45 protein-coding genes, 1 tRNA gene and 1 riboswitch (1 of these 47 running past the window's edge) are annotated in these 57671 nt (G+C 47.7%); of the genes, 20 read left to right on the forward strand and 26 right to left on the reverse strand.

What is annotated here, in order from left to right; genetic code table 11:
- Window positions 1-266: 266 nt before the first annotated feature.
- The 10 genes from F459_RS0108700 (at window position 267) to F459_RS22160 (ending at window position 11733) form a co-directional block, all read left to right on the forward strand.
- On the forward strand, window positions 267-1121 hold the full coding sequence (locus tag F459_RS0108700) for a phosphate ABC transporter substrate-binding protein (RefSeq protein WP_020612346.1): 855 nt from the start codon (window positions 267-269) through the stop codon (window positions 1119-1121).
- Window positions 1122-1280: 159 nt separating this feature from the next.
- Window positions 1281-2174: a phosphate ABC transporter permease subunit PstC gene (pstC, locus tag F459_RS0108705; RefSeq protein ID WP_020612347.1), complete on the forward strand. Its 894-nt coding sequence runs from the start codon at window positions 1281-1283 to the stop codon at window positions 2172-2174.
- On the forward strand, window positions 2171-3817 hold the full coding sequence (gene pstA / locus F459_RS0108710; RefSeq protein WP_020612348.1) for a phosphate ABC transporter permease PstA: 1647 nt from the start codon (window positions 2171-2173) through the stop codon (window positions 3815-3817). Before pstC ends, pstA begins: the two co-directional genes overlap by 4 nt.
- A 26-nt stretch (window positions 3818-3843) precedes the next feature.
- Entirely contained in the window at window positions 3844-4623 is a 780-nt protein-coding gene (pstB, locus tag F459_RS0108715) for a phosphate ABC transporter ATP-binding protein PstB (RefSeq protein ID WP_407636025.1), read from the forward strand.
- Between the two features lie 29 nt (window positions 4624-4652).
- The gene (phoU, locus tag F459_RS0108720) at window positions 4653-5321 is read left to right on the forward strand and encodes a phosphate signaling complex protein PhoU (RefSeq protein ID WP_020612350.1); all 669 of its coding nucleotides are present in this window, start codon (window positions 4653-4655) and stop codon (window positions 5319-5321) included.
- Between the two features lie 10 nt (window positions 5322-5331).
- Window positions 5332-6030, forward strand: a complete 699-nt coding sequence (locus tag F459_RS0108725; protein ID WP_020612351.1) for a response regulator — start codon at window positions 5332-5334, stop codon at window positions 6028-6030.
- A 20-nt stretch (window positions 6031-6050) separates the two neighbouring features.
- Window positions 6051-7862 (forward strand): ATP-binding protein, encoded by a 1812-nt coding sequence (locus F459_RS0108730; protein ID WP_020612352.1) that lies wholly within the window; start codon window positions 6051-6053, stop codon window positions 7860-7862.
- Window positions 7863-7895: 33 nt separating this feature from the next.
- Window positions 7896-8001, forward strand: a riboswitch (TPP riboswitch).
- A gap of 45 nt (window positions 8002-8046) precedes the next feature.
- Window positions 8047-9066 carry a thiamine ABC transporter substrate-binding protein gene (locus F459_RS0108735; RefSeq protein ID WP_020612353.1) on the forward strand — a complete coding sequence of 340 codons (1020 nt, stop codon included), beginning with the start codon at window positions 8047-8049 and terminating at the stop codon, window positions 9064-9066.
- Entirely contained in the window at window positions 9063-10757 is a 1695-nt protein-coding gene (locus F459_RS0108740) for an ABC transporter permease (RefSeq protein WP_020612354.1), read from the forward strand. Before F459_RS0108735 ends, F459_RS0108740 begins: the two co-directional genes overlap by 4 nt.
- A gap of 1 nt (window position 10758) precedes the next feature.
- A complete protein-coding gene (locus F459_RS22160; protein ID WP_020612355.1) occupies window positions 10759-11733 on the forward strand; it encodes an ABC transporter ATP-binding protein in 975 nt (324 codons plus the stop codon).
- A 6-nt stretch (window positions 11734-11739) separates the two neighbouring features.
- Here F459_RS22160 and F459_RS0108750 read toward each other — a convergent pair whose 3' ends face one another.
- On the reverse strand, window positions 11740-12768 hold the full coding sequence (locus F459_RS0108750; RefSeq protein ID WP_020612356.1) for a GGDEF domain-containing response regulator: 1029 nt from the start codon (window positions 12766-12768) through the stop codon (window positions 11740-11742).
- Window positions 12769-12855: 87 nt separating this feature from the next.
- Between F459_RS0108750 and F459_RS0108755 the strand changes: the two genes are divergently transcribed.
- The gene (locus F459_RS0108755; RefSeq protein ID WP_281167836.1) at window positions 12856-14460 is read left to right on the forward strand and encodes a P-loop NTPase; all 1605 of its coding nucleotides are present in this window, start codon (window positions 12856-12858) and stop codon (window positions 14458-14460) included.
- A 32-nt stretch (window positions 14461-14492) separates the two neighbouring features.
- Here the strand turns inward: F459_RS0108755 and F459_RS0108760 are convergent, their stop codons facing one another.
- Window positions 14493-19727: a protein kinase domain-containing protein gene (locus tag F459_RS0108760; RefSeq protein ID WP_020612358.1), complete on the reverse strand. Its 5235-nt coding sequence runs from the start codon at window positions 19725-19727 to the stop codon at window positions 14493-14495.
- Between the two features lie 127 nt (window positions 19728-19854).
- Here F459_RS0108760 and F459_RS0108765 point away from each other — a divergent pair, with 127 nt between their 5' ends.
- Window positions 19855-20502, forward strand: a complete 648-nt coding sequence (locus tag F459_RS0108765) for a redox-sensing transcriptional repressor Rex (protein ID WP_020612359.1) — start codon at window positions 19855-19857, stop codon at window positions 20500-20502.
- A 5-nt stretch (window positions 20503-20507) separates the two neighbouring features.
- On the opposite strand, the gene F459_RS0108770 is transcribed toward F459_RS0108765, so the two are convergent.
- A complete protein-coding gene (locus F459_RS0108770) occupies window positions 20508-23366 on the reverse strand; it encodes a M16 family metallopeptidase (RefSeq protein ID WP_020612360.1) in 2859 nt (952 codons plus the stop codon).
- Window positions 23367-23490: 124 nt separating this feature from the next.
- On the opposite strand from F459_RS0108770, the gene F459_RS0108775 reads away from it, so the two are divergent.
- A complete protein-coding gene (locus F459_RS0108775; RefSeq protein ID WP_020612361.1) occupies window positions 23491-23958 on the forward strand; it encodes an FKBP-type peptidyl-prolyl cis-trans isomerase in 468 nt (155 codons plus the stop codon).
- A 55-nt stretch (window positions 23959-24013) separates the two neighbouring features.
- Here the strand turns inward: F459_RS0108775 and F459_RS0108780 are convergent, their stop codons facing one another.
- Window positions 24014-24349: an Hsp20/alpha crystallin family protein gene (locus F459_RS0108780; protein WP_020612362.1), complete on the reverse strand. Its 336-nt coding sequence runs from the start codon at window positions 24347-24349 to the stop codon at window positions 24014-24016.
- Between the two features lie 14 nt (window positions 24350-24363).
- Window positions 24364-24819, reverse strand: a complete 456-nt coding sequence (locus F459_RS0108785; RefSeq protein ID WP_020612363.1) for an Hsp20/alpha crystallin family protein — start codon at window positions 24817-24819, stop codon at window positions 24364-24366.
- A 292-nt stretch (window positions 24820-25111) separates the two neighbouring features.
- Here F459_RS0108785 and epsC point away from each other — a divergent pair, with 292 nt between their 5' ends.
- The 6 genes from epsC to F459_RS0108820 all read left to right on the forward strand — a co-directional run bounded on the left by epsC (window position 25112) and on the right by F459_RS0108820 (window position 31867).
- Window positions 25112-26014, forward strand: coding sequence for a serine O-acetyltransferase EpsC (gene epsC, locus F459_RS22165; protein ID WP_020612364.1), 903 nt, complete (start codon window positions 25112-25114; stop codon window positions 26012-26014).
- A gap of 4 nt (window positions 26015-26018) precedes the next feature.
- Window positions 26019-26771 (forward strand): HAD family hydrolase, encoded by a 753-nt coding sequence (locus tag F459_RS0108795; protein ID WP_020612365.1) that lies wholly within the window; start codon window positions 26019-26021, stop codon window positions 26769-26771.
- A gap of 95 nt (window positions 26772-26866) precedes the next feature.
- Entirely contained in the window at window positions 26867-27907 is a 1041-nt protein-coding gene (locus F459_RS0108800; protein WP_020612366.1) for a LacI family DNA-binding transcriptional regulator, read from the forward strand.
- A gap of 172 nt (window positions 27908-28079) precedes the next feature.
- The gene (locus F459_RS0108805) at window positions 28080-29417 is read left to right on the forward strand and encodes an NCS2 family permease (RefSeq protein WP_020612367.1); all 1338 of its coding nucleotides are present in this window, start codon (window positions 28080-28082) and stop codon (window positions 29415-29417) included.
- A gap of 15 nt (window positions 29418-29432) precedes the next feature.
- Window positions 29433-31148, forward strand: coding sequence for an adenine deaminase C-terminal domain-containing protein (locus tag F459_RS0108810; protein ID WP_020612368.1), 1716 nt, complete (start codon window positions 29433-29435; stop codon window positions 31146-31148).
- Window positions 31149-31312: 164 nt separating this feature from the next.
- Window positions 31313-31867: a glycine cleavage system protein R gene (locus F459_RS0108820; RefSeq protein WP_020612370.1), complete on the forward strand. Its 555-nt coding sequence runs from the start codon at window positions 31313-31315 to the stop codon at window positions 31865-31867.
- A 20-nt stretch (window positions 31868-31887) separates the two neighbouring features.
- Here F459_RS0108820 and F459_RS0108825 read toward each other — a convergent pair whose 3' ends face one another.
- The 14 genes from F459_RS0108825 to F459_RS0108890 form a co-directional block, all read right to left on the reverse strand.
- A complete protein-coding gene (locus F459_RS0108825) occupies window positions 31888-33444 on the reverse strand; it encodes a Na+/H+ antiporter NhaC family protein (RefSeq protein WP_020612371.1) in 1557 nt (518 codons plus the stop codon).
- A 103-nt stretch (window positions 33445-33547) separates the two neighbouring features.
- Window positions 33548-34003, reverse strand: a complete 456-nt coding sequence (locus F459_RS0108830; protein ID WP_020612372.1) for a YhcH/YjgK/YiaL family protein — start codon at window positions 34001-34003, stop codon at window positions 33548-33550.
- A gap of 51 nt (window positions 34004-34054) precedes the next feature.
- Window positions 34055-35068 carry a glycosyltransferase family 4 protein gene (locus F459_RS0108835; protein ID WP_020612373.1) on the reverse strand — a complete coding sequence of 338 codons (1014 nt, stop codon included), beginning with the start codon at window positions 35066-35068 and terminating at the stop codon, window positions 34055-34057.
- A 3-nt stretch (window positions 35069-35071) separates the two neighbouring features.
- Window positions 35072-36523, reverse strand: coding sequence for a glycoside hydrolase family 130 protein (locus tag F459_RS0108840; RefSeq protein WP_020612374.1), 1452 nt, complete (start codon window positions 36521-36523; stop codon window positions 35072-35074).
- A gap of 6 nt (window positions 36524-36529) precedes the next feature.
- On the reverse strand, window positions 36530-38809 hold the full coding sequence (locus F459_RS0108845; RefSeq protein WP_020612375.1) for a glycosyltransferase family 4 protein: 2280 nt from the start codon (window positions 38807-38809) through the stop codon (window positions 36530-36532).
- A 193-nt stretch (window positions 38810-39002) separates the two neighbouring features.
- On the reverse strand, window positions 39003-40046 hold the full coding sequence (locus F459_RS0108850) for a D-cysteine desulfhydrase family protein (RefSeq protein ID WP_026294967.1): 1044 nt from the start codon (window positions 40044-40046) through the stop codon (window positions 39003-39005).
- A 1-nt stretch (window position 40047) separates the two neighbouring features.
- Window positions 40048-41247 (reverse strand): MalY/PatB family protein, encoded by a 1200-nt coding sequence (locus tag F459_RS0108855; RefSeq protein WP_020612377.1) that lies wholly within the window; start codon window positions 41245-41247, stop codon window positions 40048-40050.
- 25 nt (window positions 41248-41272) lie between these two features.
- A complete protein-coding gene (locus tag F459_RS0108860; RefSeq protein ID WP_020612378.1) occupies window positions 41273-42109 on the reverse strand; it encodes a carbohydrate ABC transporter permease in 837 nt (278 codons plus the stop codon).
- On the reverse strand, window positions 42106-42993 hold the full coding sequence (locus tag F459_RS22170; protein WP_020612379.1) for a carbohydrate ABC transporter permease: 888 nt from the start codon (window positions 42991-42993) through the stop codon (window positions 42106-42108). Before F459_RS22170 ends, F459_RS0108860 begins: the two co-directional genes overlap by 4 nt.
- A gap of 75 nt (window positions 42994-43068) precedes the next feature.
- Window positions 43069-44382 (reverse strand): ABC transporter substrate-binding protein, encoded by a 1314-nt coding sequence (locus F459_RS0108870; RefSeq protein ID WP_020612380.1) that lies wholly within the window; start codon window positions 44380-44382, stop codon window positions 43069-43071.
- A gap of 98 nt (window positions 44383-44480) precedes the next feature.
- Window positions 44481-45512, reverse strand: coding sequence for a 4-hydroxythreonine-4-phosphate dehydrogenase PdxA (pdxA, locus tag F459_RS0108875; RefSeq protein WP_020612381.1), 1032 nt, complete (start codon window positions 45510-45512; stop codon window positions 44481-44483).
- A 17-nt stretch (window positions 45513-45529) separates the two neighbouring features.
- Complete coding sequence (locus F459_RS0108880; RefSeq protein ID WP_020612382.1) at window positions 45530-46684, reverse strand: iron-containing alcohol dehydrogenase; 1155 nt, start codon at window positions 46682-46684, stop codon at window positions 45530-45532.
- Complete coding sequence (locus F459_RS0108885; RefSeq protein ID WP_020612383.1) at window positions 46662-47987, reverse strand: four-carbon acid sugar kinase family protein; 1326 nt, start codon at window positions 47985-47987, stop codon at window positions 46662-46664. The genes F459_RS0108880 and F459_RS0108885 overlap by 23 nt, the downstream gene beginning before the upstream one ends.
- Before the next feature lie 40 nt (window positions 47988-48027).
- The gene (locus F459_RS0108890; protein ID WP_020612384.1) at window positions 48028-48978 is read right to left on the reverse strand and encodes a dihydrodipicolinate synthase family protein; all 951 of its coding nucleotides are present in this window, start codon (window positions 48976-48978) and stop codon (window positions 48028-48030) included.
- A gap of 258 nt (window positions 48979-49236) precedes the next feature.
- Here F459_RS0108890 and F459_RS0108895 point away from each other — a divergent pair, with 258 nt between their 5' ends.
- Window positions 49237-51126 (forward strand): sigma-54-dependent Fis family transcriptional regulator, encoded by a 1890-nt coding sequence (locus F459_RS0108895; protein ID WP_020612385.1) that lies wholly within the window; start codon window positions 49237-49239, stop codon window positions 51124-51126.
- A gap of 79 nt (window positions 51127-51205) precedes the next feature.
- On the opposite strand, the gene F459_RS0108900 is transcribed toward F459_RS0108895, so the two are convergent.
- The 7 genes from F459_RS0108900 to fmt all read right to left on the reverse strand — a co-directional run.
- Window positions 51206-52165, reverse strand: coding sequence for a sugar ABC transporter substrate-binding protein (locus tag F459_RS0108900; protein WP_020612386.1), 960 nt, complete (start codon window positions 52163-52165; stop codon window positions 51206-51208).
- Window positions 52166-52396: 231 nt separating this feature from the next.
- A complete protein-coding gene (locus F459_RS0108910) occupies window positions 52397-53428 on the reverse strand; it encodes an ABC transporter permease (RefSeq protein ID WP_020612388.1) in 1032 nt (343 codons plus the stop codon).
- Window positions 53428-54453, reverse strand: a complete 1026-nt coding sequence (gene iolG / locus F459_RS0108915) for an inositol 2-dehydrogenase (protein ID WP_020612389.1) — start codon at window positions 54451-54453, stop codon at window positions 53428-53430. The genes F459_RS0108910 and iolG overlap by 1 nt, the downstream gene beginning before the upstream one ends.
- On the reverse strand, window positions 54450-55949 hold the full coding sequence (locus tag F459_RS0108920; protein ID WP_245540130.1) for a sugar ABC transporter ATP-binding protein: 1500 nt from the start codon (window positions 55947-55949) through the stop codon (window positions 54450-54452). Before F459_RS0108920 ends, iolG begins: the two co-directional genes overlap by 4 nt.
- 465 nt (window positions 55950-56414) lie before the next feature.
- Window positions 56415-56485 (reverse strand) — tRNA-Gly (locus F459_RS0108930).
- Between the two features lie 71 nt (window positions 56486-56556).
- On the reverse strand, window positions 56557-57588 hold the full coding sequence (locus F459_RS0108935) for a PASTA domain-containing protein (RefSeq protein WP_020612392.1): 1032 nt from the start codon (window positions 57586-57588) through the stop codon (window positions 56557-56559).
- On the reverse strand, window positions 57585-57671 hold the end of the coding sequence (gene fmt, locus F459_RS0108940) for a methionyl-tRNA formyltransferase (protein ID WP_020612393.1). 861 nt of this gene lie beyond the right edge of the window; only the last 87 of its 948 coding nucleotides appear in the window; its start codon lies beyond the right edge, outside the window — the gene reads right to left on this strand; it ends in the stop codon at window positions 57585-57587. Before fmt ends, F459_RS0108935 begins: the two co-directional genes overlap by 4 nt.

Consider the following 57671-nt stretch of genomic DNA (forward strand, 5'->3'; position numbering starts at 1 on the left):
AGTCTGTATACCAGGCGGAGGTTTTTCTTACGGAACCAGCCCATGAATCGGAGTGGGAGGGAGCTGTGGGTCAGGTGCATTCCCACGGCCTTACGATGGATGATTGACTATCTGCCTTCTTATGCATGGGCTTAAAGGTAAAGGAATCACCACGATTCCGGACAGTAGTTAATTCTTTAACAGAATTCTCATTTTATCTTCACTATTTCCTCATTGCCCCACTTCATTGTTACTACAACACAACATCATCCATAACGGAGGAAAATATGAAGAAAATTTCCATGCTGCTTGTCCTTTTTCTTGCAGCAAGCTTTGTTCTTTTTGCTGGAGGTAAACAAGAATCTGGTGCAGCGGCAAGTGCTTCGCAGTTCAGCGGGGACTATGCCTTCGGAGGCTCCACAACCGTCGATCCGATCATTCAGGCTGCTATCGAAGAATGGAAAGAGCTCTATCCCGATGTTCACATCAGTTATGAAGGTGTCGGTTCCAGTACCGGTATCAAGGGCATCATTGCCGGGACCTACAGCCTCGGAGCAGCCAGCCGTGAACCCAAGGATGGAGAAAAGGCCCAGGGAGTCGAAGCTACCCATATCGCCCTCGACGCCATTGCCGCCATTGTAAATCAGAGCAGTGTCTCCATCAGTAACATCTCCATGGCAAACCTTGCATCGATCTATGCAGGCGACATCACCAACTGGAAAGAGGTCGGTGGCCCAGATGCTCCGATCGTTGTTTTCAACCGTGATGAGGCATCCGGAACCTATGAGACCTTTGAAGGCCATGTCATGAAAAAGGCCGACAAGGAGTTTATGGCTTCTGCTTCTGTAACAACCGGAAACGGGGATATGGCTGCTAAGGTTGGTTCAACCCCCTATGCCATCGGTTACGTCGGTCTCGGGTTTACCCATGAAAAAGGTGTTAAGGCTTTGACACTTGAAGGAATCGAACCCGATGTAAAGAATGTCTACAATAAGAGCTATCCTGTATGGCGCTACCTTAACGTAGTACACATCGGTCCCCTTTCTCAGGCCGGTGAAGTAGAGCAGGCCTTTGTCGACTATCTTCTCAGCGAAGATGGCCAGGACATTGTCGAAGACCTCGATTTCATCCGCCTCCCATAGTTTTACAGCAAGGAATATTCTCAAGTCGGCCGTCCGCTTCTCTCGGACGGCCTTTTCTTTCAGAAACACTATTAACCGTTTTTTAACATTATCCTGACAAAACAGCCACATAAGCCGGGCATTCTTCACATAGCGAAACCGAAATGAGGTATTTCTAACGTGAAAGAAACAAGACGAAAACAGATAGAAAAGGTTATGGAAGCTATCCTTTTCATCTTCGCGTCGATCTCCGTGTTGAGTGTCATCTTCATTACGCTTTTTATTCTTGCCGAAGGACTTCCGCTTTTCAAAAGTGTGCGTCTTACCGACTTTCTCTTCAGCACAAATTGGAAACCCACGGCAAAGGAACCGAGCTTCGGCATATGGGCCTTTATCGTCGGATCGATCTGGGTCACCCTGGGAGCATTGATTATCGCTGTACCCATGGGGCTGGCAGTCGGGATCTTTATGGCGGAGATGGCAAAACCGCGGGCGGCAAAAATCATCAGGAGCGGTGTCGAACTTTTGGCAGGCATTCCCTCGGTCATCTACGGCCTATTCGGCTTCTTCTTTATCGCTCCGATTATTCGTAACCTTTCAAACAGTACCACCGGCCTCGGAATCCTGACGGCCTCGATCATTTTGGCCATCATGATTTTGCCTACCATTATCAACATTACCGAGGTCTCCATCAGGTCCGTTCCTTCCGAACTCAAAGAGGGAAGTCTGGCTTTGGGGGCGACCCACTGGCAGAGCATTGTAAGGACCATTATTCCGGCAGCACGAAGCGGTATCATTGCAGGGGTAGTACTTGGAATCGGACGGGCGGTAGGAGAAACCATGGCCGTTCTCATGGTCGCAGGGAACTCCCCCATCATGCCGACAGGTCCTTTGAGCCATGTCAGAACCCTTACCATGAATATCGTCACCGACCTTAAATATGCGGAAGTTGGAAGTTTGCATGAAACCAGTCTTTTCTCAACAGGTATTGTGCTCTTTCTTTTCATTCTCATTATCAATCTCGTTGTACAGCGAACGCTGAAACGGAAACTTGACAAGGAAGGAGCGGCATGAGCCCACTTAGCCAGACAAAAAAAGCGCATCTTCAGGAAGGCATTGCAAAGGGTATTATCTGGTTCTTTGTTGTCCTTACGATCGTCATCCTCGCATGGATTATCCTCTATGTTCTGTATCGAGGCTTTGTCTCCGTAAATCATCTCCACTATCAAGTGACCGATGCCACCGAAATGGTGGCCACCGACCCGGACCATCCAACAGCTCCGATTTCGATGATTATTCAGCGAAAGGTCAGACTCAAAGACGACCTTACCTCGGCCGAACTGTTTGAGATGTACACAAAACGGCGTCAACCGAATTGGGGAGACATAACAGGCCAAAATCTCGATGTCGAGCTCTTCGCCCTTGCCTCCGAATCGGAGGAGGGTGCTGCCGGAGCAGAGATAATTCTCGCAAATCGGGAAAACTACAGCAAACATGTTACGCTGGAAAAAGACGGCAAGGCGATGATACAGGCTGTTTCCTCTACCCCGGGGGGAATTGGTTTTATCCCCTCCGCCATGGTCGAAACCCTTCCCCGGAGTGTTAAGGTCGTCCCGATCAGAAGAATAGCAGCTCCTGTAAACGCGTCGGTTGAAAAAATCGTCGATAATGTGCAGATCCAGACAATCGATAACGATGATCTTCAGGCGATCTTTACCGGAAAGGTAAATAATTGGCAGGAGATAGGTGGTATCGATCTTCCCATCAGGCCTGTTGCCTATTCGAAAAATGCCGGAATACGGGGAGGGCTCCTTGATTTGATCCTCGGGAAAAAGGATACGATCTTGGATCAGGGGATTCTGTATGTCGATACACCGGAAGAGTTTTTCGAAACGATAGACTCATTGCCCGGGGCCATCGGCATGACCTATTGGGAGGATGTTAAGGATATCGACGACAGACCGATGCTCACCTTCGATCGTCTGGAGGTTCGGCAAAATCTCGACTGGCATTACCTGGTAGAAGCCCCTGCACGTTCAGGGAAATGGGGAGGAATATCGACCATCATCATCAATACCTTCTTTCTCATCCTTTTTACCCTCCTCTTTTCCACGCCAATCGGGGTATTGGGGGCTATTTATATGGTCGAATATGCCAAACAAGGCAGGGTTGTCCGCATACTGCGGCTGGGAACGGAAACGCTGGCGGGAATTCCATCTATTGTTTTCGGCCTTTTCGGTTTCATTTTCTTCGTCGACATGCTGGGCCTCGGCATCGGATTTATATCTGCAACCCTTACCGTGACCATGATGATTCTGCCGACCATCATACGGACAAGTGAAGAGGCGCTGAAATCGGTGCCCCTCTCCTTCAGGGAGGGAAGCCTTGCCCTGGGAGCAACAAAACTACAGACCATTGCAAAGGTCGTTGTTCCGGCGGCAACCCCCGGGATTCTCACCGGTATCATCCTTGCCGTAGGCAGGACGGTTGGAGAAACAGCGGTACTCATCTATACCCTCGGCTCAAACTACGAGCTTGTACGAGGCCCCAGTTCCTCCGCCAGGGTACTGTCCCTCCACCTCTACAATCTCTTCTCCGAAGCGATCAGCTTCGACAGAAGCTTTGCAACCGGAGCCATTCTGATTTTTATTATCCTTTTGGTAAATTACTCAACGACCTCGCTTATCGGGCGTCTTAACAAAAAAGCGGGGAAATAGCCATGGAGAGGTATAATGCTATGAATATAAGCAAAGAAACAACGGACCAGGAAAAAAAGATCAAACTTACCGTCAGGGACCTGGACCTTTTCTATGGAGATTTCCAGGCCCTGCATAAACTGAACATCGATATTGCCGAGCAGGAGGTCACCGCCCTTATCGGTCCCTCGGGATGCGGAAAATCGACCTTCATCCGTACCCTCAATAGGATGAACGACGTGATCGACGGGGTCCATATCACCGGAACGATCAGCTATGAAACGAGAGACATTTATAGGAACTATGATCCCATCGAGCTGAGGAAAAAAATCGGCATGGTCTTTCAGAAGCCGAACCCCTTTCCCATGTCCGTGTATGATAACGTCGCCTATGGTCCAAGAATACACGGCATCAAAGATAAGAGGACCCTGGACGAAATTGTCGAGTGGAGTCTCAAGCAGGCCGCTATTTGGGAAGAGATCAAGGATAGGCTTCATAAACCGGCCCTCGGTATATCGGGAGGTCAGCAACAGAGGCTTTGTATCGCACGGGTATTGGCGGTGGAACCCGATGTCGTGCTGATGGATGAACCGACATCCGCCCTCGATCCGATTTCCACCAGTAGAATCGAAGATTTGATTGATGAGCTGAAAAAAAGCTATACTATCGTTATCGTCACTCACAATATGCAGCAGGCAGGACGGATTTCCGATACCACCGCTTTTTTCCTCAACGGTGTCATTGAGGAGGTCGGTGCCACAGAACAGATCTTTTTCAGCCCGACGAACCCGAAAACCGAGGCATATATCACCGGTAAATTCGGTTGATGAATCATTGAGGTAAGGAGAATAAAGGCATGGATCATAATACGCTGCGACAGCATTATAGCGATGAGATGAGGGCCAACGACAGAGAGATTCTGAAGATGGGGGCCTTTGTGGAAGAGGCGGTAAGAAAATCGATGCAGTGCATGCTCGATCAGGATATCAACCTGGCGGATAAGGTTATCCGCGATGATGAGATTATCAACAATCTTGAGTTGAAAATTCAGGATACCTTGACCCTGCTCATTGCAACAGAACAGCCGGTGGCAGGGGACCTGCGTCATGTCATCACCAGTTTGAAGATCGTCACCCAGCTGGAAAGGATGGGTGACCATGCGGTACATATTGCAAAGGCGGCGAAAAAACTTGCGGAGCAGCACTATATCAAGGATCTAATAGACCTCCCAAAGATGGCCGAATACGGCATCGAGATGCTCCATGAGGTGCTGACCGCATTTGCGGAAAACGACCAGGATAAAGCAATCGCTGTTGCCAAGATAGACGACAGAATAGACAGCCTTCACAATCAGATATGGAGGGAACTTCTGACCTACATGATGAGCGATGTAAAGAACATCGATCAGGCTACAACGCTTCTCTTTGTATCACGTTGGCTCGAGCGTTTTGGGGACCACGCCACAAACATCAGTGAATGGGTGGTTTATGACTGTACCGGAAAGCATATCGAACTAAATATGTAAGGGGTAATCCGTGGCACACGAAACTATTCTTGTCGTTGACGACGAACACGATATTCTTGAACTATTGAAATACAACCTTGAGAGGGAGGGATACTCGGTCATCACCGTTGAAACAGGTGAGGCTGCGGCCGCAACAGCGGCTGCAAAACAACCGGATCTCATTATTCTTGACCTTATGCTTCCCGGTATAGACGGGGTCGAGGTTTGTAAGCGTATCCGCTCACGGGATGAGGTCAAGGATATACCGATTATCATGCTTACCGCAAAGAGCGAGGATTCCGACGTGATCAGCGGCCTTGAGGTGGGCGCCGATGATTATATGACAAAGCCCTTCAGTCCGAAGGTTCTGGTGGCAAGGATACGGGCACTGCTTCGCCGCAAACAGCTGAAAGAGTTTCCCCCGAGAGAGGAACCGGTCATCACAATCCACGATATCGTCATCGATACGATACGGCATGAGGTGAAATGTTCCGACGTCTCATTGGATCTCAGCGTCACGGAGTTCTCAATATTGGAATTCCTCGCTCGAAATCCGGGTTGGGTCTTCAGCCGAAGTCAGATCATAGGGGCCGTGAAGGGTGAGGACTATCCGGTAACCGAACGATCGGTGGATGTGCAGATTCTCGGTTTAAGAAAAAAACTCAAAGCTAAAGGTGACTACATCGAGACGGTCAGGGGTGTGGGTTACCGAATGAAGGAGCGGGTGTAAAGCACCCGCAAGGTAACGCCATGGTACTTTCAAAAAGACGTCCTGTTCTCAGTTACATGTTCCCTCCCCTTGTGCTTCTCTTCCTGCTGCTTGCCGTATCCGTAGCCTTCTTCTCTTTCAGGAATTTCAGGCAGCTGATCTTTAAAGAACAGTATCATCGTCTGAAAACTGCAGGAGAGCTTCTACTTGCTGCCCTCCCTTTCGAAAACGGAGAACTGGAGGCGAAAGCCAAGGAGATAACCCGAAAGATCGGTCCGGCCAGCCCTTTCCGGGTAACCTTCATCAAGCCCAACGGTTTCGTCTTCGCTGATAGCCATGAAGACCCTTTGGTGATGGAAAATCATGCACACCGAGTGGAAATTCGGCAAGCGATACGGGGAGAGGCCTCGTTCAGCCTAAGGAAAAGCCCCACCCTTGCAATTTCCATGCTTTACTATGCCTTTCCCATCGATGATGCGTCAGGGAAGGTCATTGCGGTCCTTCGTCTGAGCCTCCCGGAAGCAAATGTCAAAAAGCTGCTTGCCGCAGCGGCCCTCTCGATAACGATCATCACCGCCCTGCTTTTAGGGCTCGCCGTTGCAGCCATGGTGGCCGTATCGCGAAAAATTACCGTACCTCTTGCAGCCATATCCAAAAGTGCTTCTGCATACGCCCGGTTCGATTTTTCTCAGCCGATTCATGTCGACGGCCCTGCCGAAATCGTCACCACGGCAGACGCCTTGCAAAAAATGGCGCAGGCTCTGACAAGCAGAATCGACGAGGTAACACGCCAAAAGCAGGAGCTGGAAGCGGTACTGACCGGCATGAACGAAGCGGTCATCGTACTCGACCGTAACCTGGTCATCACCGAGATCAACCCTGCTGCGGCACGGCTTGTGAGCAGTTCTTACGATCCGGTTATCGGTAAAAGTCTCATTCAGGTTATGAGAAACACAGAACTCAATACCTTTGCGCAGGAAGCCCTTGTCGCACGTGGGGTTCGTCAATGTTCCCTTGTCATTCCGGGCGAAGCAAAGGAGATTCACCTTCAGGTCAACGCATCAACAATAGAGGCTGTTACGGCTGATAAGAATAGCCGCTACCCGCAGCAACGCCTTATCCTGGTGATGAACGATATCACCACCTTAAAACAGCTTGAACGAATGCGGAAAGAGTTCGTCGCCAATGTTTCCCATGAGCTGAAGACGCCGATTACCTCCATCAAGGGCTTTGTCGAAACCCTCCTCGACGGAGCCATAGACGATAGGGAAAATGCTTTTCGATTCCTTACCATCGTACAGAATCAGACAACGAGGTTGGGAAATATCATTGACGACCTTTTAACCCTGAGCCGTCTTGAACAGAATGATGAAGAGTCGGGGATAGGTATGGAAATAATCCCCCTCTGCCATCCGGTAAACGAAGCCATTTCCATTTGCCAAGGCAGGGCCGACGAAAAATCAATCGATATTCATGTGGAATGTGACCGCGAGCTGGAAATTCTCGGCAACGGACACCTCATAGAACAGGCTGTGGTCAACCTCGTGGATAATGCCGTCAAATACTGTCCGGAAGGCAGTGTGGTGCTGGTTCGCTGCGAGAGAGAAGAGGATAGGCGCATATTATTAGAGGTCCAGGACAACGGTCCCGGTATCCCCGAAGCGGATCAGGAACGGATCTTCGAACGATTTTACCGTGTGGAAAAGGCTCGTAGCCGAGACATGGGAGGAACAGGATTGGGGCTTGCCATTGTGAAACACATCATGCTGCTCCACGGCGGAACCGTGGCACTGGAAAGCAGCAGGGGAGAGGGTGCCAGTTTCCTACTTCGCTTCCCCGCCCTGCCCTCTTGACACCATAGCGGTAGGATCATACCATCATAACAGCTGAATCGCGTGGGGTGGTTTTTCCTCTGATGGGAAAAGCCTGAGATTACACCCGTTGAACCTGATCCGGTTAATACCGGCGAAGGGAGCGTCCTGTATCCGTCCAAAGCCCCTCACAGATTCACCCGACACGTTATACCAGGAGACGAAGATGAAACGTTACCTTCCCCTCCTTCTTGCTGTGATCGGCGTGATTTTCATCGCAACGATCATGGTAGGAAGAACCAAACCAGAAACAGACGGGATTACCGTCTATACCTACGACAGTTTTATTTCCGAATGGGGTCCAGGTCCGGAGATCGCAAAACAATTTACCGAACAAAGCGGTATTACGGTAAACTATGTCGCACCGGGAGACGCGGGCCAGACCCTCCAGCGGCTTATCAACGAAAAAGAGGCCTCCGTTGCCGATGTGGCGATCGGTATCGACAACAACCTCTTTCCTAAGGCTGAAGAAGAGGGGATCTTTCGATCCTACACATCGCCGGAACTTAAAAAGGTCGATTCTTCTCTCAGATTCGAAGACGACCTCCTGACCCCCTACGATTACAGCGACTTTGCCTTCATTTGGGATAGCCAGGCCCTTGAAAATCCTCCCCAGAGTTTTGCCGATCTTACCGACCCGCGGTTTAAGGAAAAAATCATCATCATGGACCCCAGAACCAGCACCCCCGGCCTGGGACTTCTGCTGTGGAGCGAAAAAATCTACGGCGACAAGCTTTTCGACTTTTGGAAGGCCTTTGCCCCGAATATCCTTACAGTCAGCTCCAGCTGGGACACCGGTTACGGCCTCTTCACCAGCGGCGAGGCTCCTCTGGTGATCAGCTATACCACCAGCCCCCCCTATCATCTCGAATATGAAGGCACGGAACGATACAAGGCCCTTATTTTTCCCGAAGGTCACTATATGCAAATCGAAGGGGCCGGTGTGGTGGCAGGCACAAAGCATAGAAAGGCGGCCGAGGCCTTCATCGACTTCTTAATCTCCGAAGATGCACAGGCAGTGATCCCTTTGACGAACTGGATGTATCCGGTGAGAGAAGGGACCCCACTTCCCGATTCCTTCCGCCTTGCCCCCAAACCCGATAAGCAGCTGCAGATCAACCCTGCTCCGGACGGCAAAACCGTCGATACACTGATTGAGCTCTGGACCAAGGCCTTGCTGCAATGAATAACGATTCCCGAAACAGGAGCATAAGCGGCGGTGTTGCTTTGGCAGCGCTGCCGGGGCTTATCTTTCTATTCCTGTTTTTTTTCATTCCCCTGCTCACCATTCTTTCCGGTGCCTTTATCAATGAGGCGGGGGAGATCTCCCTCCTACCGCTTCTCGCTAGCGTACGGGACGAAAATCTGCTGAGGATCCTCGGATTCACCTTTCTTCAGGCCTTCTTGAGTTCCCTTATCGCCCTTGCCATGGGGCTTCCCGGCGCCTATTTTATTGCCCGGTGCGATTTTCCCGGAAAAAAGATTCTCAGGTCCCTGAGTGTCGTCCCCTTTGTCATCCCACCGATACTGGTCGTACTCGGCTTCGTGACGATTTTCGGCAACAACGGGATTATAAATCGTTTTCTGATGCAGCTTACCGGTAGCGGTACACCGCCGCTGAAAATCTTGTACTCGCTGAAAGGAATACTTCTGGCCCACGGTTTTTACAATTTCCCCGTCGTACTTCGAATCGTAGCCTCTCACTGGGAGGCAATCCCCGAAAAGCAGGAGCAGGCTGCACAGCTTCTGGGAGCAAAACGCTCGGCAGTCTTTAGGACCATCACCCTGCCCCAGCTGATGCCTGCAGTTGTTTCAAGTATGCTTTTGGTCTTCCTATTTTGCTTTTCAAGTTTTGCAGTCGTCATGGTACTGGGCGGCGGCCCGAAAACAACGACAATCGAAGTGGAAATCTTCCGCCTTGCCAGAATCAATCTGGATCTACAGGCAGCAGGGAGAGTGGCGCTCATTGCAGCATGCCTTACGCTCCTTCCTCTTTTACTAAATTTTGGAACGGAAAGCAGGTTCACAGGCATAGGAGCATCCGATCGGGATCATCGCATTGTTCGGGGCAGGAATCCTAAGGTCAGGCTTTTGGGTGCGGTATACGGACTTGCAATGGTTATTCTTGTTATAGGACCACTTCTCGGGGTAGTTGCCAGCGGATTTCTCGAGGTGGAAGGTCCCCTTGCTGCGCCCCGCTTCTCACTCCGCTGGTTCGCCGGAATCTTCGCCGTCTCCGGACCGGACACCTTCTCGATAACTGCAGCGAGGTCTATTGCCGGTTCTCTTCTTCTTTCGGGACTTACCCTGCTTATCACGATACCGACGGCCACCCTCTTTGCCCTGGCCACGGTTCGTTCGGGAGGAAAACGGGCAAAGTTGTTTGAGCTGACGGCAAGCCTTCCCATGAGCATTTCCACCGTCATCCTCGGAAGTGGATATCTCGCCATCTCCGTCGCATATCCCATGCTCACGTCCGTTCCCCTCTTCATCGCCGGGGCCCATAGTGTCATCGCCTTTCCCTTTGTCTACCGCAGCATTGTTACCGCCCTGGCAAAAATCGACGGATCGTATCGAAGGGCCGCAATATCTCTTGGAGCAAGGCCTGCCAAGGCCTTTGCCGATATCGAATTGCCGATGCTGGAATCATCTCTCTTCTCTGCCGCTGCCTTTGCCTTCGCCCTATCGGTGGGAGAGATGAATGCAACCCTTACCCTTTCCGGCGGCAGCTTTCCCACTCTGCCCATTACCATCTATCGACTGATTGGTTCATATCAGTTTCATCGGGCAAGTGCCCTCGGTACGGTACTGATCGTGCTGTGTGCCGTCGCCTTTTTGCTACTTGATCGATCGACTCGCAAAAAAAAGGAGATGTGACGTGAAACTTATTATAGAGCAACTGGTAAAACAGTTCGATGATTTCTCTTTTGAAGCATCATTTCAGGCCGACATCGGCAGTTTCATCACCCTATTGGGGCCTTCGGGCGGGGGAAAAACAACGGCCCTACAACTGATATCGGGTCTGATTCCTCCGGATTCGGGACACATATACTTCGGCGACATCGAACTTTCGCGTCTCGAGCCGTGGAAAAGGGACATCGGTTTTGTTTTCCAGGATTATGCCCTTTTTCCTCACATGAGTGTTGAAGAAAACGTTGCCTATGGCCTACAGCAACGGCAGGGGGCGAGACAAAAGAAAGAGGAGATTACGGACAGAGTCACTCAAATGCTTACCCTGGTCGGTCTGGAGGGCTTTGAAAAGCGTAAACCGGAAACCCTTTCCGGAGGAGAGCGACAACGTGTTGCCTTGGCCCGCGCCATAGCACCGGATCCCCGTCTTCTCCTCTTCGATGAGCCCCTTTCTGCTCTGGATGCCCCTCTTCGCAGTCGGCTGAGGGAAGAAATACGGGAATTACAGAAAAAATTGGGAATTACGACAATCTACGTAACCCATGACCGGGATGAAGCGCTCTCTATGAGCGATTTGATCGTGATCATGAACGAAGGGAGGGTTATTGAGCAGGGCGCTCCCCGGACACTCTACAGAAGGCCGGCAACACTTTTTACGGCACGCTTTCTGGGAGAGGGATCAACCATCACCTGGGAAGGCAAAAACGATTTTTTTCGCCCGGAAAACGCCACGCTCCTTTTGGAACCGGAAGATTCCGCCCTTCGGGGGAAGATGAAAAGCCTCCGTTATCTTGGCGGACGAGCTTTGGCGACAATCATCCTGGCCGACGAGACAGAGATCAGCGCCATGGTGCCGGAACGGGAAATCGACGCCTTTGAAGAAAATAAAGGAAAGCCGGTATGGGTTCGGATCGACAAAGAGACCCTGATCAGCGTTTCATAGAGACAATCAGACCAGAAGAACAACCCTATTCCGCCCTCCCTGCTTTGCCTGATACATTGCCCTGTCGGCCCTGCCGATCCAGTGTTCACGGCTCTCCCCCGGTCTGAAGGTGGTAACACCAAAGGAGGCCGTAAGCGATATTTTTTTTCTATCGAAAAAAAAGGGCGATGATTCAAGCTTCTTTCGAAGGCGTTCGGCGATTCCTAATGCCTGTTCTCCATTACTGTCGGGAAGTACAACAAAAAACTCTTCCCCCCCGTAGCGACCGGCCTGATCATATCGCCTCATCTCCTGAATCAGTACCTTACCGACCATCCGAATGGCCTCGTCTCCTGCCAAATGCCCATGGTTATCGTTTATCATCTTGAAAAAATCGAGATCAACCATGATTCCCGATAAGTTGCGTCCGGTTCGTACCGCTCGTTCTATTTCGATGTCAATGGCATGAAAAAGGCTCATCCGGTTCAACAAGCCGCTGAGAATATCAAAACGGGCGATTTTTTCAAGTCTTCGATTCGAGGTCTCCAGTTCCTGATTTATTTTTTCGATATTGGCAAAGGCCTCCTTCAGATGAAGGTGCTGGTCAAGAATGCGATTGGAAAGTTCCTCTTCATAGCGAACGGCATTCCGAAAAAAATCCCGTTCGGTGTAAATATCCCGCTGGGCCCGCTCCCGAATAAGTGAGGCCCGAATTCTTGTAAGAAATTCGAGACGGAGGATGGGCTTGCAGACGAAATCATCCCCTCCGCTATTTAAGCAGTCCTGAACGGAATTGGGGGCCTTTGCAACCAATAATATTTGAAGCGGTATGCCGGGAAAACGCCTTCTGATTACTCCGCAAACGGCATCTCCCGCCTGGTCGGAGACATGCTGATCAAGGATGACCACGGCAACCGATCCTGTACCAATCAACTCATAGAGTTCGTTCGGCTGCTCGCATGAAACTACCGTATAGCCTTCTTCTTCCAGGATTGTGGTAATTTCGGCCCGATCCTCCGATTGATCGACCAGGACAGTAATGATCTCATCGTCCATACACCACTAAGTATGAAACAGTAGTATACTTTTCGCAATGAAAGTACGAACTGTACAATCAGTTTGATGTATGGTACATATAATTATATGGGATCAACGATTGCAATTGCTTCCGGTAAAGGTGGGGTCGGTAAAACGACGGTTGCAGTAAACCTGGCACTTCAGTGGGCGAAACAAGGCCTAAAGGTTTCCATTATCGACGTCGATCCCCTTTCCGATGTGGCATCAGCCCTCGACATCGCCCCTGAAAAACTGAAGGCAATACCGGAAACAATTGACTCACGGCTGCCGTTATCGGACTACGTCCTGGATATCTTTCCCCGGGTAAAACTTCTTTTTCCCATCGCTGCTTCGCAAAAAGGACGAAACCGCGATCTCAAACGGTATATGGATAACGGAGGTGCAAAAGAGGCGGAGCAAGGGTGTGACATACTCATCCTCGATCTGCCTGCAGGAACGGATGAAGAAGAAAACCTTGCCTTTCTTGCCTTTTCCCAGGCACTGCTGCTTGTAACCAATCCCGATCCCCTTAGCCACACCGCGGCAGGAGCCTATCTGCGAAAAGCAGCGGCTCTTGAGCGCAGGGTTCCGGTCCTGCTTTGGCATAATAAATATCGGGGAAGAGAATCTCTCAATTTTGATCCCCGGGATCTGGTGGGCAATTACAATCATAATGTTCCGGAAGAGGAAAGGCTTGATCCCTCATCGTTCTCTCTGATCCATGTTGCCTACCTGCCGCCGGACCCGGCATTGGATCTTCTCTCGGGCGAAAGCGCCATTGAGCCGCTTCTCCTTCGCTCCATGGAAAGTAGCTGTGGCCTGTTGCTGGATGCCTTTATAGACGAAAAGGTGGGCCACATCTCCTCCGGTGCCAGAACGACATCGGTACTCAAGGGGTTCGTCTATTCTCTTGACATAGACACGGCCACCGACTCAACAATGGTAGCAAAAGAGCTTTTTGCATACCTTGCCGCATATTCGGGGAGCAAGATGGATACGCCCCTTGTACCGGAAGGTACTGAAATCGACCTTCTGGCACATTTTTTCCATGCCCTTTTTTCCGACCCCTTTTTTCTCCAGATAAAAAAGGTTCTATCCCTTATTCGGGATGCCTCAGAGGCGGCATCGGAACGGACAGCCCCCTTTCTTCGAAATAGAGACGAACGTAAACGGCTCGTATTTGAGAAAGAGGTTACCGCCCTTTTGATGCGTGCCGACCTTGCCGCCGAAACCATTTCGGAATTAGGCAATCCAGCGGGACTACTGCTCTTTCAATTTGCCCTTTTCAAGCTTCTTGCATCATCCTCAGTCAGGAATCTGATCGAATCCTCCGTACCAAAACGGGAAGAGGATAATGGACAAAAGGAACGGGACAGAAGAAGGCAAATTTCCCTCCTCATCGAAAAAAGCGACCATTATCACGAAAAACATGTCGAATTGGTAAAGCAGCTTCTTCCCGTGGTATCACGACAAGTAAAAACGATGGCAAAAACCTTCGAACTGGAACATTTGATCTTTCGGAGCAAAACAGGATCGGTCCACGTCCAGGCCTATACCCAGTTAACCGCCTCCTTTCTTCACGAGGCAGTTAACAGCGGCTTGGGCGTGATTATCGGTTTTCGTCACCGCCCTGCTGCAGAGGCTTTTCGTGAGGGAGCAGAACGGCTTCTCGCCTTCCTTTCAGAGATATAAGGATACAGAAAGAGGCTTCCCACTCTTCCCCATTACGAAGATGAAGCAAGCTTTGGCGGAGTGATGGGTATGTCGATGGTAAAGAGCGCCCCCTTGCCCGGAGTGCTTTCGCAGGAAACCGATCCACCCAATTTGCCGGTAATCAGGTTGTACACGATATTCATCCCCAGTCCGCTGCCACCGCTTCCCCTACGGGTCGTGTAAAAGGGTTCGAAAACCCGCCTGACACTCTCTTCGTCCATACCTTTTCCATCGTCGCGATAATGAATGAGGACGCTCCCTTCCCTTTGAAATCCATCGATTCTGATCGTTCCTGCATCGTCAGCGTCATAGGCATGGATCAGAGAATTGCTGATGAGATTAGTAAATATCTGGCTAATGGCACCGGGGTAGCCTATAACGGTAATCCCTTGTGCCACCTCGACCTCAACCGAGATCGGTCGTTTCTTCAATCGCGGCCCGAGACTGAGAACAATATCTTCAATGTAGGAGCGAAGGTCAAAACTGCGTAACGCCTCGCTGGCCTGGTCGACGGCAACCTGTTTGAAGCTGCCTATCAACTCGCCTGCCCGTTTGAGATTACGTAGTATTAGATCGGAGGTCTGTTCCATGTCGTGGATATCGGGTGAAGCGGCATGTATCTGATCTTGAAGCAATGTTGCTGCCGTAACAGCCACTCCTATCGGCGTATTGACCTCATGGGCGATTCCTGCGACAAGAGAACCGAGAGAAGCCAGTTTTTCCGACTCGATAAGCTGTTTCTGGGCCTCTTTCAGCTTCTGATACGAATCTCGCAGATCCTTGGTACGCTCTTCAACCCGATGTTCCAACTCTTCATTGAGCCGTTTCAGCTCTTTTTGCGCAGCAAGAAGCCCCTCCTCAACCTGGCTTCTTCTTAGGATCTCCTCCTGCAGGTTCCGATTGAGCGATTTTGCATGCTCATACAGCCTTGCGTTCTGAAGGCTGATAATCGCCTGTTTCGAAAGAATAGATACAATTTCAAGTCGTGTCGGCGTGAAAAGCCCGGGAACCGCATCATTTTCCAGATACAGCATACCAGAGCCGATGACCGTATCGGGAAGAGGATAACAAAGAAGGGAACGAACCCCCGCCGTCCTGAAATAGGGGTCGCTGGTAAAGATACCCCGAATCGCGGCATCGTCAAGGACCACAGGCTCTTTTCGCTTTCGCGTATAGCGAAGAACCCCAATGGAGAGATTTATCGACTGTATAAGCCGTTCTCGTCCCCGACGCCCCGGCTCATCCGTCAGCGGATAGAGGCTAAAGCCATCCTCTTCCGGCAGATACCGAGCCCGGAGGTAGAGTTCGTCATCCTGGACAAGGATAAGAAAGGCCTTTTGGGCACCGGTACTTTCCAGGATAACGCGCAACATTCGCTCTATGAGGACCTCTTCCCGCAGTTCCTCCGTCAGATCACGACCGGCCCGCAAAAGGGTAAAGGCATCGAGCCCGATTTCTCCGGGCTCACGAGGGAAATCAGGCAAAGCGGTTCGATCGCTCGAAGATTCGAAGGAAGGGAAAAGCGATCCCCATTCGTTCCGCAAGGCTTCAGCCTTTCTTCTCACTCCGAGGTAGGACCAATATCGATATGCTTCCAATAGATAGAGACCGGCAACCTTTTCCCGCGAAGCCCGAGCGTGATAACGTCCGCTTAGTTCATTTGCCACGGCACAGTGGAACAGGTCTCCCTGCCGCTGGGCTCCTCTGATCGCCTCATCGTAGAGATTGGCGATCTCGACGGAATTACTCTCCCGGGATCGTAGCTCCGCTTCGAGCATGAGCCGCAGATGGGAAATATTATCGGCGCAGCCGCTCTCAAAGCGGCGCAGCCGATCAACGGCAGGGGCTGCCTTCTGGAGATTACCGACTTTGATATAGCCAAGCGCCTGAGCCAGCAAAAACGGAGCAAAGAGATAGCTTTCCTGGAGATAGAATGCTCCATTCCTGATCTGGCCTTCGTCGAAGTGAAACCCTATATCATCTTCAAATACAAGGTCGTAGAGGGAACGAAAGGAGAACAGCAAAACCCATCCCTTGTGGTCGGGGCCCTGGATAAGGCTGTGGAACAACTCTTCTTGAGAGAGAAGAAGCCGTTGCTGTTGATCTTTCTCCTCGGACAGAAAGAGTTCGAGACAGCTGGTAAAAAGATCGAGAAGGGGGCCAGCCGTCCCATTGCGCAAGGTCCTGATGATACGCCCATATTCCTTGCTTCGCTGGTAAAGATCATGAAGATCGGAGGAGAGGAAGAATTCGTGGATCAGGTGGGCGATGAGAATATCTCCGGTAAACCATCCTTCACCATTGGCCCGTCCGATACGAAACCCCTCGGTCAAGATGGGAGAAATATCCGATAAAGGCAGGATCCAGGGGGCTATTCGAAGACCGTAGATCTCTCTACATAAAACCATGGACCGATTGTCTCTCGCCTCGTCGGCTACACGTAGGGCCCTCAGAGCAAGCCTTCCGGCCTCATCATACCGTCCCTCCGGAATAAAGAGGGCAGCGGCATGCATGAACAAAACGCTTGTATCGGGAGGGCCTCCATGCTTGGAAAAATAGATTGTCAACACACGTATGTAGGAGATGTAGAGGTCATAGTCTGTCTCATGTATTGCCGAAAGCAGACGTACGGCCATGCGGGAAAAAGCATCCATTGTTTTATCGCTGCTTACGGGAGGCAGATCAGAGACGATTGGTTCGATACCGTTTTCCGCCTCGGGAAAATCAATCCCCGCCAAGGCAAAAGCACGTCTGCCATTCGCCATTGCCTCGTCATAGCGTCGAAGTTGAGTAGCGGCATCTATCAACTCACCGTACAGCTCCAAACAGACCACGGGATCATGTTCACGCCTAATGAGATCTTCGAAAAGGCCGATCGCTTCGGCTATGTTTCCACGAATAAAAAGACATCGTGCGCGTAGCCCGTAGTAACGGGAAAACAACCCGTCGTCGGCATTAATGCGTGCCGCCCCGATCAGTTGTTGTGCCGCATCGATCATGGTCATGGCCGTATCACACTCTTCAGCCTCAAGACGGGCGGTTGAAATCGAAAGGGCAGCCTCACCAATCTTCCTTCGTTCCATCTCCGATAGGCGATTGACGTCGGCTTTCAGGATATGGGATACGCCTCGTTGAAGTGAAGATACCCCATCATCGGCAGTATATGAGGAAAAAAGCAGGCGACCTATGGCAAGATGCTTTTCCTCGATAAGTTCGGCAGGCAATTCGCGCAGGAACCGCTTTCGTAGCTTCGGATAGCTCAATTCCCAGCCGCCGCTTGCAGAGCGTTTGATAAAACCCAACCGGTACAGATTTTCGAGTAAAGGGAGGATATCAACCTCAGGAAGAAGCTGATTAAGTTCCGGCTCTTCGACTCGTTCACCGAAACAGAGAATAAGAGCAAAAAGCGACAGGGCTTCCGGACTCAAACGATCGAGAAAGTCAAAGATAAGCTTTCTCACGCTTTCGATCCCTTCAAGCTTTTCCAGTACCTGTTGATCAAAAAACCAGCCCTCGCCCGTTCGATATACCAATCCTTGCGAATCGTGCATATGGCGAAGTGCCTCCGCTATATGCATTGGATTACCCGAAAAGCGTTCGGCAAAAATTTTAGTCTGGGGCATGTACGAATGGGAAGCCGGTCCGAGGCTCTCGGAAATCCACTCTCCGATGGCCTTTTCTTCGAGGCCGTGCAAGAGCATGGTGGAAATACGTACATCCTCGGGTATTTTGGCGAAGATCGTAAAAAGAGAAGAAGAAGCGTCGATCTCTTCCGGACGATAGGAGGATAGGACCAACATCGGTTTCGTCGCTTCAAGGGTGAGGATGTTCTTCAAAACCTCAAGTTCCCATCTCGGAGCGTAGTGGAGATCGTCGAGGACGAGGACCAGGCCGTCGCAGTGCGAACAAACCACATGAAAAAGAGAACCAATGGCACGTGAAAGCAATCCAATAGCCTCGATTGTTTTTCCCTCTTCAGGTAGTTCCCCCTGTTCACCGGCAGCCCCGACTATCAGGGAAAGGGCCGGAATCTGGCGCCGGAGGAGAGGTAGTGCATCACCAAGTTCCTTGCGAAATATCGATGCCCAATATGCTATCTCATTCTCATGGGCTCCAAGAATCCTATAAATAAGATCGTTCGCTGCCTCGATGAGAGCACTGCCTCCAGACTCTTCACCATGCCACTGACCAAATACAACCCATGCACTCTGAGTTTGGGCCGATTCCAGACGGACGAATTCACGCAAAAGAGCACTTTTCCCCATTCCCGTCTCAGCCGCAAGCAGAAGGAGCTCCGCCCCGGATCCCTTACTTCTATCAATGGCCTTGCGTAAGGAACCGAGCTCACGGTCACGACCGAATAATGTTCCTGACAGTAAGAAAGCGGCATGGGGATCCCTGGTTCCGGCAACAAAACGGTCGTTTTTGCCCAGCCGATAGAGTTCCAGGGCCTTATCCAGATCATTCATCAGCCCTTGGGCACTGGAGTAACGTTCCTCAGGCATTTTTGCGAGTAGTCTCATGACGATGGCCGAAACGGCATCGGGTATCTCCTCGGAACGTACCTTGGGCGCAACGGGCGTCCTGGCCAAATGAGCATAGACAAGTTCCAGGGCATTGCCGACAAAGGGCGGACGGCCTATAAGCAATTCATACAAACAGATCCCGGCAGAATAGAAATCCGAACGATAATCGATAGGACGCAGTAGCCTCCCAGTCTCCTCAGGACTGAGGTAGGCAACTCTGCTTTCCAAGGATCCTATGCCTCCACGCGCGATAACCTCATCGCGACCAAAGACAAAGGCACGGCCGAAATCAACGAGAACAACCCTTCCCGTGGCAGATTCAAGAAGCAGGTTGGAACCGGTAATATCCCGATGTACGATCTCATGCTCCTGCAATAGTGTCAGAATTTTTGCGATCTGGAGGGCAAGATCAAACCAGCGGTTCAGCTCAAACCCCTCCCGGGGAACCACCTGGCCCAAGGGAGATCCCTCTATCCACTCCAATACAAGGAAGGCGTCCTCTTCAAGATAATCAATGAGAGTGGGAAAACAGGGAGCAATACACTGTTTAAGAATCAATTGTTCTTCACGGAGTCGCTGACGGGAAACAGGATCCGCCGTATTGACAGGTCCCTTTAGAGCAACGGCCAAGCCGTCGCTACCCCGAAAACCGCGATAAAGGAGGGTGCGATTTCCCCGGTAGACGAGACGCTCGACTGTATACCCCGGTAGAGTGATCATAGGGATAAATAAGTGTAACACAAACAGAGAAGATGAGAAAGCACATCAATAATCCGGCTTGCGTTTTGGGCGATCTCTTGATAAGCTTTTATCGAATCAATTCGTTTCATAATAAAGAGGAGAAATCATGCGCGAGCATCTGATTGCAGCCCCACTTCCCACCATTCGTCGTATCCCGCGCTACCTAAATGTTCTCGAAAATTTTGCGGCGGAACAAATCTCTTTTGTATCCGCAACGGATATTGCGAATAAATTAGGGCTTAAACCGATCCAGGTACGAAAGGATATGGCTTTTACCGGAATCGTCGGAAAGCCAAAGGTCGGATACAAAACTGATGAACTGATTGAAACAATTAAAAGTTTCCTAGGTTGGGATTCGGCAACCGATGCTTTTCTTATCGGCGCAGGAGCATTGGGCACTGCGCTTTTGGGCTACAGAGGTTTTGCGGAACGGGGGCTGCAAATTGTGGCGGCTTTCGATACAGATCCGGAAAAAGTTGGTAAAAGGATCCACGGAAAAGAGGTATTCCCCATCTCTAAGATGGCGGAACTGGCAAAACGAATGCAAGTCCACATCGGCATTCTTACCGTCCCCGCCGAATCGGCCTCCCAATGTGCCCACGCGCTCATGGACGCAGGCATCACCGGGATTTGGAATTTTTCTCCGGCCGAACTCGATGTCCCGGAGAGTATGACCGTTCAGCGGGAAGATCTCTCCGCCGGTCTCGCTGTCCTGTCGGTCAGGATGAGCGAAAAGAAGCAGGGGATCGTATAATCCTCCTAGTTCTTAGAAAAATCCTTAGGAAGGAGCACAGCCTCCATACGGTGTTCCGGTCGGAGTATTGTCCCGGCAAGATCCACAAGGCTCTTGTTGTCAAAACGATCCACCAGCTGATCTGTTTCACTCACAGGTTCTGCCGCGAGACCGCCTGTAGCCTCTTGTACAAGGGCCGAAAACCAATAGCCATTCTGCCTATTCGATTCTTCAAGTCCGGCCTTTATAATCTGCTTGGCACGATCAAGGGCCTCTGAAGGAAAGGGGGTGGTTCGATATTTCATAAGGATTTCCTCTGCCTTTTCCTTGAGCTTCTGGCTCCGTTCAGGATCACATCCGAAGGAAATGGAAAAGAGGTACTGGGCTTCCGGTGCATAACGAAAATTTGTTCCGATGGATACACCGTAGGTGCCTCCCTCATTCTCCCGAAGCTCATCCCGCAGCAGAATGGTATAGAGCTCCTTGAGAAGACGCATTCCCACCGCAGTATGACGTGAGCCGTCGAAGCCGCCGCTGAAAAAGAGCTTCACCTGTGCCTTCTGCCCAATCCCGTCGAAGGAACGAACAATACTCTTTTTTTCGGAAAATCGCATGCCCCGGTCCACGGGAGCGGTAGGAGTACTTGCGGGAAGTGCTGCAAGATAGCGGGCAATGAGCGGCTCCAGCTCTTCGTCTTTGGGCAGATTACCGACAAGGATCCAGACAGTACCCGCACCTCCCTTGTGGATCGAGTCGTAGAAGTCAAAGGCCTCCTGAACAGAGGCTTCCCCCTCAACCCTTTTCGAGGTAAGCGGACGGCTACGGGGATGGTCGTCGTACAGCATCTTAAGCACCTGATCGTTAAACTGGGTTTCGGGATCGGATTCTCGATTCTTCAAAGCAGCCGAAAGCCGTTGCACATAGGCTTTTGCCGCAGCATCATCGTAGCGAGGATCGACCACGGAAAGATAGGCAAGCTGCAAAAGTGGTTCCAGTTCCTTGACCCCACAAGTCCCTGAAAGAGCGAAAAAACGATCATCCAGAGAGGCGTTCAGCTGAAGAGCCTTACCGGCGAGAAAGTTGCGAAGGGCCGAGAGGTCATACTCCCCGATTCCTCCTTGTGAGACCAGTGAGGGTGCGAGTATCGCCGAAACATAATTCTCATCATTCGCCAAACTCGCTCCTCCGGGGCTTATCGCTCCGAAAAGAATCTGATCACTTTTATAATCGGTCCGCATGAGCCATACCTGGCTGCCGTTGGAAAGACGTATCTTGGAAACAGGCAGCGAAGAACCGGAATGAAGAGGTTCTTTTTTAAGGATACTTCCCGGGACAGGTTCGTTGCTCAAAAGTGAATCGGGATCTTCAGCAGGCACATACGCCTGAAAATTCGTCTCTTTCGCCTCGGCGACAAGGTGCAAAAGATCATCTTCGCTTGGATAGGAAAGTCCGTCCTTTTCCGGTCCGGTAAGAACGACAACCGGAGCATCCAGAGAGAAAAGCCTGGAAGGAAGTCTCTGTACCTCTTCCCGGCTAATCTCCGGAAGCAAACGCTTTACCAATTCCAGTTCCCTGTTGATCCCCGGAGCCGCATCTCCGTTGAGAAAGAGAGAGACAAGTTCGTCGGCATATCTGGATGAATCGGTAGTATTCCTTTCATCCCAAGCCTTCTGGTAGGAACGTAGCAGGTTCTCCTTCGCTTTTTCCAATTCTCCGGTTGAGAAACCGAGGCTTGAGGCACGACCGGCCTCATAGAGAAGAGCCTCAAGGCCGCCGACAGAGCTTCCTTCATCAACTATAGTTGTCAGGACAAATGCACGGCTTTTTCGATTTACCGGAATCAAACCGCTGTAGCCATAGATAAAGGGGGGATTACTTTCCCGGGTCCGCTCTTCCAAACGATCATTGAGCATGATGGAAAAAAGATCGAGGCCGATTAATTGACAGTAATCATCTTCGGTTCTTAAGGCCCTGGAAGGGGCCAGGTAGTAGAGAGAAACTCTGGTACCTGGCGCCTCAGGGTCGAGGGCCACCACTGCCCTGGCATGAGAGCTGTCGGGAGGTGAGATTGCAATGCGCTTCGCATCACCACGGTGGGGATCCTGAGAAGCGGGAACGGGATCAAACCATGTATGAATCATCTCCTGAGCCTTTGCCGGATCTATATCTCCCACAACAACAACGGCCATAGCCTCGGGTTGGTACCAGGTGTGGTAAAACTCACGAAGAGCCTCGGAACTGGCATGTCTGACGATATCGGGATCTCCGATCGCCAGACGATCGGCATAGAGGCTGCCTTGAAGAAGAACGGGGAAATAACGATCCCGAAGGCGTCCTCCCGCGCCACGTCCGAGACGCCACTCTTCGAGGATGACCCCTTTTTCTTTTTCCACCTCTTCGGGATCAAAGCTTATGTTCGTCGCCCATTCCCGCAGAACATGAATGCCCTGATTGACCACAGATAGGTCATCGGCAGGCACACTCAAGGTAAAAACCGTTTCGTCGGAAGAGGTGCTGGCGTTGATTTCCGGCCCGAACTTCATTCCCACCGATTCCAAGAAGTCGACGATTTTTTGCCCGGGAAAGTCTTTGGTTCCGTTGAAGGCCATGTGTTCGACAAAGTGGGCAAGCCCCTTCTGATCGTCACGTTCAAAGACAGAGCCGGCATCGACAGCCAGTCGGAGCACAATACGATTTTCCGGCTCACTATTGGGCCGAATGTAATAGGTCAAGCCGTTTTCAAGGGTACCGGAAACCACTGAAGGATCAAGGCCCAGCTGGGGAGAAAGTGCATCCTCCCGCGGCACCGTCGTACAGGTGGTACAAAGGGAAACGGCAAAAACCAGTATTGAAAAACCTCGTACAAGGTTACGTATACGTTGCATAAAAACACCTCCGTCGCATCGTTACTTTACCGGCGGGTTTCCTTTTTGTCCATGGTGCCCCTTTCATTTCTGTCTGAGCTCTGATACGGTGGAAAATGTAATCAAATGATAAGGTGGTATATGTATGGTAATTGGCGAGAAGTGTGTGGTCAGCATCGATTACAGTTTAACAAGCGATGATGGGACCCTTATTGATACAAGTGAGGGAAGGGAACCTCTTGCCTTTATTTTCGGATCAGGGATGATCATTCCCGGACTTGAAAAGGAACTCGCAGGGAAGAATGAAGGCGACAAGCTTACGGTAACGGTACAGCCGGAAGAGGCCTACGGGACCTACGATGAAGCACGAATCATCGAAGTTCCAAAAGATCGTTTTGAAGAGACAGATAAACTTACCGAGGGAATCCAGGTCCAGGCACAGCGGCAGGACGGGGGCGTTGAAATTCTGACCGTATCAAAGATAAGCGACGAGAAGGTCATCCTCGATGGAAATCACCCGCTGGCTGGTATGACCCTTCATTTTGATGTAACAATCAACCAGGTACGGGAAGCCACTCAGGAAGAGCTTGACCACGGCCACGTACATCAATAGGCAGCAAAAAGGCGACCCGTGTGGCGTCGCCTTTTTTTGTTTTTGCCTATGCCTTCTAGCTGATTTGGATCTTTCGCGGCTTGACAGCCTCTTTTAAGGCGAGCTCAAGCCGTAATACCCCATTCTCCATAAAGGCATCGACCTTGTCGCGGTCTATGGTCTCATCAAGGGTGAAAATCTTTCGGTAATCGACGGTAATCCGTTCACGGACCAGGGAGTCACCTTCGGGGCTAACGTCACTTCGCTTCCCGTAGATGATAAGCTCGTCTCCGTCGATCTGAACATCGATATCCTCTTTACCGACCCCGGGCATCTCAATCCGGAGCACAACCTTTCCTTCATCTTCGCAGATATCGGTTACAGGATTCCTATAACGTTTGGCATCGTCCATGATACACCTCCTCTCTACTGCACCTTGACGCTGATCTGTTTCGGCTTTACTTCTTCCCGCTTCGCCAACGTAATGGTTAATACCCCATCGGCCATGGCGGCGCTAACCTTATCGGGATCGACACCATCGGGAAGCGAGAGGGTCCTCTGGAAGCTGCCGTTCCAGCTCTCACTGCGGTAGAGCTTCGCACCTTCGCGCTTTTTTTCCTCTTTCTTCTCGCCCTTGACCGTCAAAACATTTCCGGCAATGGAAACATCGACATCTTTTCGGCTAACTCCCGGTAAATCCAGCATGACCTTGAATGCATCATTGGTTTCGGTGATATCCACCGCGGGATTGAAGTGCCGGTCAAAAAGCCCACCGGCGTCTGGATAGGTGAAATCAAACAGCTTATTGATCTCATTCTGAAGCCGTTCGAACTCCCTCCCGGGATCCAGTGCGTTTGCTTTGTTCCATCTTACAAGGTTCATATCTTTGCCTCCTATCTTTGAAGGATATGTTTGCTATTAGTAATTAAGCATATTCCGTGCCAACTATTGATACCTTGTGTAATTCTTTATATTACAAGATATTACATATCGATATCTGCCATCACCACAAAGACTTCACAGAGAACATGAGGTCGAGCTGACACAAAACCAACCCAAAAGAGGGGTAAAATAGAGTAATAATGATACACTACGGTATAAAATGACCCTACTAACCGAGCAATTTTGACTTGACAAGCAGTGCCTCCCTGTGGAGATTAGAAGAGTGAGCAGAATGGAAGATCAGATCGAGGCGTTACTCGAAAGCTATAAGGAAGATAGCGGTACCAATTTCATCGACGATACCGACCTGCCGGTGAACGAGACCATCAAGGAATTAATAGGGGCCCTTCTGGAGCTTCTCTTTCCAGGTTACACGGGCAGGAGAGCGGTCACGAAGCAGAATGTCCGCTATGTTATTGGAGATCTCCTTTGCAGCACCTATAAACAGCTGCATGATCAGGTCCTTCGGGCCTTCCGCCATGAATGCAGAATAGGTGCATGTACCCGTTGCATCTGCGAGAGTAAGGCACAAGAGGCTTGCGGCCGTCTCTTCGACGATCTGGTTTCGATCAGAAAAGCCCTCAGAAGCGATGTTCTTGCGGCCTATGAGGGGGACCCGGCGGCAAAAAGCTATGAAGAGATCGTTATCTCCTATCCGGGTATTACGGCAATCTCCATCCATCGTATAGCCCATCATCTCTACACAAACGGAGTGCCCCTCATCCCCCGTATCATGGCGGAAATCGCCCATGCGAGAACGGGAATCGATATACATCCGGGAGCAGAAATCGGTGATTCTTTCTTTATCGACCACGGCACAGGTGTCGTCATCGGAGAAACCACGATCATAGGAAATCATGTGCGGCTCTATCAGGGGGTAACCCTTGGGTCGGCAAACTTTCCCGTCGACGATGAGGGGCATATCATCAGGGGGAAAAAGCGCCATCCGACCATTGAAGATGATGTCACCATCTATGCAGAAGCGACCATCCTCGGCGATGTCACAATAGGATCGGGTTCGGTCATCGGCGGAAATGTATGGGTCATGGAGGATGTTCCCGCAAACACAAGGGTAACATCGGGAAGGCCCGAGATTAATTTCAAACCGGCCTCTCCTCATCCAAGGATCTACTAAGGTCATGTTACCTTCATTGATTTTTCTTGATTTCGATGGTGTAATCTGCGACTCACTCCCCGAATGTTATCTCACATCACGTCTTGCCTGGGAAAAGCTTAACGGCAGGGCCTGCGACCCTGCCAAGGCCTACAATACCGTGCCGGATACGGACCACGAGAAGACCTTTCGGCTCCTGCGCCCCTTCATCAGGGACGGAGGTGATTATTTGCTTCTCCAGCATGCCCTTTCACAGGGAAAGGCGCTTACCAGTCAAAAGAATTTCGATCAATTTGCCGAGAGTCACAAGGCGTTTCACAAAGCATCCCTGACGCTCTTTCAGGAATGCAGGGCAGAACTGCTCGACTATGACAGGTCCAGATGGTTTAACCTCAATCCGCTCTTCGATGGAATTCCTTCCCTGCTTAGCCTGGCCGGCCATGGCGCAGGTTTTATTCTTTCTACAAAACCCGAACATTTCATACGGGAAATTCTCCATCACCACGGAATCACCTGGCAGGCAGATCGCATTATCTGTTCCGGCAAGCGCCCAAAGGTCGATATCATCACCGAATTACTTGAGAAAGGCGAATCAACAAGGGCCTACTTCGTAGACGATCAAATCGATCACCTACTCTATCCTCACGACGAACGCATCACATGCCTCCTGGCTTCCTGGGGCTATATCTTTCCTCAGTGGCTCGAAGAAGGATCCGTACCCGCCGTTTCACTCAGCCAGCTGGAACTGCTTATTAGGAAAGCTGATAAATCTGTTTGACACCACTTTCCCGGTGAATTTTTATTGACAGTCAATAAAGGGCGTTTTATAATGCTCTCCAAGTAAAGCGCTTAACTTAATGGGGTAGCATTATAATGGATACGGGTCCTAACCTAAAGGATATCGCAAACGCTGTTGGGGTATCGAGTGCTACTGTTTCATTATATCTGAATGACCCCTCAACCCACAGGGTAGGTAAAAAAACAAAAGAACATATCGATGAGGCTATGCAGGACTTGGGATACAGGCCCAATCTTTTTGCCCGCAGTCTCGCTAGCGGTTCAAGCCACATAATTGGAATAATAAAGCCAACGCTGCGCCCTATTTTCTCAAACTGCTTTAACAATGTAATTATTGCGGGAATTCAAGATGCCCTTTCCGTGGATCATTATAGTCTGCTTTTTTTCCCAAGCAGCGGATCTACCTCAAGCGAAGTTGTCAAGTTTCAAATATATCAAGGATACGGTTGTGATGGTTATATCCTGTTTGGCAGCCGGTTCTGTTCACAGCAGGATATTGAGAAAAATATCAAAACGTTACAGCATACTGGAAAACCATTTGTGACGGTAAATATACCTGAAATGCCTGGGGATATTGCTCAAATTATTGTACCGGAACTCTCCAGCATAAGTGGGATCAACTACCTTTTTGAACGCGGACATCGGCAAGTACTATTGTTATTAGGTAGAAAAGAAGGAATTTTCACAAAGAAAATTCTATCTGCTTATGTTCTTCTGCTCAAAAAGTACGATATTCCGTACCGAAAGGAAAATGTTTTGTACGGAGATTATAGTAAAACTGAAGCTTACCAAGCAGTGAAAACAAGAATTGACCATGGACCCCAGAATTTTACGGCACTTTGTAGTATGTCCGATTACATGGCGGTTGGAGCTTATGAAGCTTTAAGAGAGACAGGCCTTTCCATACCTGAAGATATTTCAGTAGTGGGAAGGAATAACTCCGATTTCTCTACAGCCCTTTCTCCAACCCTCACGACAGTTGAACTACAAATGGAGAAAATAGGTTCTGAAGCAGCAAAACTTTTACATCGACTCATAAAAGGAGATAATCATGAACGGATATATCTTGAATCGAAATTGATAATACGAAACTCTGTTTACCCTTTAAAAGCTTAATAAAAGAAAAGGAGCAGTAGCGGTCTGTTTGCAGGCCGACCGCCACTGCCGGGGAATTCCCCTTATATTAACCAGTTCTATTAATATAAAGGCTGTTCTTCCTATGGTCAATGAAGAGCATTTAGGTTCCCCTTCTTTTATTTATAAAAACATCAGAATAAGGAGGATGCCTATGAGCATTGCAACTGAAAGTAAAGAAAGACCAAAAGGAATCTCTCATTATTTCCGTTTCACTGAAAACAATACAAATCTTAAAACGGAGATTATTGCCGGTTTAACAACATTTGCAACAATGGTTTACATTGTTGCTGTTGTTCCTGGAATGCTTGCAGGGGGAGGAGTTCCTAAAAACGCAGCGTTAAGTGTTACTATCTTGATGACAGCTATTACAACCATAGTAATGGGGCTCTATACGAATCGTCCGTTTGTTCTTGGACCAGGACTCGGTAGCGTAGCCATTTTTAGCTTTACACTCCTTAAAGATGGAATTCCTCTCTCCATTGCAGCGGGGATAGTTTTTTTAAGCGGTGCAGTATTTATCCTCATCAGTTTTCTTGGAATTCGTGATTTTGTTGTAAAAATCATCCCCTCAAGCGTTAAAATAGCAATTGGCGCAGGTATTGGCTTGTTTATTGCCAATCTGGGGTTCAGACAGGCAGGTATAGTTGTTGCCAATGCAAACAAAAATGTGCTCAACTTTGGCGACCTAACATCTTCTACGGTCTGGTTGGCAGTTATAGGTTTCTTTCTCATTATCCTTTTTGAAAGCAAAAAAGTTAAAGGGGGCATGATTTTTGCAATCATCTTAACGACATTGCTTGGCATACCCATGGGAATAACCAAGCTACCCCATTCATTTGTAGCGATACCGGGAAGTATCCGTCCTATGGCTTTTAAACTGGATATTCTCAAAGCCATCAACATTCGTTATCTCCCTTTTTTCTTTGCATTTTTCATTCCTGATTTCTTTTCAACCTTAGGAACGCTTCTTGGAGTGAGTGCAGAAGCTGGCTATTTAGATAAAAACGGGAATTTGCCAGGAATTGAGAAGTGCTTTTATGTAGATAGCTGCGCAACAAGTTTCGGAGCACTTTTCAGTTGTCCTGTTATGACAACATATATGGAAAGCTCTGCAGGAGTTGGCGCAGGAGGCCGTACTGGATTAACAGCGATTGTGGCAGCAGGAGCGTTCCTTGCCACATTCTTTTTCTCTCCCTTATTTCTCATGATACCTTCAGCCGCTACAGCGCCAGCACTTATGTATATCGGAACCTCTATGCTTAAATCTACAGCCAAGATTGACTATTCTGATTTTAATGAATTTTTTCCAGCTCTTCTTTGCATAGTCTTGACTCTTTTTAGTTTCAATTCCGGTAACGGTATTGCAGCAGCAATCATTGTATATGCCTTCCTGAAACTTATCAGTGGGAAGTTCAAAGAGGTCCATTGGAGTCTCTATCTTATTGCTTTACTCATGATTTATTACTTTTATATTGTCGCGACGACATAGGAAAGGTATGCAGACATGAATGTAGATCTATTGCTCACAGAAGCAAAAGTCTTCAATGTGTATCTGAAAGAGTGGATGGTGGCTGATGTCGCCATCCATCAAGGAAGGATTCTCTTTGTAGGAAAGAGTTCCGGCCTGGAACTTTCTGCCCACAAAATTCTTTCCTGCCAGAAATATCTTCTTGTTCCTGGTTTTATCGATATCCATATGCATATAGAAAGCAGTTTTCTTTCACCTCGCCGTTTTGCAGAGGCAGTTCTTCCTCATGGAACCACCACGGTCGTAAGTGAACCCCATGAGATGGCAAACGTATTTGGCATTGAAGGAGTCCGTGAAATGATTAAAGCCGGAGAAGGAGCTGCCATTGATATTTATTATGGGGTTCCTAGCAGTGTCCCTTCAACGAATTCGGATGTAGAAGGAACCGGCGGTGTCATTGATTTACATGAACTAAAAACGCTAATGGAAGAAGAACCCAAGATTGTCTGCTTAGGTGAGGTAATGAACTACATAGATCTTGTGCAGATGAAAGAAGGGAGAGCCAGAAACTTTACTAACTTTATGCGCAAAAATTATCCATTTCGCGCCATTGAAGGACATGTTCCTCAAATTGAAGGATTTGATCTTGCAAAGGTCCTCTTTGCCGGTGTCGATTCTGACCACTGTTTACAAACGCCATCAGGGATAAAAGCTCGAGCAGAAGCAGGCATGTTTATCGAAATTCAAGAAAAATCTATAACCCCTGAAAATATGGCCATTCTCAACAATCAAAATATGGATGGACGTTTTGCTTTGGTTACAGACGATGTGTCGCCAGATACGTTACTCAAAAAGGGTCATATCGATCACTTAATTCGAAAAGCTGTAAAAGCAGGATTACGTTTCGAATCTGCCATTCTTGCTGCGACCCGATCACCGGCAGAACGAATAGGATTTAGAGATCGAGGGGCTATCGCACCTGGCAGGATTGCTGATTTTGTCATGTTAAACCAGCAATCTTCAACGGACATTTCTATTAATCAGGTTATAAAGGGTGGGAATCTTGAAATATCCGAAAAAGAAACCTCTTTGCAAGAGAAAAAATTCTTTTCATTGCCCTTTTATACCTCCATAAACAAACTTTCTTGTAAAGAAAATTTGTTTTCAATAAAAGCTCCTTCTGAAAAGAAAATTCAATATTGCAGAATTATAGTGAAGAATAAAATAAACACATTTACGAAAGAAGATCACCAACCCATCCCGGTTCAGAAAGGGAGGTTAGCTTGGCAGAAGAGAGACCTTAATTTAGTTACGGTTTGCAATCGCTACGGTTCACAAGTTTGTGCACAAGGGCTTATCGGTGGAACAATTATTCGAGAAGGCGCTTTTTGTAGTAGCTATGCTCACGATCATCACAACATTCTTCTTGTTGGAGATAATCCAAACGATATGGAGTTTCTTTTTTCGTGGTTACAAAAAGGTAGTGGGGGAATAGCCTTTGCTTCGAAGGGAGCAATTGTAGCAGAACTATCACTCCCTGTCGCAGGGCTTCTCAGTGAAGCTCCTCCTCATGAGGTAGCAAAAAGGAGCGAAGCAATAAGAGAAGCTTTGCTCAGGCATGGATTTGAACACCCGAATCCCATCATGAGCCTTTGCACGGTTACGCTTCCTGTCAGCCCTTCACTAAAAATTACAGATAAAGGCTTAGTGGATACGTCGAAAGGGGAAATTGTGTCTTTGTTTGTTAATTAATGGACTGTAACACTCTCCACTAAAGCTGATAAATCTGTTTGACACCACTTTCCCGGTGACGTAATGTATTATATTCCTTTTTTTCGTGGAAAGGCTAAAAGAAAAGAAGACCTTGGCCGAATAATCGGCATACTTGATCTTGCAATAACGGAGGAACAATAGAGATGAAACAAAAGGAAAAGCACTATCTTGTCATTACAGCCATAGGGGCGGACAGAGTGGGTTTTGCCGACGAGCTTACAAAGGAAATCCTTTCGCATAACGGAAATATCGAAGAGAGTAAGATGGCGGTGCTCGGCGGTGAATTCGCATCGCTGGTTTTAGTATCTTCCGAAGATCCCAAGGCCATCGCAGGATTGGTTGATGCACTCCCATCTTTCGGAAAAGAACGGGAAATCAGCATCTTTTTGAAGAAGACAACGCCCCCTCACAGCAGAGAAGAACGGATTGCTTTCCGTTTAGAGACGGTTTCTCTCGACACCCCGGGTATCGTCCATGCCGTTACATCGATCCTTAAAAAGTACGATATAAGCATAGAGGATCTGGAAACCGATACTGCCAGCGCCCCCATGACCGGTGCAAGGATATTTCACATGAGGGCTATCGTGACCATCCCGAAGCGGGTTTCACCAAGAAAAATCAAGGAAGAGTTCGAAGAGCTGGAATCGATCCAAAGCCTCGAAATCACCCTTCATCCCCTTTCCGTTTCGACCGAATAGAAAGGGGAGCCGGCTGCCTCTCAGAGTTCTATCTTTTTTCCCAGAAATCTGACGATCAGGATGAGTATGGCGGCTCCGAAGGGCAAGAGAAACCACACAGGAACGCCAAAACCCACAGGGAGAAAACCGAAGAGTGCGGAAATCGAGGCGGCTGTTGCCGCATAAGGGATTTGTGTCCGTACGTGGCTGATATGATCGGCACCGCTTGCCATGGATGAAAGGATGGTTGTATCGCTGATCGGACTGCAGTGGTCACCAAAAACGGCACCGGTAAGTACTGCACCGATGCTTGCGATTATGGTAGGCGTTAAGGTTCCGTCGGCACCGGAAACACCGGCTGCTACGGGAATAACAAGGGGCATGAGGATGGAATTGGTTCCCCAGCTGGTTCCCGTTGCAAAGGCGACCACCATGGCAACGATGAAGGTAAGAAGCGGTACAACCTTCCCGGAGAGAATTCCTCCGGTCACCGCGACAAGCCACTGGGCCAGCTGCATTTCACCGATAACACTCTTCAGAGCAAAGGCAAAAGCAAGAATAACGACGGCAATCAGCATCGAACGCAAGCCCCCCATCCATGAATCCACCGCAGAGCTGAGGGAAAACTTTCTTTTTACGATACCGATGAGGATGGCGGTAATGGATCCGATAAACGCCGCCCAGGTGAGCACCACCGATGCATCGGCATTACCGAAAGAATCGATGATCCCCTTCCCCGCTTCGTGCCCGTTATAGTATAAGCCGAATACCGTGACAAGAATAAAGACAATAATGGGGATGGCGGCATCCCATACCGAGCCGACGCAGCCCGCATCGGGAAGAATATCCTTATCCTCAACAATCATCGGTGTAGTTCCTTCTTCGTAAACGGCTCCGGTTTTTCGGGCCCGAAGTTCCGCCTGATACATGGGGCCGAAATCCTTCTGAGAAATGATCAGCGTAAGGGCCAGAACTATCGAGAAAATGCTATAAAAACGAAAGGGAACGGATTGAAAAAAGACCATCAAGCTGTTGGCTTCCACATTGATACTCTTTAGCCCCGCAGCAATCAAACCCAATTCCATGGCAATCCAGGTTGAGACAGGGGCCATAGAGCTTACCGGAGCAGCAGTCGAATCGACAATATATGAAAGTTTTTCCCTGCTGATGCGATAACGATCGGTGATAGGGCGCATGGTATTTCCGACAATCATTGAGTTTGCGTAATCATCAAAAAACATGATAATCCCCATCAAGGCCGTCGATAGCTGCGTAGTCCTTCCCGACCGTGCCTTGAGAACCACCGCATCGGCAATCGCCTTGGTTCCGCCTAATTTATTAATGACGCCGACCATGCCACCGATTACCAGACAAAAGACGATAATACCGATGTTCCAACTGTCGGCGAGTGAATTATGTACCAGATAGGTGCTGAAGGTGTCCAGCAAACCAAGAAGAGGATTCCACCCTGCAATGATCGTAGCCCCGGCCCAGATTCCAAGCACGAGCGAAACAATCACCTGGCGGGTTACTACCGCAAGAATAATTGCCAAAGCAGGTGGAATAAGGGCAAGGGCACCATACGTAAAGCCGTCCATGTAGACTCCTGTTGTCTAAAAAATAATAAAGTTATCTTTATAACATATTGTATCTATAGACACAACAAAAGTCTTTAACGGGTTCTGGTGACTAATTGGGAGACTAATCGGAAGTGGCCACCTTCACGATGATCTTTCGCATATGGCCGGTTGCACCAAGGGGTGCATGCATATCTGAAGGGAAAAAAAGAAAAAAGGCACCGGCCGGGGCGGGAAACCAATGGCGAACGGGAAGCTTTGAATAGAATTCTATATCTTTATCCGGATCGTAGCCGTCTCCTATCGTTCCCGGCGAAAGGGGATTCCAGCCCATGAGATCTTCTCCATAGACCGTATATTGGATGTCGATATACCTTCGATGCGTCTCCAACACGGCGGCATCACAGCCCTTTCCTTCACCGTCGAGGGTAAAGGCGTATAGCCTATCTCCGTCGATATCAATCCGGCCCGAAGGCAGCTCGTCAAAGCTGCTTACTTTCGACAAAAAAGAAAAAGCCTCTTCAAAGCGTTTGTGACATCCATAATAAACGTGTGCATTATGCAGCGTATCAATGATCATAGGATTTCATGCTCCCTTGAAAAAATTGGTTAGGCAATAATAGCGTGCCAGTCATATGGATGCAATCGTCTCATATACATGCACATACTCATTTGCCATTCGTTCCTTGGTAAACCGCTTTTCGACAAGACGACGACATTGATATCGATCAATACGATCCAATTTTCCGACACATTCCACCGCCTGCTCAACCGAAGAGACAAGATAGCCGGTCCTTTCGCTTTCAATCAGCTCGGGCATACTGCCTCTTGCAAAGGCTATGACCGGGGTTCCACATGCCATGGCCTCGACAACGGAAAGGCCGAAGGGCTCATTGAATTCTATGGGATGAAGCAAAGCCGCTGCCGATCCTAAAAGCGCATCGCGTTTTTCCGGGCCGACACTACCGAGATAGCAAACCTCTCCCGATGTGATCGAAGGTTCAACATAGCGGTGGAAGTATTCTTTGTCCTGAATAATACCAGCCATAAGCAATTTCTTTCCACTGAGCCTTGCGATCTCAATGGCCTCCCTCGCCCCCTTATCGGGGTGAAACCGCCCAAAGAAAAGAAGGCGATCCCGCTCAGGCTCTCTTCGAAAGGTAAAATGCTCTAAATCTATACCGTGGTAGATCGTCGCCACATAAGAAAGATCCGGATTTCTGTCGGCATTGCTGATGGAGACATAATAGTTACTGTGGTTGTACTTTCTGAAGACCGGCAGGATCGAAGGAGAGGAAAAGCCGTGAATCGTCGTAACGACGGGTGTGGAGACTAAGGCGCTGTAGGATAAAGGCAGAAAATCAAATTGATTGTGGATGATATCGAAGTCCTCGGCATGCTCGAAGCATTCGGAAATATGAAGGCATTCCCACACCTTCGCGTTCATGTCGGGATCCTCTTCATAACCGCGGTCGCAAACGGCGCGCAACGTTGCAGCGGTTACGGAGTCACGGGTAGCGAACAGCGTGACATCTATGCCGAGACGGACCAGCTCTTCGGTTAAAAGAGAAGTAACCCGCTCCCATGGGCCATAGTGCCGTGGTGGAGTCCTCCAGGCTATGGGTGCAAGCATTGCAATCTTCATGATCTACACCATGGCATCAAGAATTTCTTTGACATCGGCGAAGGCAAAGCCGGTAGCATAATCCGACATGGCATAGGGAATGAGGAGTCTCTCCTTATAGCGCAAGGCGCCACAGGTGTAGACGACGTTGGGGACATAGCCCTCGCGCTCATTCTCGTTCGGTTCGATCAGAGGTTCTTTTAGCCGGCCGATAACGTTCGTCGGCCTTTTCTTATCCAGAAGGAAAGCTCCGATACAGTACTTCCGCATCGGCCCCACTCCGTGGCTGAGCACAAGCCACCCCTCATCCAATTCTATCGGGGAACCGCAGTTTCCGACCTGTACAAATTCCCAGGGGAAGGTGGGGTGTATAATAAGTTGGGGATCATACCAAAAATTGATATTGTCGGAGTACATTACATACAAATTTTCGTTGTCCTGACGGGAGATCATGGCATACTGCCCGTTTATTTTTCGCGGGAAAAGTGCCATTCCTTTGTTCTTTGCAGCAGGGCCGTTCAAAGTGATAAATTTGAATGAGATAAAATCTTCGGTCTCTATCAGCTGGGGTAAGATCATTCTGCCGTCGAAAGCGGTGTAGGTACCATAGTAGCGACGCCCCCCATCATCATCGTAAAAGAGAACAAATCGGGCGTCTTCAATCCCGTTACTCTGGCTTGGTGTCAAAGGGAAGATAGCCTTTTCCGAAGTCCGCTGTTCCGGTCTGAAGCTGACGGCATAATTGGAGTAAGCCAGGGTCAGCATTCCGTCTGAAGTCACATCTGCCTCCTGGGATGCAGGAGCCCTCCGCTTGGCACGCTCCACCGCATCGGAGAGTTCCGCGAGGGAGAATTGATCTTCCAGCTTGGATAAAACACCTGCGCTGAAGCTGTTCTCACAGTTTAGTTCGGCAAGCTTTCGAGTAAACAATGTCTTATCATAACTTTGCCAAGGAATCCGTTTCGGCTGTGTCACGTATGGGGCGGGACGCCTCAGCCGTAAGGTAAAATCATCGGTTATCATCCCCTCGCGGAATACAATAGAAGAGATATGCCCCTCGCCGATGGCACGAAGGCTTATGATGAATCTGATCGCACCCGCCGGAAGTTCGGACTGATCGGGATGAAGAACGATAGACGGATTGAATAAGGCGGCCGATTCAAGAGAATATTCCTGAGTAAAATAGGCCCCGATCAAAAGCCTTTGTTCCTCGCTCAAAGGGGCATCGGTGATGGTCCACTGTTTTACCATGGTAAAATGTTCAATCAGCTCTTCAAGAATATTGTGATGACGGTCGGCAAAATCCGCCAAAACCTTTTCAAGTCGGACATGGACCTCGTCTTTGCCGAGAGACATCACCCTGCTTATGGTCCTATAACGCTGGTTTTCATCCCCGGGAATAAAGGGACGAATCAATACTCGGTCATGGGAAGGCCTGAGCACAAATTTTAATCGTTGCACTTCCACCTTGTTCACGAAACCCTACTCCTCAATAAAATTTGTATAGTGAAGCTTTTTCTGGTCCGCCAGAAATCCCTGCATATATAAAAGAGAAAGGAGCCAGGCAAGTGTCGATTCGGCTCCCTCGTTCATATTCGGCCCATCCGGGGTAAGTCCGTCCCGGCATCCGCCGGTCGTATAATCATACAGAGGCTCCTTAAGATCGTTCTGACCGAGGAACCAGTTAAAGGCCATATCGGCGGCGGCTCTGTATCGCTCTTGCCCACTCATGTTGAAGGCAAGGAGGGTCGCCTCCAGCATTATCTGGGCCTCTATAGGCTGCTGATCAAACCTGGCTTTTTCGCCTTCGGGACGATACCAACCGTTGCTTCCAACCGGAGAAAAGTGATCGTCCTCTTTCTGAATATCGATGAGCCAATCAAGGCATCGATATCCGGTCTCAAGCATATCCTTTCTATTCATCCACTGTCCGGACAGGAGAAGCGCCTGAGGGATTTTTCCGCTTGCATAGGTAAGGATATCCCCCTTAAGCCAGGGCCATCCGGAATCGTCATCATGGTCAAAGTGATCAAAGAGCGTGACGGCAAGCTTATCCCGTATTCTCCTTACCTCACTATCACCGGAGAATCTGGCTAAGTAGGCATGGATACCGACAAGTGCGAAGGCTATGGCTCTGGGATGTTCAAGGGCCTCAAGCATACTTATTCCCTTATGAAACAATGTTGTGCTTAATGCAAGGCAGCCCGCTTCCCGAGAGAGGGCCGAACAAACACCAAGGCCCCATAGGGTCCGTCCCTGACTATCTTCCGCCCCTTTCTCTTCCAACCATTGCCTGTCGTAATCCATAAAATTACGAAACCAGCCGTTTTTTTCGTTATAGGCATAGTTTATAAAGGAAAGGTATTTTTTCTGCAGCCGAACCAGTTCGGGATCTTCCGGCACAAGATCCTGGGCCATCACCGTGACGATAAGGGCCCTGGCATTGTCGTCGATACAATAGCCGAATTGCCGCGAAGGAACGGTAAACTCCGCATGCTGAATCAATCCGGTATCGTCGGTCATGGTCTTAAGATGGCTAAAATCAATCTCAGGCAGACTTGACTCGTCCTGTTCCAAATTCTTCGTCTTCAAGTAGAAACGTGATTTGCAGGCCCGCTCGGCCTTTACTTCGTTACAGACATTGATATAGTCGACAGCAACCTGGCTCCAGACTGCCTTTCTCGAAAAGGTATACGCCTTTTTTCTCATTGTATTGCGCTTGATATCGTCGTCGAGCAAAGAGATCACCTCATTCGCCAGCCCCTTCGAGTCCTTAAAATCAACAAGAACTCCCCGGCCTTCGGCAAGCATCTCTTTTGCATACCAGTAAGGAGTTGAAACAGTGGCTTTCCCGACCCCCATGGCATATGCCAAGGTTCCCGAGACAATTTGGGATTCGGAAAGATAGGGGGTGACATAAATGTCACTGGCAGCCAGGAATTCACATAACTCTTTAATTTCCACAAAACGATTGAAAAAGATAACATGATCATCAACCCCGCGAAGCCGGGCAAGGCGCTGAAGATTGTGGCGATACTCTTCGCCCGAAGCCTTTCTGACATGCGGGTGAGTAGCACCTACTACAATGTAGACGGCATCGGGATGTTTCTCGACTACCGCAGGAAGGGCCTTGATCATCGTCTCAATCCCCTTGTTCGGAGAAAGCAAGCCGAAGGTCAGGATAACCTGCTTTCCTTCCACACCGAACTGATCTTTGTAAAAATTCGGATCGATGAAGGGCATATCAGGTATCCCATGGTGAATAAAGACAAGCTTCTCCCTGGGAATATGGTAGATATCAGTAAGAAATTCAATGCCTTTTTTCGACATCACCATCAATCGAGAAGATAAGGCCGCAATCTCGGTAAGAACATCTTTCTGTTTTTTCGAAGGTTTTTCGAGTACAGTATGGAGCGTCGTAACAATAGGCATTCGAAGGTCCCGTAACAGCGAAATAATATAGCTTCCGGCCTCTCCTCCATAGATCCCGTATTCATGCTGTAGGCAGACCACGTCAATTTGGTTGATATTAAGAAAATCGGCCGCAAGCTTATACTCGCCCGCTATGTTCTGATTTATCTCAAAATGGACCTTTTCAGGATAACGGTACCCCTCCGGGATATCGTTAATCGCAACGCTCCAGCAATCAAGCTCCCCATCAGCCCCGGAGAGCGCGTTTACAAGGTCGGTGCTAAAAGTAGCAATTCCACACTTTCGCGGTAGATAATTACCGATAACTGCAATCGATTTCGTTCTTTCCATTTTGTAATATACCTCCTCCAGAGAAATCCTTTTGCCGAATTCTCATCTCTCTTCTCGAGGTAGAAAATATTTTGCCTCAATATTCACAATATAAGCAAAAGTTGTTACAAAAAAAAGAGAAGGAGGATATTATTTGTAAGTTTATGTGATTATGTATAATTAAAAGTAAAACTAATTGTATCAAAGCTCATTCTTAGTTAAAAATATCTCCTACCAATCGTTTATCACCAAAAAGGGCAGCACAGCCGCCAGTGTGCCAGAAACAAACCTTACTTCCTTTTTTTATTATCCCTTTTTCAATGTAATCAATCATCCCTGCAACCGCTTTTGCCGTATAGACAGGATCAATAAAAAGGCCTTCATGCTGTGCCAAAAGCTTTATGGCTTGTGTTGAGATTTCAGAAGGTCTTTCATATGCCTCGCCACAATAGCGTTTGTCAATTGAAATATCTGTAGGCTTACAGGACTGCTCTATACCTAACAAGAATGCAGTCTGGTTTGCAAGATTGATAATCCTATTACTGAAATCATCGTCGGTTTCCCCAACTGTAAAGCCAACCAGTTTTGTTTCAAGGCCTAATGCCTTTTTTCCGACTGCAAGGCCCGCCATGGTTCCACCTGACCCAACCGCACAAAAAAGGGAATCAAACGCCTTCCTTCCCATCTGTTGCTCATTTAATTCCATAATCCCACGAACAAAGCCGACAGATCCTATGGGAGTCGCACCACCACCAGGAATATCATAGTAAGTAATCGCTTTACTTTTCAGACCCTCTTTGTATTCGTCGGCCTCTTTATTTCTTCCTTGCTTTGCCTCAGTAATATTTGTATAATCTGAGAGCCTAACAATATGACATTCCGCCCCCAAAAGTCTATCCAATAGATAGTTACCGTTGATATTGCTTGAAGAGGATTCGTCGAAATGATCAAGCAAGAATAAAACAGGCTTAAGGCCATAGCGACGACACACTGCTGCTGTTTGCATTGCATGATTCGATTGTAGTGCGCCATATGTTATAACTACTTCAGATTTTTTTGACAGTGCATCTGCTAAAAGGAATTCCAACTTTCGTATCTTATTACCACAGAAAGCATTATATCCTGCAAGATCATCTCGTTTAAAATAAATTTCAACGCCTAACATCTTACTTAGATTTTCCAACTTTTGAAGCGGAGTTGGATAAAATCCAATATCGAGTCGACTCAAGCTATTAAAAAGCCCATCAAAAGTATTCATATCACTCACTACGCCCTCCGAGTGAAGCTACTGCATCGTGCAAAGAGCAAAGCCCTTTTTCGAGGATTGATCTTGGGCATGCAATATTGATACGCATAAACCCACTCCCAGAAGAACCAAACCAATGGCCTGCATCAACAGCGATCTTTGCTTTCTTAAAGAATAAATCGTCAAGCTCATCATTGGATAGCGCCAATGCCCGACAGTCAATCCACATTAGATATGTTCCTTCTGGTTCAGTCACCTTTAAGATTGGAATTCGTCGACTTATGTAATCTGACAAGAAAGCAATGTTGGTTTGTAAATATTCCAATAGCTGCTTACGATATTCCTCTCCATGAGTGTATGCCGCTTCAGTGGCGACTAAGCCAAAACAATTAGGTCCAGCAACATGGTGAATATCTAACATCTCATTATAGCGATCTAATAGATTTTTATTTTTACTTATTATCACTGCCGTTTTTAAACCCGCAAGATTAAATGTTTTACTAGGTGATACAAGAGTGACCGTATTATTAGCTATTTCATCAGAAAGTGAAGCAAGGGGAATATGCCTCCTGCTGCCGAATACAAAATCACAGTGAATCTCATCCGAAAAAATTATAACACCATATTTTTTACAAAGATTCCCAATCGACAAAAGTTCTTCTTTTCTCCAAACTCGAGATACAGGGTTATGTGGAGAACATAAGATCATCGCCTTCACACTTGGCTCTTTGAGTTTTCTCTCGAGATCGGCAAAATCAATTTCATATTTTCCATCATGCTTTTGGCAAAGAGGATTTTCTTCGACTACACGATTATTTTGACGTATTATCCTTGAAAAAGGATAATAGACAGGAGGCTGAATAACGATTTTATCTCCAATATTCGTAAAGGCCCGAATCATAATTGTTAAACCTGTCACGACTCCCGGAGAGAAAGAAATCCATTCTTTTAAAAGGAGCCATTTATGTTGTGTGGCAAACCACGAGATAACAGCATCAGAAAATGCATCATCACGAAAGACATATCCAAAAATTCCATGTTCAACTCGGGCCTTTAAGGCATCGATAACAGGGCGAGGGGAAGAGAAATCCATGTCGGCAACCCAGAAGGGAAGAAGGTCATTACTCCCGAATTTGCCTTGGAGAGAATTCCATTTTAGACTATCAGTCCCTATGCGGTTTATGATTGCATCAAAATTATATTTCTCGGTCATAGTTTTTATAACTCCTCTCGATACCTCAACCTTTAACCGCACCAGCTCCCCAGCCTTTAATTAACGCTTTTTGTGTATAGAGGAAAATGATCAATGAAGGTACACTAACCAAAACACTACCCGTCAAGATAAACTCCCACAATGTATCAAACTGCCCAATAAAGCCATTTAAACCTACAGGATACGTCATTTTAGCGTCGGTGCTTATCATAACTAAGGCAATGATGTACTCACTCCAAGACAGAGTAAAAGCATATACACTGATAGCGACTATACCGGGAACAATAATAGGCAGTACTATAGTGAATAGAGTCCTAAGGCGCCCGGCACCATCGATTGCAGCAGCCTCTTCAACTTCTGCCGGAACCGTCATAACAAAAGAACGCAACATCCATAAACAGTAAGGAAGACACAACGCAATATAGGCTAACATCAATCCATATAGAGTGTTTACCAATCCAAGTTTCTGGAACCAGAGATACAAGGGAATGATCAATAGAACATTTGGAAGAAAATACGCATATAAAGAGAAGGTCGCTAAAAAATTCCTTCCGCGGTAGGTAAACCTTGCCAAACTATAGGCACCCATAATTGATATAAGGGTTGTCAATGCTACAACAAACACCGTTACGATAAAACTGTTTAGAACAAACATGCTAAACTGCGTATCAGTGAAAAGGTGAATATAATTCTCAAACGTCCAATGTTTTGGAAGAACTGTCGGAGGTATATTAAAGAATTCCGACTTTGGCCTCACTGAGCATAAGAAAACCCAAATAATAGGCCCCATAGCAAATAAAACAAAAACAATAATACAAAGATAAAATAAAATTCGCAGTATTCGTTTCTTGGCTTTCATCATACTTCCACCGTCTCATTCATCTTACTAAGTTTCATGTAGAGGAACACAACAATAGAAACAATTGTTGCAATAATTAAGGTAATTGCAGATCCTCTTCCCAGCTGCATTCCGGTAAAGGCATATTTATAGGCGTAGAGAGGCATAGTTGTAGTTGCAACACCAGGGCCACCACCGGTTAGCATATAAATTTGATCAAATTTCTTGAACATGAAAATTATTCGAAGCATGGCAACAACACCAACTACATTTTTTATTGACGGCATAGTAATATACCAAAATGATGTCCAGAAATTTGCACCATCCATTTTTGCCGATTCATAGAGTTCTTTTGGAATTGTCTGCAACCCTGCAAGTACATTAATTACAACAAATGGATAATATGACCATATACCAATGATAATATTTATTAAAAAAGCCTTAGCAGGTGTTCCCAACCAACTAATAGTATGATCAATTAAGCCAGCACTTATAAGCATAGAATTGATAATTCCATAACTCTCATTTAATAACCATCGCCACATCAAAGTAATAGAAATCATTGGCATAAAGAAAGGCAATAGAATAAAAGCCCTCGCTAATCCTCTTCCTCGAAAATCTTCATTCAAAAAAAGCGCAACTATTATACCAATAACCATCTGTCCAACTACAGTAGTAAATACCCAGATCATACTTAGTTTCGTTGCATTCCAGAAGTCGGGATCTCGAAATGTTTCAAGATAATTGGCAAATCCCACAAAGTGGCCTTTGATTTCATAAATTAACTGTGAATGGAAGCTTAATTTTATTGCAAAACAAAAAGGATAAATGATAAGAGCGGCAAGCGCTATCAATGCTGGTAGCAATAGTAGGATACCCATTCCGTTTTCTTTTTTCGTGTAATGCAAAGGATTCTCCTTTATTTTCTGTAAAAAGCAGGGTAACCGTCAAAAGACGATTACTCCCGCATTTTCTCAGTATGCTCAATCAATAGAAAACATGCTCCGCCATTCTTTTGCTATTGTCGTTAGTGCTTCTTCAGGAGTTTTCTGGCCGCTTATTGCCTTGTGCAGTTCATTTGCAAATACAGGGGCAGAAATTGCACGTCCGAAATAGGGGTTAACAACACCATTATTTCTAAACTGAAAGTCTGTTCCATATTTATAGGCGAGATCCATCGATTTCTTTACAATATTACTCCAGCGTGCGATGGCAGGATAGTCAAAGTAGTCGTCATTGTTAAGCCAGCCCTGCCGTACAGGTAAGCTATGTCCGGGAACCGCAGCTGTAAGGAATTTATAGTACTGCTTATCACTCATATAGAATTCAACAAACTTTTTAGCAGCTTCTACATTCTTTGAATTGCTAAATACAACAAAATCATTAATGGTTGCCTTTACCAATGGTTCTGTAGCCTTCGGGCCAACAGGGCCTGCCGCAACATCAACCTTATCGTGCAATTCCGGGTTATACCGGTCGATAATAGACATCATTCGTCCAGGGAAACGTACCATTGCGACAACTCCTTTGGCAAACATAAGGCCAAGATCGCTGGTAGTAACAGTAATTGCTCCCGGTGGACAATATTGTGTCATATCACAAAGGTACTGGAGAGCCTCAATTGCAATTGGAGAATCAATTGTTACATTATTGTTTTCGTCAAATGCATCACCTCCAAATGCCCACAAAATCTGCAAATAATCGCCACTGACATCCGATGGTGATAAAGAAATACCTAAACCCCAACGGTCTATCTGGCCATCACCATTGAGGTCTACAGTCAAAGCCTTTGCAGCGTCCTTCCATTCATCCATGGTCTGTGGAACAGCAATGCCGGCTTCAGTAAATAAATCCTTTCGATAATACAGAATTTTAGACTCGGTTGCAGCAGGAATATCATATATCTTACCATCTTGCGTCGGAGTCACGAATCTCTGCGGTATATCCCCCAATTCCTTATAAACATCGTCAAGTTCCGCAAGATATCCTTCATCAACTAGCCCTGCAATATATCGGGGAGAGAGAAAAGCCACATCAGGAGCCGTCCCGGCTCTTAACATTGCAGAAAGTTTTGGCAAGACCTGTTCCAAATCTGCATGGCTCAGAATAACTTTTATTCCAGGATTTTCTGCTTCAAAATCACTAATAATCGAGTTGTCCGTTTCAATAGAGGTCGGATCAGTTTCCGGTGTAAGATAAGTAATCTCTACACCCTTATCCTGCTGTCCCTGACTCCACAGTGATGGTACCATCAAAACACAACACATCAACATTACAATACATGTCCGCTTAATCATAAGCTCCCCCTTCAATCTTTATATTTCTACAAACGAAAGCTTTTGTGAGGCAGTCTTGCTGCCTAGGAAAATCCTTTTTTCATATGCCCTCCCCTCCTCTATTTTCCTTTTGTCGCCAGCAGCGCACCGTAATGAATGGCTTCAATCATGCTTTGCGGATTCGCGGTGCCCTTACCGGCCTTTCCAAATGCCGTCCCATGATCCACGGAGCTTCGAACAATTGGCAGACCGAGCGTTATATTTACTCCGCTGACAGCATCCCATTTTCCGGTATTGTTATCATATTTAAATCCAGTCAATTTTAGGGGGATATGGCCTTGATCGTGGTACATCACGACAACAACATCGTACTGACCGGCCAGTGCCTTTGAAAAAACCGTATCCGGGGGCAAAGGACCTGACACATTCAGCCCTTCTGCGCCTGCCTGCTTAATTGCAGGGATGATTTCTTTCATCTCTTCATCGCCGAACATGCCGTTTTCACCGGCATGAGGATTTAGCCCGGCCACAGCAATGTTCGGCTCATCAAAACCAAGCTGCACAAGCGCACCATGCGCCAGTCTGATGACTTCAAGGACCCTATCTTTTTTGACAAGATCACAGGCCTTGCGCAGCGATACGTGGGTCGATACATGTACCACACGAAGTGGATCATGAATGAGCATCATCGCGTAATGCTTTGTCTTGGTCTTCTCTGCAAATATTTCCGTATGCCCGCTATAGTGGAACCCCGCGCGATTAATAGAATCCTTATTTATTGGAGTGGTGATGACACCGGCAACCTTTTTTTCAAGCGAGAGATCGATTGCCTTGTCAATGGATTCAAAGGCCGCCTTCCCGGAGCTCGCCAACACCTTGCCGAAAACAAGGGTATCCATATCTACATTGTTCAGTTCCAGATACTCAATCGTTCCGTATGCTCCAACCGCCTCGAGGGGATCTTCCAACCTCTTAAGCTTCAACGGCGATGCAACCATGTTGATGGCATGCTTCAATACCGCGCCATCGGCAACGACAACGGGAATACACTCCGCATAAACCTTCTTTTCCGACAGGGCCTTGACGATTATCTCCGGACCGATACCAGATGGATCTCCCATCGTCAGGGCAAGTCTTGGCAACTCCTTCATTACGTAAACATCTCCTTTTATTGTATCTGTTCGTAGATCGACCGTATTTGCGCCTTTGTCATGGGCTTTGCATTGTTATCGAGTAAACGCTTTGTTTCGATCGCACCCTCAACCAAATCATCGATATCCTGATGTTTGATACCGAAATGTACCAGATTAGTGGGGATTTTCAGCTCGGAAACAAATCCATAGATCCATTCGATAAGTGACGTCACCGTTTCATCGATGCTCTGTTTTTTCTCAAGCCCAAAATAGGGAACCGCTTCGTAAAGTTTTTCGTTTACCGCATCTTTATTAAAGTCAATGACAGGAGCCAATAGCATGGCGTTCGCCACTCCGTGCGGAATGTGAAAAAGGGCACCCATAGGATAGGAAAGAGCATGTACCGCCGTAGTTCCCGAAAGGGTAATGCACATCCCGGCATAGAATGAGGCAAAAAGCAAATCCGTTCTGGCATCCACATCCTGTCCATTGGCAAATACCTTTTTCAGGCTTCGGCTTATTCGTTTTATTGCTTCCAGGGCAAGGAGGTCGCTAAGCGGTGTCGCCTTACGGGAAGTATAGCATTCCAATGCATGAGCCAATGCATCAAGACCCGTAGATGCAGTTACCTGTGGCGGTAACGACAACGTCAATTCGGGATCGAGAATGACATAGTCGGGAAGAAGTTCGCTACTTATCACCGCCGCCTTCATTTTCTTTTCTGGCAGAGCAAAAATCGCATTCTTTGTAGCTTCAGAACCGGTTCCCGCCGTTGTGGGAATAAGACATGTTGGGGTGGACCGATGGAGAGCCTGGGCCGAATCGATAACAGCATCAAGTGTCTCCCCTGTTTTCAATAAGCATCCTAAGATTTTTGCCGTATCGAGAACCGATCCTCCACCCACACCGATAATAACGCCGCATGCGTGTTTCCGGCATTCCTCAATGATGGAATTCGCATTCTGTACATTGGGTTCCCGTTCCACACTATCAACGACAAACACCGACCATCCTGCGGTGGAAAGATTATGGATAATCGAATCGCTAAGCCCTGCAGCTCTGACTCCTTTATCGGTAAGCAGGATCGCATCCTTTTCCTTTATACCGGAAAGCATCTCATCCAGTTGAGCAATGCTCCCTGCACCGGCCTTCACCAGACCGGGTGTTTCAAGGGTAAATTGTTGTATCATAAGAATCTCCTACATTCACTTTTCCGCCGTATCGAAGAAAATCGATAACTTTCTCAAACGTATCAATTTCTCCAAACCCTCCGGCTTTCGTTATCATATATATGGGTTCACTAAGATCAGGAGATGAGAGCTGGCAAAGCGGGATTCCCGGTAAGATCTCTTTCTTTAGACTTATTGACGAGGCATGAAGCTTTCTCACAATATTAAAGGCCGTATCGCCACCTGTGGCAAATAAGGTCCTGATATTACAATGCAGAAGAACCTGCTTTACTATCTCGCCAATGCAATCAGCAACTTCTTCCCCAATATCCTTTACGGCACTTCGAGCCACCTCATCGTTATCTTCACGATGGTTCTTGTTTCTCTCCCTGACTGTTTTTAATAAGATATGCGTTGAATCATCATCGATCGCCATAATGCCTGCTACGGCACTCGAAATAGCTTCTTCTCTGTTCCTTATTATCGTTTCGACATCGATATCGATCTGGCGAACGTGACGCCCATTCGCCAGAAGATGCTGAACCTGCTCCGACGACACCTGCTTGATACTGCCGACTGCAAAGAGAACCCTCGGTGAGATGAGAAAAGACTTTTTCACGGACTCTGTTTTTTTCTCAGCCAGAACTTTCCCTAAGCCTGAAGAACCGACAAACAATCTTTGTGCCCTCATAATGGAAGCAACATGTACAATTCGTGTTATATGTGCAGGCTCAAGAGCATCAAAAACAATTATCTTATTACCGGCTTTTCTTTCATGTTCCAAAGCGTGAATAAGATTCTCATCAGAAGCCTGAATAGTGCGAAAGGTTATTAAACCAACTTTACGCTTTGTTTGCTGCGATATGATATCGGGAACAAAGGAACTATCAACCGGTGCAAACGGATCTTTTCCAAATTCCGATAGATGAAGCTTTATTCCATGTATGTAGCACATGCCGTCTTTAACAATCCGGCCGTTCTCAGGAGCGGCCGGAACAACAAACGCCTCGGAATATCCACAGGCATCCATCAAAGCATCAATCTCAGATCCCACATTCCCACGCAGTGTCGAATCAATCTTTTTTACAACGTTGTCTTTCGTTCTATCACCAAGAAGCTCAATTGTATGAAAGACCTTATCATATGCCTCTCTTGCCTTTAGATGCCTGGATTCCGTATCAATGATAAGAACAGGGACATTCAGGTAATCCTTTCCAAGTGGAGGATGGGGCTGAATCAACACAACAGGGTCAATATCGCCATCAATGAATTGTATTCCGGTGTCATTTGCACCGGTAAAATCATCCGCAATGATCGTAAACATGAGTAGTGATGCCTCCGGGATACCGCTTTATGGATTGCTGCTATTTGACGGTCAGACCGGTCTTAATCATCAATTCTTTCAGCTTCTTCCGTTCTTCTTCATTCGGACGAACGAATGGAAGCCGTTCATGGTCTCCCATTGGCCTTCCGGCTATTCGGGCCATCTCTTTTCCATACGCCGAAGACTTATACATATCACCGGCGAAGATATAGGCGTACAAATCAAGATACCGCTCCCACAGCTCCTGACATCTGGCAAAATCTCCACTTCTGTCTACCTCATCGATCTCCAGAGCCGCTTTGGGATCGTAATTCGCGGTAAAGTGATTGTGTCCCACGATTCCAAACTGATAATCAAGCGGCATCAAAGAACGGTAGGTATTCCCATTCAGCGTAAAGCGTTTTCCAAAATCACGTGCAACCTGTCTGAGCTTTCTCACATCGGAGGTCGTCTCTTTGAGGGCAACGATATGATCGATGGTCGCCAATCGGCCGATACACTCCAGCGACATATCCTTACCGGTAACCAAGGGATTGTTATAAACCATGATCCCAATCTCGGTGGCATCGGCAATAGCTTTAAAATGACGATAGACAATGTCGTCAGTGGGATTGGGATAATAGAACGGCGCAAGGACCATGATGGCATCGGCACCGGCAGCTTCTGCATACTTTGCAAGCTTGATTACCTGAGAGGTACCCGGCCTTACACAGCCGACAACGATGGGTACTTCCCCCTTGGCTTCTTCAACAACAATATTGATCAGCTTCTCATACTCGGCATCGGACAGAGAAAACCCTTCCCCATTCGAGCCTGCGATAACCTGAATGCCTTTTCCGGTAACCAAGCCTCCCTCTATCATAAATCGAGTATTTTCTCGAAGTGCCTTTTCATCGATTTCGGTATCGGATGAAAATGGAGTAAGTTGGATGTTGATGACTCCCCTCAAAAGCGGCTTCACCTCGCTGCGCGAAAGACCTTTTCTTCCCATTCTAAAACTCTCCTTCTCGTATAGATTTCTTTCATACCGGTATCTGCAGGATACGTGCCAAGAAATCACAATAAGCATAATTTATTATTACATATAGAAATATGAACTGATCTGAATGGTTATTCTTTTTTTAAATAAAACCGGACCGGCTCATTTTGCACCACCACTGATGCAAAACCCATCATCTCCACACACTTTGAAGATGATGGCCACGCTTTTATTGTTGACAGATGTGATATTTCAGTTTCTCATTATTGTATGAGTCTTTTAGTAATTGCTCCCTATCCTGATTTGTTGCAGCAAGCGCAGGAGGTTGCGGCGCAGCACAGTTCGGAGATTATCGTTGTACAAGGTGATCTTGAGAATGGGCTTAAGCGGGCGATGCAGATCACGGAGTCCCACGATATCGATTTAATCATAAGCAGAGGAGGAACGGCTTCCCTCCTAAAAAAACAATTAAACAAGATTGTCATTGAAATACGAGTGACAGGTTATGATCTTTTACGTGCCATATATCCACATTTTATTGCAAATAAACGTATTGCCTTAGTTGGCTACGAGAATATTATCTACGGGGTACGAAGCATAAGCGATATTCTCGATGCCTATCTGGGAATTTTCACCATCACACAATCGATAGATGTCGAAAGTGTCATAGAGAAAGCAATCCGATGGGGCACCGATATTATCATCGGTGATGCTGTCTCCATTGGTCTCGGCCGAAAAAAAGGGATTGAAGTACAGCTCATAAAATCCGGAAAGGAAGCAATCGAAAATGCCGTCCAAGAAGCTTTGCAGCTACGGGAGCAAATGATCGAAAAAATTGCGACCTTGCAACGTATGGACTCCATCATTGAACATTCCGAAAATGGTATCATCTATATTGATTCCAATCGTGAAATCAAGCAGGTCAATAGTGTTGCGACCAAGTGTCTTCAGAAAAGTGCGGAGCAGCTGTTGAACAAGAAGATCGATCAGACCTGCCTGCATGAAACAATCAAACAGTGTCTTTCACAGAGGAATAGCGGTGACAAGGGAACCGTTGTCAAACTTGGAGCAAAGACCGCCTACATAGAAACTGTAGGGCTCCAAGTAGGAGACAAAAATGAGGGAACCATCGCCTTCATCCAAGACATTGGTAAGATTCAGAAACTTGAGGCTCAAATCAGAAGGGAATTATCAAATAAGGGACTGAGAGCTCACTATTCCTTCGATAAGATGATTACAAGTGACCCAGCAAACAAGCTGATCATCGAAAAGGCAAAACAATACAGCCTTACTGATTCAACGATTCTCTTGTTAGGGGAAACAGGGACGGGGAAAGAGTTTTTTGCGCAAAGCATCCATAATTTTTCTCCGAGGAAAAACGGCCCTTTTGTTGCTGTCAATTGTGCGGCTCTGCCTGATACGCTTCTGGAAAGTGAATTGTTCGGCTATACCGAAGGTGCTTTTACCGGGGCCAACAAGGGAGGGAAACAGGGACTCTTTGAGATGGCACACCTTGGAACCATTTTCTTGGATGAGATAAACGAAATGAACATACAACTTCAAGCTCGTTTTCTCCGGGTCTTGCAGGAAAAAGAGATTATGCGAGTCGGAGATAATAAGGTCATCAGCGTAGACGTCCGGGTGATTGCCGCATCAAATAAAAATCTTTACAAAGAGGTCATATCCGGAAAGTTCCGAAGCGATCTTTATTATCGGATAAAAGTTCTCGACATCGGGGTATTGGCATTGCGAGATAAGCCCCAAGACATCTATCCGCTTTTTAAATACTTCATCCATCACTTTTCCGAAAAATATGGATATACGCTCCCTCACTTTCCTAAAGATTTTACAGACCAGTTAACGTTATATCCGTGGCCAGGCAATATACGAGAATTAAAAAATTTCAGTGAAAAATTTGTCATCCTTTCCTCGGTTAACAATTCACCACAGAAGCTTGTTGATGAGTTGTTTGTACATGATGAATCTCTCAAAAACAGCAGTACCGAAACAGGCGCAAAGGATTTAAAGGCCGTCGAACAGGATTATATACAGTCGGTTCTCGAGCGGGTCAATTATAACATGAGTAAAGCAGCAGCCATCCTTGGCATAAACCGAAGTACGCTGAGGCGGAGACTCAATGAGGACAGCGAGAGGGAATAATGGCTACGCGTAAAGATGACAAAGGGGGCCTTTTTAGGCCCCCTTTGTTATACCTGTCTATCGACGTATCGTCGATTTTTTAGGACTGACTATCAAGAGCAGCCTGTGCATTTTCTTTGGTGATGATGTCGACACCACTATCGATGCGCTTTTCAATCGTTTCGCCCTTTGCTGCCTTTATGGCATTCTCTACTCCGAGGTATCCCATCATTTCAGGCTTCTGAGCGACAGTCCCGAAAAGGCCACCTTCAAGGATTGATTTCAGAGCGTCCTTGTTGCCGTCCACACCCATAACCAGAGCCTTTGCGCCTGCCTGCTGAAGTGCACGAAGAGCACCAAGGGCCATCTCATCGTTTGAGCAAAAGACGATGTCAACATTCTTGTTGACCTGCAAGATATTCTGCATAACGGTATAAGCTTTTTCTCGGTCGCTGTATCCGGGCTGACGAGCAACTACTTCGATTCCGGCAGCCTTGAAAGCATCACCGGCACCATCGGCTCGCTCGGTTGTCGTGGGATTACCGGGAGCGCCTTCGATAAGGACTGCAGCACCACTTGTTTTTCCCAAAGCTTTTATAAGAGCCTCACCACCGGACTTTCCTGCAGTGTAGTTTTCGGTACCGATAAAGGTATCATACTCGGCAAGATCACCCATGGGGGTATCAACCAGGATAACGGGGATTCCCATATCCTTGGCAGAGCGAAGAACATTGACAGCCGTCGGAGGCTGAGAGGGAGAGAAAACCAGAGCTGCGGGTTTTGCAGTCAGGGCATCTTGGACCATGTTGATCTGCTGCTCAACAGCATCTTCGGTCGGCGGGCCAAGCTTAATCAGTTCGACATCGTACTTTGCAGCAGCTTCATCAGCTCCCTTAACAACACGTTTCCAATATTCACTGCTCAAGGTTTTCAGAACCACAGCAATTTCCATCTTGCCGCCGTCTTTACTATCAGCCGATTCCTGACCGCCCTGGGCGAAGATATTCAACGAAGTCAGCGCGAATGCCAGAGTCAAGAGACTCACACATACCTTTTTCATTTCATCCCTCCTGTACTATTTGGAAAACTATGATAAGCCGAGCTCTGCGGCTTTTTGCGGATACGAATGCTACCGCGACATCCTCGATTCCTTGAACGCCCGGGCTTCCTCTTGCATACATCACAAGAGATTGCTTTTCCATGCCCTGCGTTTGGGAGCAATCACATCTCCCAGCTTTCGCTATTTCTGTTCCCTTCTGCCTCCTTCATCTGATTATCATGTATGTAATCATCATGCACGCTTTGCAGCTGCCTGCCGCAAAACATCGAGGTAAACAGCCAAGATAATGACAACACCAATGGCAACCGTCTGGTATGCCGAATCGACATTGAGCAAATTCAAACCATTGCGCAGAACAGCAATGATCATAACCCCGATAATCGTATTCAGAATCTTTCCAACACCACCGGCGAAACTGGCACCGCCGATAATAACGGCCGCAATGGCGTCGGTCTCGTAATCGGTACCGGCAAGGGGATAGGCAGCATTCACACGCCCTACAAGAAGGATACCGGCAAGTGCCGACATAAAACCGCTGAGGGTATAGACAATGCACAGTACCTTGTCGACATTGATGCCACTTAAGCGGCTGGCTTCAACATTTCCACCGACCGCGTAGATATGACGCCCTACAGCCGTATATGTCATGAAAATGTACATAACCGCATACACAATAACAACCAAAAGGGCACTTGAGGGAATCGGCCCGACGGATCTGCTTCCCAGATACTGAATGGAAAGAGCAAATCCACTGATCGGCGCGGCCGCCGTAACGGCCAAGGCAAGGCCTCGGGCGATCATCTTGGTACCCATGGTTGAAATAAAGGGATGAGGAAGCTTCAACTTTGTAAGAAGAAGACCATTTACCAAGCCGAATAAACTTCCAACTGCAAGACAAAGTAGCATAGCCACAATGGGGTTAATCCCCAGATTGACGGCAAATATTCCCATCATCATGATGGAAAGGGCAAGGATCGATCCTATCGAAAGATCAATACCGGCTGTCAGAATAGCCAGGAATTCACCAACGGAAATAACGGCACTGACTGTTGCCTGCGACATGACATTTTTCAAGTTGGCAAGAGTCAGAAATCTTGGAGAAAGAACCGAAATGATCACACAAAGGACGATCAGACTCAGAATAATGCCCAGACTTCCCCTTCGCTTCTTCTTTTTCGGCTGATTTCCGTTTGCTCCGCCTTCGGATTGCGTCACTGTCTGCTTCTCCTTGGACGCACCTTCGTTTGTTGTGTTCGTACTCATTATTTCCTCCCTAACGCTACAGTACGGCCGGACACCAAAGAAGTTTGTGCCGCCTCGGCAATCTCCATCGCCGCTACCCCATCATCCACACCAACGGCCGGAGGATTATGTGCAAGAACATCCTCCACAAAATGCTCCATCTCGGAGAGGTATGCCTGCGCAAAGCGCTCAAGAAAACCGGGCACGGTTTTCATGGAAACACCCTTTGCATCCATCATTACCACTGGTTCATCTTGCATTTTACCGATAAAGGCCGCGCCCTCGGTACAGACCACTTCCGTTCGCACATCGTAACCATATCGCGAATTGCGACTACCCTCGACAGACGCCAGGGTCCCGTTCGAAAAGCTAAGATCGATATTCACGTGATCGATATCACCTATGGACCGTAACGCTTCATAACGAACGACAGAACCCCGTGCGTATACCTCGGTAACCTCACCTTCGAGAAACCAGCGGCATAAATCGATATCATGAATGCAAAGATCCATGATTAATCCTCCACTGGTTTTGGCAAACTCTATGGGAGGACAGGAGGGGTCACGACTGATGCCCAACAGTGAAACAGGGGTTCCGATGGCACCCGACTCAATGCGTTCTTTCGCCGCCGCATAACCGGTGTCGAATCTGCGCATGAAACCAAGTTGAACAAAACTTCCATGATCTCTCACAAGACGCTGAAGTTCCCGAGCCTCCTGCAGATTAAGCGAAAGTGGCTTTTCACAGAAAATGGCCTTTCCGGAAGCTACTGCATCACGCAGCATCACGGCATGCATACTTGTAGAGGAAGCGATAATTACCGCATCAATATCCGCACCTTGCAGCACGTCATGATAGTCCGTATAAACCTTCACATCCGGATAGACGGAAGAAAACCGTTTACAGGCATCAACTGATACATCCGAAACGGCAACAAGCTCCGCACCGGATATGGTACCGGCAAGATTTGCCGCATGCCGCCAACCTAATCGCCCTAAACCTATGACCGCACATTTCAATCTGTCCACAATGACCCCATTACTCATACTGGTATTCCGGACGCAGCATACATAATCTTTTCTTGTGAGAAATCATCACGAACCAGTTCTCCGGTAAGAGAACCTTCATGCATAACGATAATTCTGTCGGCCATACCCATGCATTCATCCATCTCAGAACTGATCATGATGACGGCAGCCCCTCCGGCAACCAGCTCGTTAATAAGATTGTAGACTTCGATTTTCGCTCCAACATCAATACCGCGGGTAGGTTCATCAAAGATGAAAATTTTCGCCTGCGTCATCAACCATTTCGCGATGACCACCTTCTGCTGGTTTCCTCCGCTCAATTGGCTGGAAACGGTAAAAACGTCCGGAACCTTAATACGAAGGTCATTAACCATCTTGACCGATTCTTTCCTGATCTTCGGGAGATCAATAAAGAATTTTCTTTTCTTAAACTTCTTAAGGCTGACCAAAGTAGCATTGAATTCAACGGATTGAAGAAGAATCAGCCCCTGCCCCTTCCTATCCTCCGTGAGGAAAGCAATGCCGGCATTAATGGAGTCACGAGGCGACTTGATAGTCACCTTCTGTCCGTTGATGAAGACCTCTCCCGAATCGATCGGATCGGCGCCCATCAGACCACGGGCAACCTCGGTGCGGCCTGCTCCCACCAGCCCGGAAACTCCCAGAATCTCACCGGCATGGACCTTGAAGCTTATATCCTCATAGACACCCTTGTGCGTCAAATTTTTGACTTCAAGAACGACATCACCCTGAGGAAAAATCTTTTTGGGATACTTGTTTGTGATATCGCGTCCGACCATGAGCTTAACAATATCATCGACAGAAACCTCATCGATTCTCTTGTTTGCAACGACCTGGCCGTCTCGCATGACCGTCAAAGCGTCACAAATGGACTTCACCTCTTCAAGTCGGTGAGAGATGAAAATCATTGTGACATTCTTTTCACGTAGCTTTTCAATGATTCGAAACAACTCTCCGGCTTCTTTTTCACTCAGACTGGCAGTTGGCTCATCCATGATGATGAGTTTTGCCGAGGCATTTACCGCCTTACAGATCTCAACCATCTGGCATTGTCCAACACCGAGCATGGTCATAGGCGTTTTGGGATCGATATCGAGATCAAAATCCTTGAGGACCTTCTCCGCTAATTCCTCCTGTCTGCCCAGGTCAAGAAAGCTTCCCTTTTTCAATTCTCTTCCGAGAAAAATATTCTCGGTTACCGTCATGTACGACACTTGATTAAGTTCCTGATAGATACAGGCAATACCAAGATTCATCGCTTCATGAGGAAGAAGAGACGGAAAACTTTCGCCGTCGAAAACAATCTCCCCAGAATCAGGAGAATGAGCACCGGCAAGCACCTTAATAAGCGTTGACTTTCCGGCACCGTTCTCACCGACGAGCCCATGAACCTCCCCCCGTCGGACGTTCATGCTCACTTCATCCAACGCCAAAACACCAGGGTATTTTTTCGTGATGTTCCGCAATTCCAGCAAGTGTTCTTCGGTTTTCAAAAATCCCTCCTTGCCTCCATCGTCTCCTCCCATTGCATAAAATAAGGCATCATAAATTCTTTATATTTTGCAAACGTTAGCATATAATCATGATCCCACCTAAAATAGTATTTGTCAAATGTTTTTTACATATTTCTAAATAGGACTTATTTTTCTACAATACAACAAATTAAAAAAACATTACTTAACAATTACTTAACAAAAAATTATGATAACGTTTCCAAAAAACAAATACAAAAATATCGATATAAACATAAAAAATGGAAAAGACATCAAACCCGTATGTTCGTACGTATCGGCGAAGGAGATAATGAAGCACCCAAAAGGGCCCACTATTGTGTTGCAAATCGAAGGAAGCAAGAAACATGATTTTCCCAGCCGATACAATGGCCCACGGCTCAACGAAGAGAATCAATAATTAAGTGTATGTGAAGGGTACGGAAAGTCAAATAAAGAGAAACAAAAAGCGGGCGAGGGGAATTGAACCCCCAATTGAAGCTTGGGAAGCTTCCGTGATACCACTTCACCACGCCCGCAAAAAGTAGCCATACATTACCAAAGAGCGGGACCTCTGTCAACGGATATCGATAGAGGTCGCTCTTTCAAATCAATCTTTTCCCTGGACCCGCTGACGAAGAACCTCTTCGCCGTTAACATTCACCACGATGGTTGTATCATCGGGAACCTCGTAGGGTATGGAAAGAAGCCCCCCCGAGTGTCGCAACGAAACGATCTCCTCTCTGGTTCCATTGGGGAGTATAGCCTCCACCTGGACCGGCACGGGAACCGGATAATCGGGAAGACTCCGTTCCACCATACCGAATTGATACCCCTCCGCAACATTATCGGGTTCAAGGATGATCAATTGACGAATCGTATCTACGGGGACCTCTGCACCTGCAGCGGGATTCTGGCCGACAACGGTACCCGGGCGTCCTTTTGCATCATTCTGAAGGGTAAAGACAAAAGGTAAGCCTGATCCGGCAATGATATCACGGGCCCGTTCCCAGTCTATTCCTATATAATCACCTACGGTAATGAGTTCTCCCTCGGCCCCTTTACTGACAACCAGTTCAAGGTCCGTCAGGGCGGAAAGCTCGGTCCCGGGTTCTGGCTTCTGTTCAAGAATGGTTCCAGCAGGCTCTTCGCTGAAGACCCTTACAAAGGGCTTCTTGAGCCTCAAAAGGGGACCGTATACCGTTTCAAGGCTTTTGAGATGACTTTCAAGCTCAGAGACGTTCCATCCAACATAGTTGTCGAGTTTCTCAACGGCTTTCCCCTTGCTGACACGCAGCACAACCCGGGTTCCAGCCTTCACAAAGGTTCCGGGCCCGGGATCCTGACCGAGGATCATCCCCTTATCGGAAAGGGCATTTGAATAGCGCAGCTGAATACCGGCATTCAGTGCCTTTTCCTGGAGGGAAAGCATGGCATTCTCCAGAGGCATACCGACCAAATCGGGCACCATGGTCTCCTCTTTTGCATCCAAAGTCAGCATAAAGGTGACGGCGGTAATGATAAGCATCAAAACAACGGCGGCAAGACCAAAAAAAAGGAGAAACCTGAGATATCGCTGCTCCGGATCCGTTTGGTTCTCAGCCTGCTCCTTCTTTCTTTTTCGAAAACCCAAAACGCTCATTCCTTTCCTCCCAACCGTTTTCCTGCTATATCACGATTGCCGTTATAGAAGCTGGCAAAATCAAGGGGCCTCTTTGTTTTAAG

Origin of the sequence: Sediminispirochaeta bajacaliforniensis DSM 16054, from assembly GCF_000378205.1 — a bacterium.
Taxonomy (GTDB): Bacteria; Spirochaetota; Spirochaetia; order DSM-16054; family Sediminispirochaetaceae; genus Sediminispirochaeta; species Sediminispirochaeta bajacaliforniensis.

Bases quoted from the DNA above. Each gene is read 5' to 3' on its own strand.
- F459_RS0108700 (WP_020612346.1), top strand. From the start codon at position 267: ATGAAGAAAATTTCCATGCTGCTTGTCCTTTTTCTTGCAGCAAGCTTT.
- pstA (WP_020612348.1), top strand. From the start codon at position 2,171: ATGAGCCCACTTAGCCAGACAAAAAAAGCGCATCTTCAGGAAGGCATT.
- phoU (WP_020612350.1), top strand. From the start codon at position 4,653: ATGGATCATAATACGCTGCGACAGCATTATAGCGATGAGATGAGGGCC.
- F459_RS0108730 (WP_020612352.1), top strand. From the start codon at position 6,051: ATGGTACTTTCAAAAAGACGTCCTGTTCTCAGTTACATGTTCCCTCCC.
- F459_RS0108735 (WP_020612353.1), top strand. From the start codon at position 8,047: ATGAAACGTTACCTTCCCCTCCTTCTTGCTGTGATCGGCGTGATTTTC.
- F459_RS0108740 (WP_020612354.1), top strand. From the start codon at position 9,063: ATGAATAACGATTCCCGAAACAGGAGCATAAGCGGCGGTGTTGCTTTG.
- F459_RS0108750 (WP_020612356.1), bottom strand. From the start codon at position 12,768: ATGGACGATGAGATCATTACTGTCCTGGTCGATCAATCGGAGGATCGG.
- F459_RS0108755 (WP_281167836.1), top strand. From the start codon at position 12,856: ATGGGATCAACGATTGCAATTGCTTCCGGTAAAGGTGGGGTCGGTAAA.
- F459_RS0108760 (WP_020612358.1), bottom strand. From the start codon at position 19,727: ATGATCACTCTACCGGGGTATACAGTCGAGCGTCTCGTCTACCGGGGA.
- F459_RS0108765 (WP_020612359.1), top strand. From the start codon at position 19,855: ATGCGCGAGCATCTGATTGCAGCCCCACTTCCCACCATTCGTCGTATC.
- F459_RS0108770 (WP_020612360.1), bottom strand. From the start codon at position 23,366: ATGCAACGTATACGTAACCTTGTACGAGGTTTTTCAATACTGGTTTTT.
- F459_RS0108775 (WP_020612361.1), top strand. From the start codon at position 23,491: ATGGTAATTGGCGAGAAGTGTGTGGTCAGCATCGATTACAGTTTAACA.
- F459_RS0108780 (WP_020612362.1), bottom strand. From the start codon at position 24,349: ATGGACGATGCCAAACGTTATAGGAATCCTGTAACCGATATCTGCGAA.
- F459_RS0108785 (WP_020612363.1), bottom strand. From the start codon at position 24,819: ATGAACCTTGTAAGATGGAACAAAGCAAACGCACTGGATCCCGGGAGG.
- epsC (WP_020612364.1), top strand. From the start codon at position 25,112: ATGGAAGATCAGATCGAGGCGTTACTCGAAAGCTATAAGGAAGATAGC.
- F459_RS0108795 (WP_020612365.1), top strand. From the start codon at position 26,019: ATGTTACCTTCATTGATTTTTCTTGATTTCGATGGTGTAATCTGCGAC.
- F459_RS0108800 (WP_020612366.1), top strand. From the start codon at position 26,867: ATGGATACGGGTCCTAACCTAAAGGATATCGCAAACGCTGTTGGGGTA.
- F459_RS0108805 (WP_020612367.1), top strand. From the start codon at position 28,080: ATGAGCATTGCAACTGAAAGTAAAGAAAGACCAAAAGGAATCTCTCAT.
- F459_RS0108810 (WP_020612368.1), top strand. From the start codon at position 29,433: ATGAATGTAGATCTATTGCTCACAGAAGCAAAAGTCTTCAATGTGTAT.
- F459_RS0108820 (WP_020612370.1), top strand. From the start codon at position 31,313: ATGAAACAAAAGGAAAAGCACTATCTTGTCATTACAGCCATAGGGGCG.
- F459_RS0108825 (WP_020612371.1), bottom strand. From the start codon at position 33,444: ATGGACGGCTTTACGTATGGTGCCCTTGCCCTTATTCCACCTGCTTTG.
- F459_RS0108830 (WP_020612372.1), bottom strand. From the start codon at position 34,003: ATGATCATTGATACGCTGCATAATGCACACGTTTATTATGGATGTCAC.
- F459_RS0108835 (WP_020612373.1), bottom strand. From the start codon at position 35,068: ATGAAGATTGCAATGCTTGCACCCATAGCCTGGAGGACTCCACCACGG.
- F459_RS0108845 (WP_020612375.1), bottom strand. From the start codon at position 38,809: ATGGAAAGAACGAAATCGATTGCAGTTATCGGTAATTATCTACCGCGA.
- F459_RS0108850 (WP_026294967.1), bottom strand. From the start codon at position 40,046: ATGAATACTTTTGATGGGCTTTTTAATAGCTTGAGTCGACTCGATATT.
- F459_RS0108855 (WP_020612377.1), bottom strand. From the start codon at position 41,247: ATGACCGAGAAATATAATTTTGATGCAATCATAAACCGCATAGGGACT.
- F459_RS0108860 (WP_020612378.1), bottom strand. From the start codon at position 42,109: ATGATGAAAGCCAAGAAACGAATACTGCGAATTTTATTTTATCTTTGT.
- F459_RS0108870 (WP_020612380.1), bottom strand. From the start codon at position 44,382: ATGATTAAGCGGACATGTATTGTAATGTTGATGTGTTGTGTTTTGATG.
- pdxA (WP_020612381.1), bottom strand. From the start codon at position 45,512: ATGAAGGAGTTGCCAAGACTTGCCCTGACGATGGGAGATCCATCTGGT.
- F459_RS0108880 (WP_020612382.1), bottom strand. From the start codon at position 46,684: ATGATACAACAATTTACCCTTGAAACACCCGGTCTGGTGAAGGCCGGT.
- F459_RS0108885 (WP_020612383.1), bottom strand. From the start codon at position 47,987: ATGTTTACGATCATTGCGGATGATTTTACCGGTGCAAATGACACCGGA.
- F459_RS0108890 (WP_020612384.1), bottom strand. From the start codon at position 48,978: ATGGGAAGAAAAGGTCTTTCGCGCAGCGAGGTGAAGCCGCTTTTGAGG.
- F459_RS0108895 (WP_020612385.1), top strand. From the start codon at position 49,237: ATGAGTCTTTTAGTAATTGCTCCCTATCCTGATTTGTTGCAGCAAGCG.
- F459_RS0108900 (WP_020612386.1), bottom strand. From the start codon at position 52,165: ATGAAAAAGGTATGTGTGAGTCTCTTGACTCTGGCATTCGCGCTGACT.
- F459_RS0108910 (WP_020612388.1), bottom strand. From the start codon at position 53,428: ATGAGTACGAACACAACAAACGAAGGTGCGTCCAAGGAGAAGCAGACA.
- iolG (WP_020612389.1), bottom strand. From the start codon at position 54,453: ATGAGTAATGGGGTCATTGTGGACAGATTGAAATGTGCGGTCATAGGT.
- F459_RS0108935 (WP_020612392.1), bottom strand. From the start codon at position 57,588: ATGAGCGTTTTGGGTTTTCGAAAAAGAAAGAAGGAGCAGGCTGAGAAC.